The 57,671-nt window shown below is 44.4% G+C and carries 55 protein-coding genes (1 of these 55 running past the window's edge); 35 read left to right on the forward strand and 20 right to left on the reverse strand.

All coding sequences use genetic code 11. The features are described 5' to 3' along the window. The 7 genes from B3D47_RS11550 to B3D47_RS11580 form a co-directional block, all read left to right on the forward strand. The coding region (locus B3D47_RS11550) for an aromatic ring-hydroxylating dioxygenase subunit alpha (RefSeq protein WP_286862130.1) at nucleotides 1-1,179 on the forward strand (1,179 nt) is incomplete at its 5' end. Then, nucleotides 1,176-1,694, forward strand: a complete 519-nt coding sequence (gene hcaF, locus B3D47_RS11555) for a 3-phenylpropionate/cinnamic acid dioxygenase subunit beta (protein WP_004781816.1) — start codon at nucleotides 1,176-1,178, stop codon at nucleotides 1,692-1,694. The genes B3D47_RS11550 and hcaF, both read left to right, overlap by 4 nt. After that, nucleotides 1,694-2,020, forward strand: a complete 327-nt coding sequence (gene hcaC, locus B3D47_RS11560; protein WP_004781817.1) for a 3-phenylpropionate/cinnamic acid dioxygenase ferredoxin subunit — start codon at nucleotides 1,694-1,696, stop codon at nucleotides 2,018-2,020. The genes hcaF and hcaC overlap by 1 nt, the downstream gene beginning before the upstream one ends. Before the next feature lie 2 nt (nucleotides 2,021-2,022). After that, nucleotides 2,023-2,838, forward strand: coding sequence for a 3-phenylpropionate-dihydrodiol/cinnamic acid-dihydrodiol dehydrogenase (gene hcaB / locus B3D47_RS11565; RefSeq protein ID WP_004781818.1), 816 nt, complete (start codon nucleotides 2,023-2,025; stop codon nucleotides 2,836-2,838). A gap of 66 nt (nucleotides 2,839-2,904) precedes the next feature. Beyond that, on the forward strand, nucleotides 2,905-3,870 hold the full coding sequence (locus B3D47_RS11570) for a 3-carboxyethylcatechol 2,3-dioxygenase (RefSeq protein ID WP_004781819.1): 966 nt from the start codon (nucleotides 2,905-2,907) through the stop codon (nucleotides 3,868-3,870). Nucleotides 3,871-3,874: 4 nt separating this feature from the next. Beyond that, nucleotides 3,875-5,104 (forward strand): 3-phenylpropionate/cinnamic acid dioxygenase ferredoxin--NAD(+) reductase subunit, encoded by a 1,230-nt coding sequence (gene hcaD, locus B3D47_RS11575; RefSeq protein ID WP_286862132.1) that lies wholly within the window; start codon nucleotides 3,875-3,877, stop codon nucleotides 5,102-5,104. A 346-nt stretch (nucleotides 5,105-5,450) separates the two neighbouring features. Continuing rightward, entirely contained in the window at nucleotides 5,451-6,359 is a 909-nt protein-coding gene (locus B3D47_RS11580) for a DMT family transporter (RefSeq protein ID WP_125279397.1), read from the forward strand. A gap of 53 nt (nucleotides 6,360-6,412) precedes the next feature. Here B3D47_RS11580 and B3D47_RS11585 read toward each other — a convergent pair whose 3' ends face one another. Then, entirely contained in the window at nucleotides 6,413-6,850 is a 438-nt protein-coding gene (locus B3D47_RS11585; protein WP_004781822.1) for a GNAT family N-acetyltransferase, read from the reverse strand. 132 nt (nucleotides 6,851-6,982) lie between these two features. Between B3D47_RS11585 and B3D47_RS11590 the strand changes: the two genes are divergently transcribed. The 4 genes from B3D47_RS11590 (at nucleotide 6,983) to B3D47_RS11605 (ending at nucleotide 12,812) form a co-directional block, all read left to right on the forward strand. Then, nucleotides 6,983-7,921 (forward strand): cation diffusion facilitator family transporter, encoded by a 939-nt coding sequence (locus B3D47_RS11590; RefSeq protein ID WP_286862135.1) that lies wholly within the window; start codon nucleotides 6,983-6,985, stop codon nucleotides 7,919-7,921. Nucleotides 7,922-8,424: 503 nt separating this feature from the next. Further along, nucleotides 8,425-10,623 carry a catalase/peroxidase HPI gene (gene katG / locus B3D47_RS11595; RefSeq protein ID WP_286862137.1) on the forward strand — a complete coding sequence of 733 codons (2,199 nt, stop codon included), beginning with the start codon at nucleotides 8,425-8,427 and terminating at the stop codon, nucleotides 10,621-10,623. Nucleotides 10,624-10,818: 195 nt separating this feature from the next. Further along, on the forward strand, nucleotides 10,819-12,480 hold the full coding sequence (locus B3D47_RS11600; RefSeq protein ID WP_286862139.1) for an acyl-CoA dehydrogenase family protein: 1,662 nt from the start codon (nucleotides 10,819-10,821) through the stop codon (nucleotides 12,478-12,480). A 146-nt stretch (nucleotides 12,481-12,626) separates the two neighbouring features. Then, entirely contained in the window at nucleotides 12,627-12,812 is a 186-nt protein-coding gene (locus B3D47_RS11605; RefSeq protein ID WP_286862141.1) for a DUF7230 family protein, read from the forward strand. A gap of 10 nt (nucleotides 12,813-12,822) precedes the next feature. Here B3D47_RS11605 and ptsP read toward each other — a convergent pair whose 3' ends face one another. Together ptsP and B3D47_RS11615 are read right to left on the reverse strand one after the other, a co-directional pair. Then, a complete protein-coding gene (gene ptsP / locus B3D47_RS11610; protein WP_004813340.1) occupies nucleotides 12,823-15,120 on the reverse strand; it encodes a phosphoenolpyruvate--protein phosphotransferase in 2,298 nt (765 codons plus the stop codon). 87 nt (nucleotides 15,121-15,207) lie between these two features. Next, complete coding sequence (locus tag B3D47_RS11615) at nucleotides 15,208-15,690, reverse strand: RNA pyrophosphohydrolase (RefSeq protein ID WP_004813339.1); 483 nt, start codon at nucleotides 15,688-15,690, stop codon at nucleotides 15,208-15,210. A gap of 180 nt (nucleotides 15,691-15,870) precedes the next feature. Between B3D47_RS11615 and B3D47_RS11620 the strand changes: the two genes are divergently transcribed. Beyond that, nucleotides 15,871-16,521 (forward strand): HAD family hydrolase, encoded by a 651-nt coding sequence (locus tag B3D47_RS11620; RefSeq protein ID WP_008303318.1) that lies wholly within the window; start codon nucleotides 15,871-15,873, stop codon nucleotides 16,519-16,521. A gap of 160 nt (nucleotides 16,522-16,681) precedes the next feature. Next, nucleotides 16,682-16,930 (forward strand): DUF2789 domain-containing protein, encoded by a 249-nt coding sequence (locus tag B3D47_RS11625; RefSeq protein WP_004890360.1) that lies wholly within the window; start codon nucleotides 16,682-16,684, stop codon nucleotides 16,928-16,930. Between the two features lie 58 nt (nucleotides 16,931-16,988). On the opposite strand, the gene ovoA is transcribed toward B3D47_RS11625, so the two are convergent. From ovoA to B3D47_RS11640, 3 genes are all read right to left on the reverse strand, one after another. Beyond that, on the reverse strand, nucleotides 16,989-19,184 hold the full coding sequence (gene ovoA, locus B3D47_RS11630) for a 5-histidylcysteine sulfoxide synthase (protein ID WP_286862145.1): 2,196 nt from the start codon (nucleotides 19,182-19,184) through the stop codon (nucleotides 16,989-16,991). A 159-nt stretch (nucleotides 19,185-19,343) separates the two neighbouring features. Then, nucleotides 19,344-20,213, reverse strand: a complete 870-nt coding sequence (locus B3D47_RS11635) for a LysR family transcriptional regulator (RefSeq protein WP_004890356.1) — start codon at nucleotides 20,211-20,213, stop codon at nucleotides 19,344-19,346. Between the two features lie 242 nt (nucleotides 20,214-20,455). Continuing rightward, on the reverse strand, nucleotides 20,456-20,695 hold the full coding sequence (locus B3D47_RS11640) for a DUF2061 domain-containing protein (RefSeq protein ID WP_004890352.1): 240 nt from the start codon (nucleotides 20,693-20,695) through the stop codon (nucleotides 20,456-20,458). A gap of 266 nt (nucleotides 20,696-20,961) precedes the next feature. Between B3D47_RS11640 and leuC the strand changes: the two genes are divergently transcribed. The 4 genes from leuC to leuB all read left to right on the forward strand — a co-directional run bounded on the left by leuC (nucleotide 20,962) and on the right by leuB (nucleotide 24,837). Then, a complete protein-coding gene (leuC, locus tag B3D47_RS11645) occupies nucleotides 20,962-22,395 on the forward strand; it encodes a 3-isopropylmalate dehydratase large subunit (protein ID WP_286862147.1) in 1,434 nt (477 codons plus the stop codon). Between the two features lie 21 nt (nucleotides 22,396-22,416). Continuing rightward, a complete protein-coding gene (gene leuD, locus B3D47_RS11650) occupies nucleotides 22,417-23,067 on the forward strand; it encodes a 3-isopropylmalate dehydratase small subunit (RefSeq protein WP_008303314.1) in 651 nt (216 codons plus the stop codon). Between the two features lie 86 nt (nucleotides 23,068-23,153). After that, nucleotides 23,154-23,717: a hypothetical protein gene (locus B3D47_RS11655; RefSeq protein WP_004890345.1), complete on the forward strand. Its 564-nt coding sequence runs from the start codon at nucleotides 23,154-23,156 to the stop codon at nucleotides 23,715-23,717. Between the two features lie 40 nt (nucleotides 23,718-23,757). After that, the gene (leuB, locus tag B3D47_RS11660) at nucleotides 23,758-24,837 is read left to right on the forward strand and encodes a 3-isopropylmalate dehydrogenase (RefSeq protein ID WP_004890344.1); all 1,080 of its coding nucleotides are present in this window, start codon (nucleotides 23,758-23,760) and stop codon (nucleotides 24,835-24,837) included. A 64-nt stretch (nucleotides 24,838-24,901) separates the two neighbouring features. Here leuB and B3D47_RS11665 read toward each other — a convergent pair whose 3' ends face one another. The 3 genes from B3D47_RS11665 to infA all read right to left on the reverse strand — a co-directional run bounded on the left by B3D47_RS11665 (nucleotide 24,902) and on the right by infA (nucleotide 26,215). Beyond that, complete coding sequence (locus tag B3D47_RS11665; protein WP_004890341.1) at nucleotides 24,902-25,312, reverse strand: hypothetical protein; 411 nt, start codon at nucleotides 25,310-25,312, stop codon at nucleotides 24,902-24,904. A gap of 152 nt (nucleotides 25,313-25,464) precedes the next feature. Continuing rightward, entirely contained in the window at nucleotides 25,465-25,845 is a 381-nt protein-coding gene (locus tag B3D47_RS11670) for a hypothetical protein (protein ID WP_004813323.1), read from the reverse strand. A 148-nt stretch (nucleotides 25,846-25,993) separates the two neighbouring features. After that, complete coding sequence (infA, locus tag B3D47_RS11675) at nucleotides 25,994-26,215, reverse strand: translation initiation factor IF-1 (protein ID WP_001284370.1); 222 nt, start codon at nucleotides 26,213-26,215, stop codon at nucleotides 25,994-25,996. A 231-nt stretch (nucleotides 26,216-26,446) separates the two neighbouring features. On the opposite strand from infA, the gene B3D47_RS11680 reads away from it, so the two are divergent. Further along, nucleotides 26,447-27,454 carry an AraC family transcriptional regulator gene (locus B3D47_RS11680; RefSeq protein WP_004813317.1) on the forward strand — a complete coding sequence of 336 codons (1,008 nt, stop codon included), beginning with the start codon at nucleotides 26,447-26,449 and terminating at the stop codon, nucleotides 27,452-27,454. A gap of 89 nt (nucleotides 27,455-27,543) precedes the next feature. Here the strand turns inward: B3D47_RS11680 and truA are convergent, their stop codons facing one another. The 5 genes from truA to asd all read right to left on the reverse strand — a co-directional run bounded on the left by truA (nucleotide 27,544) and on the right by asd (nucleotide 33,706). Beyond that, the gene (gene truA, locus B3D47_RS11685; RefSeq protein WP_286862151.1) at nucleotides 27,544-28,341 is read right to left on the reverse strand and encodes a tRNA pseudouridine(38-40) synthase TruA; all 798 of its coding nucleotides are present in this window, start codon (nucleotides 28,339-28,341) and stop codon (nucleotides 27,544-27,546) included. Between the two features lie 18 nt (nucleotides 28,342-28,359). After that, nucleotides 28,360-29,328: an asparaginase domain-containing protein gene (locus tag B3D47_RS11690; protein WP_286862250.1), complete on the reverse strand. Its 969-nt coding sequence runs from the start codon at nucleotides 29,326-29,328 to the stop codon at nucleotides 28,360-28,362. 45 nt (nucleotides 29,329-29,373) lie between these two features. Next, nucleotides 29,374-30,786: a hypothetical protein gene (locus B3D47_RS11695; protein ID WP_286862153.1), complete on the reverse strand. Its 1,413-nt coding sequence runs from the start codon at nucleotides 30,784-30,786 to the stop codon at nucleotides 29,374-29,376. 73 nt (nucleotides 30,787-30,859) lie between these two features. Continuing rightward, the gene (locus B3D47_RS11700) at nucleotides 30,860-32,446 is read right to left on the reverse strand and encodes a hypothetical protein (protein ID WP_286862155.1); all 1,587 of its coding nucleotides are present in this window, start codon (nucleotides 32,444-32,446) and stop codon (nucleotides 30,860-30,862) included. A 141-nt stretch (nucleotides 32,447-32,587) separates the two neighbouring features. Beyond that, nucleotides 32,588-33,706, reverse strand: coding sequence for an aspartate-semialdehyde dehydrogenase (gene asd / locus B3D47_RS11705; protein ID WP_286862157.1), 1,119 nt, complete (start codon nucleotides 33,704-33,706; stop codon nucleotides 32,588-32,590). A 188-nt stretch (nucleotides 33,707-33,894) separates the two neighbouring features. On the opposite strand from asd, the gene B3D47_RS11710 reads away from it, so the two are divergent. Then, nucleotides 33,895-35,022: an endonuclease/exonuclease/phosphatase family protein gene (locus B3D47_RS11710; RefSeq protein ID WP_218954245.1), complete on the forward strand. Its 1,128-nt coding sequence runs from the start codon at nucleotides 33,895-33,897 to the stop codon at nucleotides 35,020-35,022. 766 nt (nucleotides 35,023-35,788) lie between these two features. Here B3D47_RS11710 and B3D47_RS11715 read toward each other — a convergent pair. Both B3D47_RS11715 and B3D47_RS11720 read right to left on the reverse strand, forming a co-directional pair. Then, complete coding sequence (locus tag B3D47_RS11715; RefSeq protein ID WP_286862159.1) at nucleotides 35,789-36,724, reverse strand: lauroyl acyltransferase; 936 nt, start codon at nucleotides 36,722-36,724, stop codon at nucleotides 35,789-35,791. A 122-nt stretch (nucleotides 36,725-36,846) separates the two neighbouring features. Beyond that, entirely contained in the window at nucleotides 36,847-38,757 is a 1,911-nt protein-coding gene (locus tag B3D47_RS11720) for an ATP-binding cassette domain-containing protein (protein ID WP_286862161.1), read from the reverse strand. Nucleotides 38,758-38,792: 35 nt separating this feature from the next. On the opposite strand from B3D47_RS11720, the gene B3D47_RS11725 reads away from it, so the two are divergent. From B3D47_RS11725 to B3D47_RS11775, 11 genes are all read left to right on the forward strand, one after another. Further along, complete coding sequence (locus B3D47_RS11725; protein WP_048882543.1) at nucleotides 38,793-39,038, forward strand: SlyX family protein; 246 nt, start codon at nucleotides 38,793-38,795, stop codon at nucleotides 39,036-39,038. 178 nt (nucleotides 39,039-39,216) lie between these two features. Continuing rightward, nucleotides 39,217-40,215, forward strand: coding sequence for a hypothetical protein (locus B3D47_RS11730; protein ID WP_005220840.1), 999 nt, complete (start codon nucleotides 39,217-39,219; stop codon nucleotides 40,213-40,215). A 70-nt stretch (nucleotides 40,216-40,285) separates the two neighbouring features. Continuing rightward, nucleotides 40,286-40,735 carry an ammonium transporter gene (locus B3D47_RS11735; RefSeq protein WP_004813293.1) on the forward strand — a complete coding sequence of 150 codons (450 nt, stop codon included), beginning with the start codon at nucleotides 40,286-40,288 and terminating at the stop codon, nucleotides 40,733-40,735. Between the two features lie 32 nt (nucleotides 40,736-40,767). Continuing rightward, entirely contained in the window at nucleotides 40,768-43,410 is a 2,643-nt protein-coding gene (topA, locus tag B3D47_RS11740; protein WP_286862163.1) for a type I DNA topoisomerase, read from the forward strand. Between the two features lie 92 nt (nucleotides 43,411-43,502). After that, on the forward strand, nucleotides 43,503-44,306 hold the full coding sequence (locus B3D47_RS11745) for an NYN domain-containing protein (RefSeq protein WP_005220844.1): 804 nt from the start codon (nucleotides 43,503-43,505) through the stop codon (nucleotides 44,304-44,306). A gap of 3 nt (nucleotides 44,307-44,309) precedes the next feature. Next, a complete protein-coding gene (locus B3D47_RS11750) occupies nucleotides 44,310-45,068 on the forward strand; it encodes a hypothetical protein (protein ID WP_286862164.1) in 759 nt (252 codons plus the stop codon). 122 nt (nucleotides 45,069-45,190) lie between these two features. Further along, a complete protein-coding gene (locus B3D47_RS11755; protein WP_286862165.1) occupies nucleotides 45,191-46,333 on the forward strand; it encodes a glycerate kinase in 1,143 nt (380 codons plus the stop codon). A 290-nt stretch (nucleotides 46,334-46,623) separates the two neighbouring features. Continuing rightward, the gene (locus B3D47_RS11760) at nucleotides 46,624-48,612 is read left to right on the forward strand and encodes an ATP-dependent helicase (RefSeq protein ID WP_286862167.1); all 1,989 of its coding nucleotides are present in this window, start codon (nucleotides 46,624-46,626) and stop codon (nucleotides 48,610-48,612) included. Nucleotides 48,613-48,695: 83 nt separating this feature from the next. After that, nucleotides 48,696-48,947 (forward strand): RNA recognition motif domain-containing protein, encoded by a 252-nt coding sequence (locus tag B3D47_RS11765; RefSeq protein WP_004890294.1) that lies wholly within the window; start codon nucleotides 48,696-48,698, stop codon nucleotides 48,945-48,947. A gap of 411 nt (nucleotides 48,948-49,358) precedes the next feature. Then, nucleotides 49,359-49,862, forward strand: a complete 504-nt coding sequence (locus B3D47_RS11770; RefSeq protein WP_004813280.1) for a DUF6586 family protein — start codon at nucleotides 49,359-49,361, stop codon at nucleotides 49,860-49,862. Nucleotides 49,863-49,965: 103 nt separating this feature from the next. Further along, complete coding sequence (locus B3D47_RS11775) at nucleotides 49,966-50,244, forward strand: hypothetical protein (protein WP_004813278.1); 279 nt, start codon at nucleotides 49,966-49,968, stop codon at nucleotides 50,242-50,244. Between the two features lie 60 nt (nucleotides 50,245-50,304). Here the strand turns inward: B3D47_RS11775 and B3D47_RS11780 are convergent, their stop codons facing one another. The 4 genes from B3D47_RS11780 to B3D47_RS11795 all read right to left on the reverse strand — a co-directional run bounded on the left by B3D47_RS11780 (nucleotide 50,305) and on the right by B3D47_RS11795 (nucleotide 54,197). Then, on the reverse strand, nucleotides 50,305-52,020 hold the full coding sequence (locus tag B3D47_RS11780; protein ID WP_004813277.1) for a cation:proton antiporter: 1,716 nt from the start codon (nucleotides 52,018-52,020) through the stop codon (nucleotides 50,305-50,307). Nucleotides 52,021-52,174: 154 nt separating this feature from the next. After that, complete coding sequence (gene rpmG, locus B3D47_RS11785) at nucleotides 52,175-52,330, reverse strand: 50S ribosomal protein L33 (protein WP_001205031.1); 156 nt, start codon at nucleotides 52,328-52,330, stop codon at nucleotides 52,175-52,177. A 16-nt stretch (nucleotides 52,331-52,346) separates the two neighbouring features. Beyond that, nucleotides 52,347-52,583, reverse strand: coding sequence for a 50S ribosomal protein L28 (gene rpmB / locus B3D47_RS11790; protein WP_004813275.1), 237 nt, complete (start codon nucleotides 52,581-52,583; stop codon nucleotides 52,347-52,349). Between the two features lie 165 nt (nucleotides 52,584-52,748). Further along, a complete protein-coding gene (locus B3D47_RS11795; RefSeq protein ID WP_004813274.1) occupies nucleotides 52,749-54,197 on the reverse strand; it encodes a coniferyl aldehyde dehydrogenase in 1,449 nt (482 codons plus the stop codon). A 136-nt stretch (nucleotides 54,198-54,333) separates the two neighbouring features. Between B3D47_RS11795 and B3D47_RS11800 the strand changes: the two genes are divergently transcribed. The 5 genes from B3D47_RS11800 to B3D47_RS11820 all read left to right on the forward strand — a co-directional run. Beyond that, a complete protein-coding gene (locus B3D47_RS11800; RefSeq protein ID WP_008302057.1) occupies nucleotides 54,334-55,053 on the forward strand; it encodes a TetR/AcrR family transcriptional regulator in 720 nt (239 codons plus the stop codon). Between the two features lie 60 nt (nucleotides 55,054-55,113). Further along, on the forward strand, nucleotides 55,114-55,980 hold the full coding sequence (gene purU, locus B3D47_RS11805; protein ID WP_004813265.1) for a formyltetrahydrofolate deformylase: 867 nt from the start codon (nucleotides 55,114-55,116) through the stop codon (nucleotides 55,978-55,980). Between the two features lie 207 nt (nucleotides 55,981-56,187). Continuing rightward, nucleotides 56,188-56,961, forward strand: a complete 774-nt coding sequence (locus tag B3D47_RS11810) for an energy transducer TonB (RefSeq protein ID WP_004813260.1) — start codon at nucleotides 56,188-56,190, stop codon at nucleotides 56,959-56,961. Nucleotides 56,962-56,986: 25 nt separating this feature from the next. Continuing rightward, nucleotides 56,987-57,607, forward strand: coding sequence for a MotA/TolQ/ExbB proton channel family protein (locus tag B3D47_RS11815; RefSeq protein ID WP_286862169.1), 621 nt, complete (start codon nucleotides 56,987-56,989; stop codon nucleotides 57,605-57,607). Next, a protein-coding gene (locus tag B3D47_RS11820; RefSeq protein ID WP_004813257.1) for an ExbD/TolR family protein crosses the window boundary here: on the forward strand, nucleotides 57,607-57,671 show its start. It continues 340 nt past the right edge of the window; only the first 65 of its 405 coding nucleotides appear in the window; its start codon is at nucleotides 57,607-57,609; its stop codon lies beyond the right edge, outside the window. Before B3D47_RS11815 ends, B3D47_RS11820 begins: the two co-directional genes overlap by 1 nt.

The raw sequence follows: 57,671 nt of genomic DNA on the forward strand, positions 1-57,671 counted from the left end.
ATGGGTGAAGATCCAATCATCGTGGCACGTCAAAAAGACGGCTCAATCAAAGCATTCTTAAACCAGTGCCGTCACCGTTCTATGCGTGTGAGCTTTGCTGACTGTGGTAATACACGTGCATTCACTTGCCCGTACCACGGCTGGTCATACGGTATTGACGGTTCTCTAAAAGACATTCCGCTTGAAGATCGTGCTTACCCACATGGTGCATGTAAAGAGCAATGGGGTTTGGTAGAAGTTAACCGCGTTAAATCATACAAAGGCCTGATCTTCGGATGCTGGGATGAAACTACGCCAGATCTAGAAGAATACATGGGCGATATCGCTTGGTACCTGGACGGTGTTGTCGATCGTCGTGAAGGCGGTACTGTGATCGTGGGTGGTGTACACAAATGGGAAATCGAGTGTAACTGGAAATTTGCAGCCGAACAGTTCGCATCTGACCAATACCACGCGTTGTTCTCTCACGCATCTGCAATTCAGGTACTTGGTGCAAAACCAGACGACGAATCTTCTAAGAAATTAGGTGCTGCACAAACTGCTCGTCCAGTTTGGGAAACTGCGAAAGACGCGATCCAATACGGTTCACGTGGTCACGGTTCAGGCTTCTTCTTCACAGAGAAACCAGATGCAAACGTATGGGTTGACGGTGAAGTAGCGAACTACTTCCGTGAAACTTACGAAGAAGTGAAAGAACGCCTAGGTGAAACTCGTGCGCTTCGTTTAGCGGGTCACAACACCATGTTCCCTACATTGTCTTGGTTGAACGGTACTGCGACTCTTCGTGTATGGCACCCACGTGGTCCAAACAAAACTGAAGTTTGGGCATTCTGTATCTGTGATGCGGACGCACCAGAAGATGTACAAGCAGCATTTGAACGTTCTGCAACTCGTGCCTTCGGTCCTGCAGGCTTCCTGGAGCAAGATGACTCTGAAAACTGGATCGAAATCCAAAAAGTTTTACGTGGTTACAAAGCGCGTCAAAACAAACTTATTATGGAAATGGGTAAAGGCAACGAGAAAGTACGTGAAGATGGTATCCCGGGTATCACTAACTATATTTTCTCTGAAACTGCAGCACGTGGTATGTACCGCCGTTGGGCAGATTTATTGATTCATGAAAAATGGGAAGACGTTGAAGCTGCGGCTGACGAATACGAGAAGGAGCTTATGAAATGAGTCAAATCAGTTTAGAACTTCATCACCAAATTAGTCAGTTCCTGTATCAAGAAGCCAAGCTTCTTGATGACTGGAAATTCCGCGAGTGGTTAGACACGCTGGCTGAAGATATTTCTTACACGCTACGTACTACACCAAACGCTCAAACGCGAGACCGTCGTCGTTCAGTTGAACCACCTACTACCTGGGTATTCAACGATACGAAAGATCTTCTGGAACGTCGTGTTGCACGTCTAGAAACTGGTATGGCTTGGGCTGAAGAGCCTCCATCACGTACCACTCACATGGTGAGCAACGTGATTGTTGAGCCGACTGAAGTTGAAGGCGAATACGATGTATACGTGACATACCTACTGTACCGTACTCAGAAAGAGAAAGACGTTACGATTTACTGTGGTAAACGTCATGACAAGATCCGCAAAGTTGAAGGCGGCCTGGGCTTCCAGATCTTCAACCGTAAGATCACGCTTGACCAAGTTACCTATAACTCACATAACCTGAGTGTGTTCTTCTAATGAATAAGATTTTTGTTTGCCAAGTTGACGAATTAGACGAAGGCGAAGCGTTAAAAGTGGATTGCGGCGTAAACGGTATCGAAGCGCTTGCAGTATTCAACAACGGTGGCGAATTCTTCGCAATGAACGACCGCTGTTCACACGGTAATGCTTCTATGTCTGAAGGCTACCTTGAAGACGACGGTACAGTGGAATGTCCACTTCATGCAGCTCGTTTCTGTTTGAAAACAGGTCAGGCACTTTGCTTACCAGCAACTGACCCAATTCAAACATTCCCAGTTGTACTTGAAGATGGTGCGTTATACGTAGAGATGGCAGGAGAGTAATCATGGGTTGGCTACAAGGCGAAGTTGCACTGATCACTGGTGGTGGTTCAGGTCTCGGTTGGGCACTGGTAGAACGTTTCCTGGAAGAGGGTGCACAAGTGGCCGTTCTTCAACGTTCACAGTCTAAAGTCGATGCACTGAATGCACATTTTGGTGACCGCGTGCTGGCAATCGCAGGTGATGTGGCCAGCTATGAAGACAACGTCCGCGCTGTTAAAGCAACTGTAGAACGTTACGGTAAACTCGACTGTTTCGTGGGTAATGCCGGTATCTGGGATCACTATGCAGATATCGTCAATACTTCAGGTGAGCAGCTGGAAAAAGCCTTTGATGAGATTATGGGGATTAATACCAAATCTCTGATCTTGGGTGCCAAAGCTGCACTTGATGAGCTCGTGAAATCTGAAGGTTCGATCATTTTCACACTGTCAAATTCTGCACTTTATTCTGCAGGTGGCGGTCCGGTTTACACTGCATCAAAACATGCCGGTGTAGGCATTATGAAAGAACTGGCTTATGAACTTGCACCTAAAGTCCGAGTCAATGCCGTTGCGCCATCAGGTATGAATGTGAATATCAAAGGTGCTGCATCTTTGGGTCAGGAAAATCTTGGCCTGCTCGATGCACGTGATCCTGAGAAAATCGCACGTGGCATGCCACTGAATTTCTTACCTGAGCCGGAAGATATGACAGGTTCATATGTGCTCTTGGCATCTCGTCAAAATAACCGTCCTTTGACTGGCGTTCTGATCAATGCAGAATGCGGTCTGGGTATTCGCGGCTTACGTCAGCCACGTGCCGGTTTCTTTGACGAATAAAAATCTAGTCTGAAATGGACTTTTCGGCAGCCTGTTCTTGGCTGCCTTCCTTTTAAGGAGTCTCTCATGGCCGTTAAACTTATTTGTGCGTCGCACAGTCCTTTAATGGAATTTGCTTCACCGCAGGAAAAACGCAAAGAACAGGCTGTTCGTGAAGCGTTTGAAAAACTGTCTGCTGAAGTAAAAGCTTACGACCCAACCCTGATCATTACCTTTGGTCCTGACCATTTCAATGGTTTCTTCTATGACCTGATGCCAAGCTTCTGTGTGGGCATTCGCGCGACTGCTGCAGGTGACTGGGACTATGGTAAAGACAATGCACACATTGATGTACCAGAAGACAAAGCACTGGGCTTAGTGCGTCGTGTACTCGATGAGGGCGTGGACGTTGCGTATTCTTACCGTATGCAAGCTGACCATGGTGTGACTCAGCCATTGCACTTCCTGTGCGACGGCAAACTTGATCGTTATCCAACGATTCCAATTTTCATTAATGGCGCTGCAGCACCGATGCCAACGACTAAGCGTACGATCGCTTTAGGCCGTGCTGTAGGTCAGTTCATCAAATCTCTGAACCTTGAAAATGAGCGTGTACTTGTCCTAGGTACAGGTGGTCTGTCACACGATCCACCAACTCCGCAAATGGGTTCTGTACCACCAGAAGTGGAAGAGTTCCTGATTGCAGGTCGTAACCCGACACCTGAAGCACGTAACGCGCGTCAGTCAAAAATTATTGCAGTGGGCCAGAAACTGGCAGCGGGCGATACCTCTGTTGCAGTTCCTCTGAATGCTGAATGGGATATCGCATTGCTTGAAAAATTCAAGAATGCCGACTTCGCTGCACTAGAAGCCATGACTGAAGCTGAAATCCGCCGTGATGGTGGCCGTGGTGGTCAGGAAGTCCGTTCGTGGATGGCGGCATTTGCTGCTTTAAGCGAAATGGGCGAGTACGAAATGACAACGCACTGTTATGAAGAAATCAGTGAATGGATTGCGGGCTTCGGCATCGTATCTGCAGAGTTAAAAGGTTAAAGACATGAGCAACATCGAAACCATCGTAATTGTAGGTGCTGGCCAGGCAGGTGCAAGCGCGATTTTAGAACTTCGTGGCAACAAATACGAAGGTAAAATCATTCTGATCGGTGATGAAACGCATCTTCCTTATGAGCGTCCACCACTGTCTAAAGACGTGATTCTAAAACCTGAAGAGACCAAGATTGAAATCCTGTCAGAAGAAAAACTGGCGGAACTTGGTGTAGAAACCATTCGTGGCAATGGCGTGAAAAAAATCAACGCTGAAGCGAAAACGGTTGAACTTCAAAATGGTGACGTTGTTGCTTATGACAAACTGTTGCTTGCTACAGGCGGCGCAGCTCGTCGTCTGCCGAACTTCGATGCGCTGGGTAAACATGTTTATACGCTACGTAACCTAGAAGATTCACAAGCACTGGTTCCAGTATTGCAATCAGGCCGTCGTATTGTCCTGATTGGTGGTGGCGTGATCGGTCTGGAACTGGCTTCTTCAGCACGTTTCAAAGAGTGTCAGGTAACTGTGATCGAAATGGGTCCTATGGTGATGGGCCGCTGTTCACCTCGTATCCTGAGCGAATTCCTGCTTGAACAACAACGTTTGGCAGGGATCGACGTTCGTCTGGAAACCAAAATTGCAGATTGCAAACTGGATGGTGAAGAAGTGGTGATTACCCTTGAGGGTGGTGAAGAACTTCGCGCTGATGCTGTAGTTTATGGTATTGGTATCGTGCCAAATGCACAATTGGCTGTAGAAGCTGACCTGGATGTTGATTTCGCGATTAAAGTAAATGAAAACTGCCAGACTTCAAATGCAGACATCTATGCAGCAGGTGATGTGGCAACTCAACTTCGTAATTGCGGTAACCACCGTCGTGTCGAAACTTGGGAAAATGCCAACCTGCAAGCAGGGATCTTTGCACGTCATGTGATGGGCGTTGAGCATCCGACACCTAACCCGGCATGGTTCTGGACAGATCAGTTGGACATCAATTATCAGTTCGTAGGTGACATGGCGGCTGCTGAATGGCAAGTTCGTGGTGAAATCAATCCAGAGCTTCGCGCTGAATCATCATTCGTGATGTTTGGTGTGACTGATGGCGTTATTGTCGGCGGTATTACGGTAAATGCGGCAAAAGAAATGCGTCACCTGAAAAAGCTGATCAGCAAGAATGCAGCGTTTGAAGCAGATAAATATTTAGATCTCAGCCAGGATCTTCGTAAACTTGTGAAATAACTTTGTTTTATTGATAAGTTTACAAAAGGGCAGACCTTGGGCAACTTGGGTCTGCTTTTTTATGAGTATTAAAAAATATTGAAAGATGTAGGGACTTGATTGTGATGAGCAGTTATCATGACCTCCAATTTTGATTCTACTTATATAAGTTATAGAGTAGGTGCTTTTACTTTTAAAAGATGAGCCATATATGGCGCAAGGTAACAAAAATCTTTTGAGCATTTGAGGCTACTTCCCTGTATCCCAAAAGCTCGAGCGGCATCCCTGCCACCATCAGTTTTGTCGATTGTGGATTTGAACGAGAAGTTAGTTCAATTCTTTCTAAAAAAATTTAATTGAGTCTTTTATGAATTCAAATTCATCTCCCATGCTGGTGACGGCAAGTATTTATGCCTTGCTGGTGCTGATCTGGGCAGCAACGCCACTGGCGATTGTCTGGAGCGTGCAGGAAGTGCACCCGATGTGGGTGCTGATCATCCGTTATTTCGGCGCTTCTCTGCTGGCGTTGGCGATCTTGGCTGCCATGCGTAATCCATTGCCATTTGATCGAACCTCCATGATGAGCTATGTAGCAGGTAGTCTGAACCTCATTGGTGCGCAGTTATTTATCTATCTGGCGGCGAATTATTTGACCTCTGGCTTAATGGCATTGATTTTCGGTTTCTCACCACTGGTTGCAGGTCTAATCGGGCATGTCATCCTGAAAACCAATCGTCTGATTTGGCTGCAATGGCTCGGTATGGCAGTTGCCGTCGGTGGTTTAAGTTTTGTCTTTGCGGAGTCAGCAGATAGTAAGGTGAATCCGTGGGGCGTGGTCCTGATGCTGATTAGCATGGTGTCTTATATCAGCTCGATTTTCTGGGTGAAGCAGATCAATGCGCCATTAAAACCGATGTCCCAAGCCACCGGTTCTTTGATTGTTTCCTCATTGGGATCATTGCTAATCATTCCATTTATCTGGCAATCTTTCCCAACACAAATGCCAAGTATGCAGGCGCTGTTCGGCTTTGGTTTTACCATGATCCTGTCTTCGATTGTGGCGATGCTGTGTTACTTCTGGCTGATTCGCCGTTTAGCCGCATCCACCGTATCCCTCAGTAATGTAATGACGCCAATCATTGCCCTGATTCTCGGTGCAACCCTGAATAACGAAGTGATCAGCAGCCATGCCTTTGCTGGTATTGCGGTAGTGATGTTCGGGATCGTGATGTACTTCTGGAAAGAATGGCGCGAGCAGTATTTTTCTAAATCTTAAAATAGATTGTTCAAGTTAAATTCAGACCTAAAAGGAAGCTTTGGCTTCCTTTTTTATTTTTGCAGTTTTAGATGCAGAATTGGGTAGGGATTACCTTCAGCATCGGTTTCTGAACGGCTGATCATCTCGAAACCATGTTTTAAATAGAAAGCAGTCGCATCAGGATTCTGCTCATTCACATCGACTTCAGTCACACCTAGAGCAAGCGCATGTTGTAATAACTGGCTGCCTATGCCTTTTCTAAATGCCGCAGGAGAGACAAACAGCATTTCCAGTTTGTTGCCTGCAATGCCCATAAAACCCAGAATCTGCTGCTGATGTTCCACATGGAACAATTGCACGTGGGTGAAATAATTATGATCAATAATCTGCTGACGGATCTTTAGGATCTGCGCGTCATTTAGGAAATGATGCGTAGCACGGACGGATTGTTCCCACAATTCTAGGAGCTGAGGATGCCGATCGGCAGAAGTATGGACAATTACAGGCATGAAGATTCCGATTAAAAATGAGAACAACAAAACAATAAACAATTTATCGCAGCAGTTTATTAAGATGCAAAGAGATAAAATGAAAAATCAAATAGATCCATCTGTTTGAGAAAAAAATTAGGACAAATTTGAATGTCGTCTGAATCGAATAAAATTGTGGTATATGCAGCGCTGTTTGGTAATCTGGCAATCGCGCTGGTGAAATTTGTCGCAGCCTATATCACCAACAGTTCTGCCATGTTGAGTGAAGCTATTCATTCGGTTGTGGATACCCTGAATGAAATTCTGCTGCTGCACGGCATGAAAAAATCTCAAAAACGCCCCGATGCATTGCATCCCTTTGGCTATGGTCGTGAGCTATATTTCTGGGCCTTTATCGTCGCTTTAATGGTCTTTGCTTTGGGTGCCATTGTATCAATCTATCAGGGTATCCAGCACATCATCCATCCTGAAGAAATGCGGGACCCGATGATCAACTATATTGTGCTCGGTATTGCGATTTTATGTGAAGGAACTTCTTGGTTCGTGGCTTTAAAAGCCTTTCGCAAACACAAAGGCAAAATGGGATATTTTGAAGCTTTTAGACGCAGTAAAGACCCAACAACTTTTACCGTGTTATTTGAGGACACGGCTGCATTGATCGGACTTTTTATTGCGCTGGTGGGTATTTTTCTCGCACATCAGCTAAATATCCCTGAGCTGGATGGGGTGGCCTCAATTCTGATTGGTGTGGTACTGGCTGTATCGGCCTGGCTGTTAGCGCGTGAAACAAAAGGGCTGTTACTTGGTGAAACTGCCGATCCGAAACTGCGAGAAAATGTGCTGCTGATTGCGCAAGAGGATATCGCAGTGTTTAGTGCCAACGGGGTACTGACCGAACAGATCGGTGCACATCAGGTGATTGCTTCTTTAAGCTTGGAGTTTATGGATAATCTGAATTCGGATGAAATTGAAGCCTGCGTCAACCGGATTGAAGCGCAGATCAAACAGATCCATCCGGAAATTATTACCCTGTTTGTGAAACCACAAACTCAGGCCGTCTGGCTGGAACGTACCCAGGGACGTGTATAAGAAGCTATTTTTTTAATTGATATGGATAGAAAATATCTTCAAATAGCAGCCTTTTAAACTGCATATTCAGATCACTGATTTAAATAGGCGCAGCGGCGTTTGCTTTTGCCAATAACATCCCTAAAGACAACAGTAAGCAGACGCAAAAGTGCATCTTGAACTAAAAAATCTCAGGATTCAAATCAATCTTTGTAATGATTGATAGACTCATGTTGTCGCTGGAGCGCCTTTCCTACATCTATGTTCTATAACTTTAGTCGAATAACAGAAGCAATGTTGAAGATAGTTTAATTTTCATCAACTCACCAGTTCTCTGCAATTTCCCTTAGAAAATTGCAAAAAATAAATAAACAATAGATTTACAAGCTTTTAGATAGAAGAAAACGATGGTTTGTATTCATAAAAATTGTTTTAGCTTGTCACATAAAAGGGGTATGTTGAAGTAAATAAGATGTTTAAACAGTTCAGATCAAACAGACTTTATAAAGTTTTGGAGCTACAAAATGACACAAGATTTGCAAGCATCAGGCTGCCCATTTCATCAAAAACACGAAGGTACAGCGGCAAGCAATGCCAGCTCACACAATACGGACTGGTGGCCAAATGCGCTTAACCTCGACATTCTTTCTCAACACGATAGAAAAACCAATCCTTTTGATCCCGACTTTGATTATAAAGCAGTATTTAATTCCCTTGACCTTGAAGCAGTAAAACAAGATCTGCGTGAACTGATCACGACCAGCCAGGCATGGTGGCCAGCAGATTATGGCAGCTATATTGGTATGTTTGTTCGTACTGCCTGGCACTTGGCAGGTTCTTACCGTAAGCAGGATGGACGTGGTGGTGCCAATACGGGTAACCAGCGTTTTGCACCGTTGAACAGCTGGCCAGATAATGTCAATACCGATAAAGGCCGTCGTCTGTTATGGCCGATCAAGAAAAAATACGGTAACAAGCTCTCTTGGGGTGACCTGATTATCCTCGCAGGGACAGTGGCCTATGAAGTTGCAGGTTTGAAAATTTTCGGTTTTGCTGGTGGTCGTGAAGATATCTGGCATCCTGAAAAAGATGTGTACTGGGGGGATGAACGCCAATGGCTGGCACCGACCGAAAGTCGTTATGAAAATAACCAAGATCGTTCAACGCTAGAAAATCCTCTTGCTGCGGTGCAAATGGGTCTGATCTATGTCAATCCTGAAGGAGTGGATGGTGTACAGGATCCTTTACGTACGGCGCAGGATATGCGAGTCACTTTCGACCGTATGGGCATGAATGACGAAGAAACAGTTGCCTTGACCGCAGGTGGTCATACTGTAGGTAAGTCACACGGTAATGGTAAAGCAGATTTGCTTGGACCAGATGTTGAAAGCGCAGATATCGAATTTCAGGGCTTGGGCTGGCATAACCCGGAAGGGACTGGTAACGCGGCGAATACCATGGTCAGTGGTCTGGAAGGTGCCTGGACCACCAACCCAACCAAATGGGACAATGAATTCTTCTATCTGTTGCTCAACTATGATTGGGAAAAAACTGTCAGCCCGGCAGGCGGGAAACAGTGGGAGCCGATTAACATCAAGGAAGAAGACAAACCATTTGATGCGCATGATACCAGTGTACGCCGTAATCCGATGATGACTGACGCTGACATGGCACTGAAAATTGATCCGGAATACCGTAAAATTTCAGAGCGTTTCTATCGTGATCCGGCCTACTTCTCTGAAGTGTTTGCACGCGCATGGTTTAAACTGACCCACCGTGATATGGGGCCAAAATCCCGTTATCTTGGCCCAGACGTACCGGCTGAAGATCTGATCTGGCAGGACCCAATTCCAAAAGTGGACTACACCTTGTCTGAGGCTGAAATTGAAGAACTCAAAGCAAAATTACTGATCAGTGGTTTAACCCCAACCGAACTGATCAATACGGCTTGGGATAGCGCACGTACTTACCGTGGTTCGGACTATCGTGGTGGTGCCAATGGAGCACGTATCCGTCTAGAGCCACAACGTCAATGGGAAGGGAATGAACCGGAACGTTTGAATAAAGTATTGAATAAACTTGAAGAGATTCAGGCAGGTCTTGAGAAGAAAGTCAGTATTGCCGATCTGATTGTATTGGGCGGTAGCGCAGCAATTGAACAGGCAGCCAAAGCAGCAGGTGTAAATATCAAGGTGCCATTTACACCGGGCCGTGGCGATGCATCTCAGGAACAGACAGATGCCTATTCATTTGAAGACCTGTTACCGAAATACGATGGTTTCCGTAACTGGCTAAAAGATGAATATGTGGTTCAGGCTGAAGAGCTGCTAGTCGATCGTGCACAACTGTTAGGGCTGACTGCACCTGAGATGACTGCGCTGGTTGGGGGTATGCGTGTACTCGGAACCAACTATGGTGGTGCGCCAGAAGGTGTCCTCACCAACAATGTTGGTGTCTTAAGCAATGACTTCTTTGTGAACCTGACGGATATGAACTATCAATGGAAAGCAACTGGCCGTAACCAGTATGACATTGTTGAACGTGCGACAGGTGTGAAGAAATGGACTGCAACACGTGTAGACCTGGTCTTTGGTTCGAATTCGATTCTTCGTGCTTATGCAGAAGTATATGCTCAGGATGACAATAAAGAAAAATTCGTGCGTGACTTTGTCAAGGCATGGGTCAAAGTCATGAATGCAGACCGTTTTGATGTGAAACGATAATTTTTCGATCTTGAAATAGGAAACCGGTCGTAGGGCCGGTTTTTTATTACCTGAATTTTTATTGGTCAATCAGCTCATAGAACGACCAGTCATGAAAAATAGATGGTCTTACTGAAAACTTAATAGGTATTCGCCACTTTTTCTCTATACTGGACTGAAAACCACACAACAAAAATGAAGATTAAGGAAGAGAAGATGAACACATGGACAACCCATCAGATCAGCAATCAGTTTGATGAAAAACAGGACTATAACCTGTTTGCAACTGACGCCACTTTGCAGGAAATTTTGCAGAGCTATGGTAGTCAGGATCAGACAATTTTAAATGAAATGGGGCAGGTGGTGGGTTCATCAGAATATTATCAATATGCCGATCTGGCAAACCGGCATACGCCTATTCTGCATGCTTTTGATGCCCGGGGTCGCCGTCGTGATTATATTGAATTTCATCCTGCATGGCATCAATGGATGCGCATTAATCGTCAGTTTGATAGTCATGCACATCCTTTTAATCAGGCTGAATCAAAATCTAAATGGGTCGACTGGGCAGCACGGTTTTACCTGAGTGGACAGGTAGAATGTGGCAGTCTGTGCCCGACTTCGATGACCCTCGGCAGTATTCCTTTGATCCAGCGTGAACCGGAACTTTGGGCCAAAATCGGCGATAAATTATTATCTACTGAATACGATGAACGTGATCTGCCGATTGCCCAAAAAAAATCAATCTGGCTGGGTATGGGGATGACCGAAAAGCAGGGTGGTTCCGACGTTCGGGCGAATGAAACCTTTGCCGTGCCTATCGGTGAATCAGGTCGAGGGCAGGCTTATCTGCTGACCGGTCATAAATGGTTTTTTTCAGCACCGATGTGTGATGCCCATCTGGTCGTGGCGAAAACTGAACAGGATGGTCTGGCCTGTTTCTTTGTTCCACGTTGGCGTGAAGATGGAACCAAGAATAATATTCATGTACAGCGACTCAAAGACAAAGTTGGGAATCGTAGCAATTCCAGCTCGGAAGTTGAGTTTCAGGAAGCTTGGGGCATCATGATCGGTGAAGCAGGACGGGGTATCCCAACTATCATTGAAATGGCGAACTACACCCGTCTGACCTGCTCGGTTGGCAGTACTGCGATGTTACGTCAGGCGCTGGTGCAATGTCTGGCCTATACCCGACAGCGTAAGGCTTTTGGCAAGCATCTGGCAGCACAGCCCTTAATGCAGGCAGTGCTGGTTGATCTGGCACTGGAAACAGAAGCGGCAATACAGCTGAGTTTCTATCTGGCTTCTTGTTATGAAAATGATGATGCCTTGTCACTAGCCTGGAAGCGGATTATGACCCCGGCTTCCAAATTCTGGATCTGCAAACGTGCCGTAGAATTGACCGGTGAAACCATGGAAGTCTTTGGTGGTAATGGCTATGTCGATCATGGCATCATGGCACGAATTTTCAAAGAAGCGCCAGTGAATACCATTTGGGAAGGCTCAGGCAATGTTATGTGTCTGGATGTACTGCGTGCCATTGGTCGTGAACCGGAATCGATTGAAATACTGTTTCAGGATTTGGCTGCTACTGCAATGCAGGATGAAATACTGAAACAGGAACTTCAGACGCTGTTTAAACTGTTTCAGCAGCCTGCAGATGAACTGCAATTTATGGGGCGTAGTCTGGTCAGCCGCTTGACTATTTTAGCCCAAGCCGTATTACTGCAACGTCATGCACCTGAATTTATTTTTAATGCATTTATTCAGACCCGATACAGCAAGTTTCATGGACGAGTAGTAGGTATGATGAGTGCCAAACAAGTAGATGTAGAGAGGATTTTGGAACGGGCTTTAGCTCAAGACTCATCTTCATAAAATATTAAAAAGGAGGAGAGAATAGCTTCTTGTTAAAAGTTATTCTCAAATCCTAAAAATATTGGAAACCACTTGAAATATACTGAATAGAGCGCAATATATGCACAGTGTCAATTCAGATGCTATGTCAAAAAACAGGTGAAAAGATGGCAAAGAAAAAGCAGCTACCAGAAGCAGTAATACATAACTTTGTGGCCAAACACATGCATGAGGTCAACAAAAGCCAAGTGTTTACAGACCGCAAAAAAGATGCAAAACGTGGCTATAGCAAGCACAAAGAAGGGAGATACTCAAATGACTATCTCCCTTTTTGTTTATGGCAGTTTTGCTAAATTTAGCAGCTTAAGCTCCCACGATTCGGGTCGCGCCTTTCACCATATCTCCCAGACCATGCGTGCGGAAATAATGTTCCATCCAGCTTTTTACGACCAGCGGATTATCCAGTTTTAGCACATGTTCCAATAAGTCCTGAGCATCCGGCATGGGTACATGACAAATCGTCTTACGCACCCGCAGAATATTACTTGAACTCATTGACAGGGTATTAAAGCCCATGGCCATCAGCAGCACAGCCGAAATCGGATCACCTGCCATTTCCCCGCATATACTGATCGGTTTTTCATTACGATGACAATCCTGTACCAAACGGGTCAGGGCACGTAAAACGGCAGGGTGCAAATGCGAATAAACGTTGGCGACACGCGGGTTATTACGATCCACTGCCAGTAAATATTGGGTCAAGTCATTAGAGCCGACCGAGAAGAAGTCGACAAATTCAGAAAATTCATCAATCTGATACAGGACACTCGGCACTTCTAGCATGATACCAATTTTAGGCTTGGTGATCTTGACCTGTTCTTCTTCTTGGACTGCAACCCAGTCACGTTCCAGCAAATATAGTGCTTCTTCTACTTCGCTGACACTGGTGATCATTGGTAGCAGGATATGTAGATTATTCAGTCCAATACTGGCTTTTAACATCGCACGAATTTGCGAAGAGAAAATTTCTGGATGATCGAGGGTAAAACGAATCCCGCGCCAGCCCAATGCCGAATTTTCTTCTTCAATCGAGAAATATGGCAGGTCTTTATCTGCCCCAATATCGAGGGTACGCATCACCACCGGTTTATTGGCGAAATGAGTAAGTTGCTGGCGGTAAATGGCACGCTGTTCTTCTTCACCCGGGAAGCGGTCGCGCAGCATAAACGGAATTTCAGAACGGTATAAACCGACACCTTTGGCACCGCGCTGTACACCGCGTACCACATCAATCATCAAGCCTGTATTCACAAACAGGCGTACAGCCACACCATCTGGGGTAATCGCATCCTTGGTTTCATATTGACGCAGATCTTTGGCGAGCTGTTCTTCTTCTTTCTGAATTTCTTTATAACGGGTACGCAGACGACGTGGCGGATTGATAAATACCCGACCCTGATGCGCATCAACAATCATTTCGACATCATCAAGGGTATTGATAGGTAATTCGGTCACACCCACTACGGTCGGAATACCGAGTGCACGCGCGACAATCACCATATGTGAATTCATTGCACCTTCAGTGGTGACAATCGCTGCAATTTTATCAACAGGTAATTCTACCAGCGCTGCGGTCGAGATTTCCTCGCCAATCAGGATGCTTTCATCGGTCAGTTCACGATGGCTTTCATCAGCTTCCTGTAATTTAGCCAGAATCCGGCGGCCTAAATCTTTCAGGTCAGCAACACGTTCACGTAAATAGTCATCTTCCATCTGGGCAAACTGCGCCACATGGTTTTCAATGACAATTCGTACCGCTCCTTGCGCCCAGTGACCTTCACGGATCAGTTCCTTGATTTCAGCCGGCAGGGCATTTTCGTCCAGCATACGCAGGAACACACTGAACAGTGCACGTTCCTCAGCCATGAGAGCATCCTGCATCTTGTCATCAAGAGACTGGATTTCTTCACGTACGGAATTTAGCGCGTTGTCGAGCAGGGCAAGTTCTTCGCTGATGTCATCCGCTTCACGATCCGGAACTGCTCCCAGATCTGCGGGCGGATAGAGGATCACGGCACGACCTAGAGCAATACCACCTGAGCCTGATACACCCTGGAAGGTTTTATAAGCAGGCAGATTGCTGGGCTTGCGGAACACATCAATATTGCCGACTGCATGGGCATGGGCAATTACACCAGAGAGCTGAGCACAGAGCGTCACTAAGAAGGATTCAGCAGCTTCTGAGAAATCCTGAGGTTCTTTATTCTGAACCACAAGAACGCCCATGACCTTACGACGGTACATGACCGGAACGCCAAGGAAAGAGTTATAAATTTCTTCCCCGGTTTCAGGTAAATACAAGAAACGCTCATGTTTCGGGGCATTGTCAAGGTTGACGATTTCCTCGCGCTGTCCGACCAGCCCCACCAGACCTTCACCAGTTTGCAGCGACACATGGCCCACCGCTTCAGGTTTTAGGCCCTTAGATGCCATCAGTAGATAGCGCTGGTTGCGCTCATCCAGCAGATAAATGGAGCAGACGTCGACCTGCATCGCTTGGGCTACCTGATTAACCATAATGTCGAGTGATTCGTGCAAACTGGCTGACGCATTGATCTCTTGAACAATACGTCTCAGGGTCTCCAGTTGCATATTCGACATTCGCGCTGCTCCTTCGTAATTTAGGGTCCGGTATATTCTTTATTTATAACAATAACTGCCTAAAAAATCTGCATATTTGTGCAGTTTTTAAGGTTTTTCCTTGGGAAGTTGCTGACATAGTTCTACCATGGCCTTGCGGTATACGTCGCGTTTAAAATTCACGACCTGACCAAGCGGGTACCAGTAACTGACCCACTGCCATTGATCAAATTCGGGCGGGTCAGACAGATCAAGCTGAATGTTCTGTACTGACGCCGTCAGTTTGAGTAAAAACCACTTTTGTTTCTGGCCGATACACACCGGATCTGAATCCGTACGAATGTACCGGTGTGGCAAACGATAACGCAGCCAGCCTTTGGTTTGCGCTATAATTTGGACATGTTCGGGCAGTAAGCCGACTTCTTCTCTCAGCTCACGGTAGAGTGCCTGCTCAGGGGTTTCTCCATATTGGATACCTCCTTGTGGAAATTGCCATGCATTGTGTCCAATGCGCTTCGCCCATAAAACCTGTCCAGCATCGTTTGCCAAAATGATCCCGACATTCGGTCGGAAACCTTCAGAGTCGATCATTTGGCACCTAATATTGTGTAATTTATGCCTTTGCCCTCGGGGATTTTTATTTCTGTATCCAGCACGAAAAAAGCAAAGTTTAAAAATGTTAAAATTGCTATGATCTTAACGAATTTCTATCGACTAGCGGAGATAGATTTACAATTTTTTTCTTAAATTTCAGTTTTTACGAGTATTTTCATGAAATTGGCGCTATTTGATCTCGATCACACCTTGTTAAATACAGATTCGGATCATTCTTGGGGAGAATTCTTGGTCAACGAGGGCCTGGTTGACCCTGTTCATCACCGTGCCATGAATGACAAGTTCTATGAAGATTATAAAAAAGGTCAGCTGGACCCCTATGCCTATAATGAATTTGTCTTTGAATTTTTAACCAAACATGACAATGATTATCTGACTGAACTACATCAACTATTCATGCAAAAAGTCATTCGTCCGCAAATGCGTCCAGAAGGTTTTAAGGCAATTGAACGTCACCGTGAAGCAGGACATGAATTGGTCGGTATTACTGCAACTTCTGACTTTATTACTGCGCCAATTTTTCGTGAATTTGGCATTACCGAAATTATCGCGACGAATGCTGAAATTGTTGATGGTAAATATACCGGTAAAGTGATCAATACTGCCTGTTACCAAAAAGGCAAACTGATCCGCCTGGAACAGTGGCTGGAAGGCCGTGATGTGACCGAGTCCTGGGCCTATTCGGATTCAATCAATGACCGCTTCTTGCTGGAACATGCTGATCATGCCATTGCAGTCAATCCGGATGATCGTTTAGAAGCACTGGCGAAAGAGCAGGGCTGGGAAATTCAGGACTGGTCGATTTAATCATCTGAAGCGTTCAAATCTGTGAAGCACAACTCAGGTTGTGCTTTTTTATGTGCACAGATTCAAGGTGAAAAATAAACTATTGTCACACTAGCTCACTGCAGCTCATGCTAAGCTTAATTTGCATAATGAGAATAAGGGAAACTCAGAGGTAGTTGAAATGAATAAAGTAAGACCACGCATGACGCACCTATTTGAACAGTTGGGCCTGGATGCCAGTGAGGAAGGAATTGCAACCTTCATTAACAATCATCAGCTGCATAAGGATTTTAATCTGCTGGATGCACCCTACTGGTCTGAGGCACAGCGCCAGTTTCTCGCTGAAAAGATTACGTCTGATGGTGAATGGGCCATCGTGGTAGACCAACTGAATGAATCCCTGCATGAGGATGCGACCATCGAAATCTGAATGTATCTTAAAACCAAAAGCCAGTCCGATGACTGGCTTTTTATTCGATTTTGGCATCTTAACGTATGCGTTTCCATAAAGTGACCTGTGACAGGGTATGCTGATATTTACGCGCTGTTTCACGGATCACAAAAGGAACATCTATAGGTTCAGCCAGCATTTCAAAATGTGGACTCAATAATTCCTGTATTCCATCTAAGGTTGTAAAATTTTCTCCAGCCTGCTTAAAACCGCCTAACCATTCACTACGCGCGGTATGTTCGTCCAGCCAGGTATAAGGTGAAGCCAGCATCAGAATACCGCCAATATTCAGTCGCTGATGAATCTCGTGTAAAAAGGCTTTAGGGTGGTGCAACCGATCAATCAGATTGGCTGCCAGAATGAAATCGTATTCCTTAAATTGCGGTTTTAGATTGCAGGCATCCGCCTGATAAAACTCGACCTTGTGAGCAACCTGATCAAGTCCAGTCTCTTGCAGTGAACAGGATTTATATTCGACCAGTTCACCTTCAACCGGAATGGTATAACCTAAAGTTGCACCTTGCGCTAAGGCTATACCTTGCTGAATAAAACGTGCCGAGAAATCTAGACCTGTTACCTGTGCAAAATGCTGCGCAAGTTCAAAGCTGGCGCGTCCTGTGGCACAGCCAAGATCGAGTGCTTTTTTTCTGGCAGTTTTTACAAAATAAGGCTCGGCGAGGATAATGAGAGACCTGGCAAAATTCGGAATGCCAAAATACTCCTGACCGTACTGAAATTCCAGATACTGCGAAATCAGTTCATCCGTCTGATAATGTGAATGATAGGGTGAAACTGGTTCATCTGACCCAGCCACATAGCGAAAACCCGCATGCTGGAAAAAGTGTCGTCTAAAGGCATAACGGGAACTATGCAAAGCTTCATTACCACCTGAAATCCAGGAACCGCCTTTAATCAGGTTATGCCGATCATCGAAGGTTGGGGTACTAAAGTCATCATAAATTGGATGGACCTGAAAACCTTCAAAGGGATAGATTGCAGTTTCAGTCCATTGCCAGACATTGCCTTGTACATCATAAAACTCGCCTTGCTGGAACTGGTGTACCGGACAAGGATTAGGTGCATGTTGCAAGGCGATATTGGCTTCTAAAGGTAGCGGTCGTTTAGGATTCAGGCCGACATGGTCATACAGCCGATACCATTCATCTTCGCTCGGCAAACGGATTGATTCACCGGTTTGTGCTGATTTCCAGTTACAGAAGGCTTTGGCTTCGTGGTAATTCACCTCGACTGGCCAATCCCACGGCATCGGAATTTCTTCCAGCATGATGCGCAAATGCCAGCCATCCTCTTTTTTGATCCAGAAGCTTGGATGTTGCGCTTCAATAAATTCCAGCCAGGCGTTACCTTCTTCACTCCAGTATTCTGACTGCTGATAACCATCAGCTTCGACAAAGTTGAAAAATTCCTGATTGGACACCAGAAATTGTGATGCTTGAAACGCGTTGATTTCAGCTTCATGCAGACCGTATTCATTGTCCCAGCCATAATATGGATCAGTGAAATTTTTATTCAGTCGAACCGTTCCCGCAGGAACAGGAAGAAGCTGGTTTTCTGGTGCAGGGCCAGTCAGGATTCGGGCATGCCATAGTGGATGATTCTGCACATATTGCAGTTGATGTTGTCGAATCAATACCGACGAAGTTTCCAGGTGGATCCGTTCATGCTCAATACCCATCAGGATTGACCACCATGGATTCTGCCAGTTGAGGGGGAGTTCTAGAGGTGCATTTTCTATGATCTTCAGTACCAAGGCTCGTACCTGGTGCCGATACGCTTTTACTTCACTGACTTCAGGCCAGTCATAATTCTGATCATCCAGATCGTCCCAGCTCATCTCATCTACACCGATGGCAAAGATACTTTCCATATGTGGATTCAGCTGTTCAGGAATCAGTTTGCTGAGCAGCAGTTTATTGACAAAAAAAGTAGCGGTATGACCGAAATAGAAAATCAGCGGATGACGCAGACTAATCGGTTTGACATAAAATGCTTCTTCATTGCGCAGACAGTCAAACAGGGATTCGTAGGTGTCAAAGGTATTCAGGAAATATTCACGAATCACATGACGCGCTGTGGCAATGTCTTCAAAGTTTAAATTAGGTGTTGGAAGCAGGCGAATTTTGCCCTGTTGCCAAGGGCTGTCGTCTGCTAAATATGTAGATGACTTACTATTTGGCTGGTTAGGTTTAAATAAGGTTGAATCGGGCTGCATCCATCAGACTCCATTAAGAATTTTAAAATATTCCACTGATAAGTCCGCGCAGGGAATATCCTAAACTTAATGCAAAGCAGGATGCAGTTGTTGCTCATTTAGGTAACAAAATGCTGCGAATTGAATCCATCGCAGCCTCTTATTTTAAAATGAAGTGACTTAGAGTTTAGGCTGTTGCATTAACTCAACCAGGGCCTGTGCAGCTTTGGACTGGGTACGTCCCGGATGCCAGACCATGCCAAGCTGGCGATTCATTTCCAGAGGAATATCCAGCTGTTGCAAGTCATGATTTACAAGAGTTTGTGGTAGTACTGACCAGCCCAGACCAATGGAAACCAGCATGCGGATCGATTCGAGTGGATTATTACTCATGGTGATCTTTGGTTTGACACCACGCTTTTCAAACTCTGCCATGGTAATTTGCGTGGTATAGGTTTGTGCAGACGGTAACAGGCTCGGGTAATGCACCAGATCGTCCAGTGACAGATTCTTCTGCTGGGCCAATGGATGGAAGGGAGCAACTACAAACACCAATGGATCGTTCCAGATAGTCACATAGTTCAGCCGTTCATCGCCATGTGGAGGTAAAGTCAGGAAAGCCAGTTCCAAGTCACCGGCAATCACCTGTTCATGCGCCTGTTCAGAATCAACAAAGTGCACATCCAGGGTCACATCCGGATATTGCAGTACATACTGACGCAAATGTGCTGGAAGGTGATGTAGACCAATATGATGACTGGTACCAATTTTCAGTTTGCCCTGAATCTGGCCTTGTTCATGACTAAGGGTATGATGAATATCGCCCAGTTCATTGAGCCAGTTTTTCACTTTCGGTAACAGCGAATGCGCGGCATGGGTTGCTTGTACACCACGACCCGCTGATTCAAACAGCTTGACTCCAAAATACTCTTCCAGACTATGAATCCGTTTGGTCACGGCGGGTTGAGTAATAAAAAGCTGATCTGCCGCCAGAGAAATTGATCCAGTTTCCATGACTTTTACAAAGGCTTCAAAGGCTGCGAGATTCATCTTAATCACCTATAAAGATTTTTTATGCGTATCTCTATTGTTGTAATATTTTAAGAATAAATCAAAGGAAAAGTTGTATCTATTGCTGTAAAATCCGACATTCATTGATCGCTAATACAATAGATAGCTGGAAATAGCGGCTCGAACCCAAAAAAATATTTTATAAAAATCGGATATGCATCAATAAAAAAAGCCACCGAGGGTAAGCGGTGGCAAAACGAGGAATAAGGACAGAAAAGAATTTAGGCTGTGATTTCCTCATTATTGCTCTGTTCAGATTTTGCCTCCCAGGCTTTTTCGTGGAAGAAGAAAGCAACAGCCTGAACAGTCGGTTCTAATAAACTTAATGCAATTGCCATGGCTAAACTACCAGTTACAAAATAACCGACTAACATGGCTACCGTGATGTGCATGACGTAATAGCTCAAGGTTTTCTTGAACATACGCTGATTATCTACAACAAATTTTTGAACGTGTGCCATGTCGATATTCCTCAAAAAATAAATTCAATGTTTTCTGTATGAATAAATAATAATAATTCTCATTTAATTTGTAAAAACGTATATTTTGTAAAAAATGATCGGAAAATTAGATTAAATAAAAATCAATATTGGTCTGTTTAGAATCCAATTTTAAAGATTCCAAAAAGTTTATTAACTAATAAAAATGATAAATTAGATTTATGTGACCGCAGCGATATAATCAAAATTAGAGATAGAATTTACCCAGTCCAGTGGAGTACATCGACATGGCAGGCGAGACCCAAACAGCAAAAACATTATACGATAAGTTATGGGATGACCATTTAGTAAAACAGCGTGACGATGGTTCAGCTTTACTTTATATCGACCGTCATTTATTGCATGAAGTAACTTCTCCGCAGGCATTCGAAGGCTTACAACTGGCGGGTCGTAAACCATGGCGTTTAAGCGCGAACGTGGCAACGCCAGACCATAACGTACCGACTTCTACCAAAGAACGTTCAGAAGGTATTTCTGGGATTGAAGATGAAACTTCACGTATCCAGGTACAAACCTTAGATGACAACTGTAAAACCTTTAATGTGATGCAGTTTGACATTAATGATGTTCGGCAAGGCATTGCACATGTTGTGGGTCCAGAACAGGGCTTGACCTTGCCAGGCATGACGGTGGTATGTGGTGACTCACATACTGCAACGCATGGTGCTTTCGGCTGTTTGGCACATGGTATCGGGACTTCTGAAGTTGAGCATGTATTGGCAACCCAATGCCTGGTTCAAAAGAAGATGAAAAACATGTTGGTGCGCGTTGACGGCAAACTGGGTCAGGGCGTAACTCCAAAAGACGTAGTTTTAGCCATCATTGGCAAAATTGGGACTGCGGGTGGTACAGGCCATGCCATCGAATTTGGCGGTCAGGTCTTCCGCGACATGTCGATCGAAGGCCGTATGACCGTATGTAATATGGCGATCGAAGGCGGTGCCCGTGTTGGTATGGTCGCAGTCGATGATAAAACCATTGAATATGTGAAAAACCGTCCATATGCACCGAAAGGTGAGCAGTGGGATCAAGCGGTTGCTTACTGGAATACCTTGCATTCTGATGAAGGTGCGCACTTTGATACCGTTGTGGTATTACAAGGTGAAGAGATTGAACCACAAGTATCTTGGGGGACTTCTCCTGAAATGGTGATTCCAGTCTCTCAAGCAGTGCCTACTTTAGAACAAGCCAAAGATGACGTACAACGCAATGACTGGACACGTGCTTATCAATACATGGGTTTAACTGCTGGTCAGGCCTTGTCTGATATCCAGTTAGACCGTGTATTTATCGGCTCTTGTACCAATTCACGTATTGAAGATATTCGTGCTGCGGCTGAAGTGGCGAAAGGTAAAAAGGTTGCACCGAGCATTAAACAGGCGATGGTAGTTCCAGGTTCTGGTTTGGTCAAAGCACAAGCTGAATCTGAAGGTTTAGATAAAATCCTGATTGAAGCAGGCTTTGAATGGCGTGAGCCGGGTTGTTCAATGTGCTTGGCCATGAACGCTGATAAGTTACAACCGGGCGAGCACTGTGCATCTACCTCTAACCGTAACTTCGAAGGTCGTCAGGGCAATGGCGGTCGTACCCACTTGGTGAGCCCAGCAATGGCAGCAGCAGCAGCAATTGCCGGTCACTTTGTTGATGTACGTTCATTCTAATCGGCTAGTAGGAGCAAAGACATGAAAGCTTATACCGTTGAACAAGGTATCGTTGCACCATTAGACCGTGCCAATGTAGATACCGACTTAATTATTCCAAAACAGTTTTTAAAATCGATCAAACGTACCGGTTTTGGTGAAAATTTATTTGATGAATTGCGTTACCTGGATGAAGGTTATTTAGGTCAGGATAATTCAAAACGTCCCTTAAACCCTGATTTTGAGTTAAACAAACCACGTTACCAAGGTGCATCAATTTTAATTTCACGTGCTAACTTCGGTTGCGGTTCAAGCCGTGAGCATGCGCCATGGGCATTGAATGAATACGGTTTCCGTACCGTAATTGCACCAAGCTATGCGGATATTTTCTTCAATAACAGCTTTAAAAACGGCATGTTGCCAGTAATCCTGTCTGAAGAAATTGTTGACCAGTTATTTAAAGAATGTGCTGCGACTGAAGGTTATCAATTAACAATTGATCTTGCAGCGCAAGAAGTACGCACACCATCTGGTGAAAGCTTCAAGTTTGAAGTTGATCCATTCCGCAAGCATTGTCTTTTAAACGGTTTGGATGACATCGGTTTAACTTTGCAGGATGCCGATGCGATTCGCGCTTATGAAGAAAAAACCAAACAATCTCGCCCTTGGGTATTTGCAGAAATTAGTGGCTAAATCTAGTTAAATTGTCATAGCGGGAAAGTCTAACCCTTGCTAATATCGTGAAATCATGGAAATTTCGTTTGGGTTAGACATTCAGCATGGCCAGCTATTGGAAACAGTTATTTGCATTGGGTACGGTTTCGATGTTAATGACAGCATGTCAGACCATCGATACGATACAGTTGAAGAAATTGACAGATTCGGCTGTAAATAGTTCAGATGCCCTGATTTATTGTTCAGGTACCCACGATTGTAATTTTGAACGTATGGATGATATCAAGATCATCAATGCTGAAAAGCGACATGTGGAGAGTGAAGCGCTCAAGCTCAAGCTTGTGCGTTTACAAGCAAAAAGCCTGAAAGAGCCTAATCCGGTTTACCTGTCGGTACCCGCGGGGCAGCATGAACTGGTGGTACGCTTTTATCCGATTAGTCCGGATAAGGCCGAAGTTCTACATGTATTCCAGAACTTCCAGGCCAAGCATAAGTACACCTTTAAGATGTATCGCCAGCGCTCGACTCGAAACACCAGCTTATTGCAGGCCTCTGCACCTGATCCACTGTGTGTAGATCTGTTGCAGAACACCAAAATAATTCGACGCTTCTGCAAGCCATACAATGTTGAAACTGGCATTGCCGAGTTTGTAGAACAGAAAATTTAACCCAGTCAGCGAAATGCTGACTTTATAAATGGAATATCTCATGTCTAAACAAATTTTGATTTTAGCTGGTGACGGCATCGGTCCTGAAATTGTGAAAGCAGCAGAGCAAGTGCTGACTCGCGTAAATGAAAAATTTAATTTAGATCTAAGCTGGGAACATGGCCTGTTGGGTGGTGCTGCGATTGATGCACATGGTGCACCTTATCCAGATGTGACGTCTGAGCAGGCAAAAAAAGCTGATGCAATTCTGCTTGGCGCTGTGGGTGGTCCTAAATGGGATACGATTGAACGCTCAATTCGTCCTGAACGTGGTCTGTTAAAATTGCGTAGTGAACTGAACCTGTTCGCGAACCTGCGTCCGGCGATTCTCTATCCGCAACTTGCTGATGCGTCTAGCCTGAAACCTGAAATTGTAGCTGGTCTAGATATCCTGATCGTACGTGAATTGACAGGTGGTATCTACTTCGGTCAACCACGTGGTATCCGTGAACTGGAAAATGGTGAAAAACAAGGTTTTAACACTGATGTGTATTCAGAGTCTGAAATCAAGCGTATTGCCAAAGTTGCATTTGAACTTGCCGGTCTGCGTGGCGGTAAAGTATGTTCAGTCGATAAAGCAAACGTGCTTGAAGTGACTGAGCTTTGGAAACAAACCGTTACTGCATTGAAAGAAGAGCAATATCCAGACATCAACCTGTCGCATATGTATGTCGACAATGCTGCAATGCAGTTGGTACGTGCGCCTAAACAGTTTGACGTAATTGTCACTTCTAACCTGTTCGGTGACATTCTGTCTGACGAAGCGGCAATGTTAACGGGTTCAATTGGTATGTTGCCATCTGCTTCTCTAGATGAGAATGGCAAAGGCATGTATGAACCATGTCATGGTTCTGCACCAGACATCGCAGGTCAAAACCTAGCAAATCCATTGGCAACCATTCTGTCTGTTGCAATGATGCTGCGTTACACCTTCCGTGAAGAAGCGGCTGCAAAAGCAATTGAAGATGCAGTAGGTCATGTATTGGATCAAGGTTTACGTACTGCGGATATTATGTCCGAAGGCATGAGCAAAGTCGGTACAGTGGAAATGGGCCAGGCAGTAGTTGCTGCATTGAACTAAATTTCACTCCAGAACTGATCAATAAAAAACGCAGCTCAGGCTGCGTTTTTTTGTGTCTGCTGAATTAACAGGTTCGGCCGGTATATTTCACTGCTTGTGCAATATTGTCCTTGAGTTCAAAAACAATTTTACATTGCAGGTTTACGTCATAGCCACGCGATGGACTATGTGTCACCGGAATGGGTACGGTTCCAGTGCCGGCAACCGGATGCTGAGCGACAGAGAGTGGAAGTGCAACGGGACGCTGCACGATATAGACCAGTTGCCCGGCTGAAAGTACAGGTTCATTTACCTGCTGGTAGCCGAGTTTGCTTAAATCCAGATTGGCATAAATGGTTTGGCTAGACTGTCCAATATACTGCTGTAAATAAGCGTCACGTTCGGCTTGAGACAGGGTAGGCGTATGCGTACATGCAGACAACAGCAGAAGCATGCCTGGTAACACGAGTTTCATTTGGCGAAATGCAGATAACATATTTTCTGACTCCTACAAAAGCCATTGCGGTTATTGTAGCGAGGAGAAAACGAGCTTATTGTTGTAATTTGACACACGGTAGAGAGAAGTATCCTGATAAATTGGACCTCTCATTAAATCTCATACAGGTTTTAAACTTCACTGGACACAGTTTAGCAAGCTTTACCGGTATAACGAATGTCCTGAACAATTTCATCTTTCAAGTCAAACCAGATTTGGCATTTCATCTTAATGTTATAACCTCCATTCGAAGGCATTGGAATTGGTGCACCAGGGGAGATACTTTGACTAATATTAGGTGTACCCATCGGAATATTCACATCCCGGAAAATAGTATAACTGAGAAAGTCTGCTGTTTGAATGGGGTGCTGGGAGGTTTTAAATCCCATTGCACGAAGATCAAGTTGGCTGTGAACCTGTGCGGCAGTTTGACCGATATAGGGCTGTAGAGAATGATGCAGATGCTGATTGCTGCCTGTAGCACATGCAACAAGAGACAAGCTGGAAAGCAGAGTCAAATATTTCATATTCATTGTTTTTATAAATATTGTTTTAATTAAATTGAATAGTCTTGTAATTCTCAGGCTATGTCAAATTGTTTTATTTATTGGTAAATAATGAATAATTAAAGTCACAAAAAAAGCCACCCTGATCAGTGGCTTTTTTTACTGACGCTAAATCTTAGCGTGCACGATAAGTGATACGACCCTTAGTTAAGTCGTAAGGAGTCATCTCCACTTTTACACTGTCGCCAGTCAAAATACGGATATAGTGTTTACGCATTTTACCAGAGATATGAGCAATCACTTCGTGACCGTTTTCTAAACGTACACGGAACATAGTATTAGGAAGCGTCTCGGTGACAACGCCTTCGAACTCGATGAGTTCCTCTTTATTGGCCATAGCCTACCTAAAAGAATAAATTAGAAAGGCGCAAATTATAGTCAATTTTTTCGTATAACACAAGGCATAGCAGGCTTTAGACTGATCATCTGAAAGTAAAATAAGCGAAGCATCAGTACAAATATTTTAACTAAAAAACTGCTTGTTGATGTTGTCAGTTTGGTCAATCACAGTTAATCTAAAAAATATCTTTTTAGGTATAAATGAAGCACATACAAGGAAGGTTTTTGAGTGGGTCAGCTAACAGATGCATCGGTTGTACTGCGATTAGGCTACCAGGCGATACGTCGTGCGGGTTTGCCAACCGAAGAATTGCTTACTAAAGCAGGAGTTGCCTTAAACCAGGTTGAAGCCAATGACCGTACCCCGTTGAGTGCACAGTATGCATTCTGGGTCGCGGCAGAAGAGGTCAGCAAGGACCCTGATATCGGCTTACATTTGGGTGAACACCTGCCACTTTACCGTGGTCAGGTCATTGAGCATTTGTTTATTTCATCAGAAAATTTTGGTGAAGGGCTAAAACGTGCCTTAGCTTACCAGCGCCTCATCAGTGATGCCTTCCATGCGCAACTGGTCGTGGAAGATGACCGCTGTTATTTGACCAATGGTGAACAGCTTTTTGCCGAAAACATCGTCAATCGTCATTTCACTGAATGTGCCATGTCTGGTGTACTGCGTTTCTTTAAGTTTATTACCGAAGGGCGTTTTGAACCGATTTATATCGACTTCAATTTTTCTAAAGGCGCAACTGATGATGAATACTTCCGTGTCTATGAATGCCCAGTAAGTCTGGGACAGAAAGAAACACGTCTTTATTTTGATTCAAGTATTCTTGAATATCCGCTTTGGCAGGCAGAACCAGAATTACTCCAGCTGCATGAGCAGTTAGCAATTGAAAAGCTGCAAGAGCTGGCACGTTATGATCTGGTGGGTGAAGTGCGCCGTGCCATTGGCTCAACCTTGGAAAGTGGGGAAACCACGCTAGAAACAGTCGCTGCCCAGCTGAATATTACTCCCCGCCGTTTGCGTACTCAGCTGAGTGAAGCCAATACCAGTTTCCAGCAGATCCTTTCGGATTATCGTTGCCGTCTGGCTAAACGCTTACTGGCAGGCACCAGTGAAAGTGTAGAGCGGATTGTATATTTAACCGGTTTTTCTGAACCAAGTACCTTCTATCGTGCTTTTAAACGTTGGACCAATGAAACGCCAGTGGAATATAGAAAGCGCAAGCAGCGTTAAATCCCTCCTAACCTCCCTTTAAAAAAGGGAGGAATTTCCTCTCTTTCCAGAAGGGGGGAGAGGAGGTAAATTAATAAAAAAGGATTTAATTATTCTGGCATGTTTAACCAATGTGGTCCCAAGGGCACTTTCGGTAAATTAAATTGCTCAGGATAATGTGCCTGAATAAAGTAGAGTCCATCTGATGGTGCTGTCACACCTGCCGCTTTACGGTCTTCTGCAGCAAAGATGGCATCAATCTGATCGATGTCATACATGCCCTGACCAATTTCCAGCAAACAGCCCATGATATTGCGCACCATATGATGCAGGAAGCCATCAGCCTGAATATCCAGGACCAGATAGTGACCATGACGAATTAGGCGACAATGATGCACATGGCGTACAGGTTGATTAGATTGACAGGCAGAGGCACGGAAACTTTCGAAATTATGTGTGCCTTCAAACTTTGTCGCAGCCTTAATCATCTTGTCGACATCTAAATCGTAATGGATATGGGTGACCTGTTTATGCAATAGCGCAGAACGCACAGGGTGATTGTAGACTACATAACGATAACGACGGGCTTGGGCTTTAAAACGGGCATGGAAATCCATGTCCATTTCCTGAATCCACTGAATTACAATATCTTTAGGAAGCTGACTATTACAGCCGCGTAACCAGCCATATTCGGAGCGATCAGCAGAGGTATCGAAGTGAGCAACCATATTGGTGGCATGCACGCCGGCATCAGTTCGACCTGCACCATGCAGGATAATAGTTTCATTGGCGACTTTAGACAGAATCTTTTCAATCGTTTCCTGCACGCTTGCTACGCCGGGCTGTTGGGTTTGCCAACCTCTGTAGTGTGCTCCACTAAATTCAATACCGACTGCAAAACGCTGCATATTCACCTCAAGATTCAACTAATCAGACCAATGGTGATGCCATTGCTCCACGCTGTCGTATTGTAAATACATTTTCAGGGCTTTTGCATATAGATCGGCATGGCCATAGGCATCATTGAGTAAAATCCGGCAGTCCTGCACCCATTCAGCAATAGCATAGCGTTGGTCTGTGCTCCCGAAAGGTACCTGTGTAGTCAAAACTACAGCACAGCCAGCATTATAGAACTCATCAAAGAGCTGAATGAGATCAGGATTAACTGCGAGATTTCCTGTGCCAAAGCCCTGCAGAATCAGGAAATTTGGAGGTGAAGCCAATAATTGCTTAAGGTTATGAAGCTGCTGATCTAGCCCAACCGGCTGCATCATTATACTCAGGCAATTAAATTGCTGTGCCTTAATCAAATCTTGTGCAGTAATGATATGTGTATATAGTTGCGGTGGAATTTTTACTTCTGCATCTATGCCAGCAAAGGCCTTTAGTTCAGTAGTATGTTGCTTTAACGCTGTTCTGCCATGAACCAGTTCCTGGTTAAATGCCAGATAAACGCCCATCTCGACCTGCTGTACAGAATCTAGAGCAAAGCATAGGTTGTCCAAAGCATCACTAAATTCGCGTGGCTGTTTGCCAGCTGCATTTAATAATGGATACTGGCTACCAGTTAAAACCACATAGGCCGATTGCCCTAAAAGATGCGCAAGCACGGCACAGGCATAGCTCATGGTATCTGTACCATGAATGATAACAAAGCGCTGATAATTCTGAGCCTGCAGTTGCTGAATAAACTGAATCAAGGCTAGCCAGTCAGGAGCAGTACATGCACTGCTGTCCTTAATTACAGGGGCGCAGAAGCACTCTACTGAATGCGTGTCTTCATGCAATAATTCTTTTAGTTTTATAAAAAAAGATTCGGCAGGCATAGGAGCGAGTGGATCACCAACGCATCCAAACGTACCTCCCATATAAATCAATGCAATATTTTTCATCATAAAAAAAGCAGCCATAGTGACTGCTTTAGTGTAGAACGAATTTACTTAAGAAGCGATTCGATTCAGTAATTGATCAACATGGGTGCGTTGTTGTGGACTGTAGTCCGCTTCCTTTTCTGTCAGGATTTCACGTGCGGCATCATAGGCACCCAATTGGATATACTGCTCTGCCAATTCCAGATTTAATACTACTTCATCAGTTTCCGTTAATTCAGGGAATGATTGAACCAGTGGATCATTTTGATGAGCGGTTGAAGTAACGGGCGCAGATGGAATATCAAAACTGATTGCCGCACTGGCTGGTTTTTCAGGAACGGCATCCAGTTTAAAGTCCAATTCTGAGACAGCAGGTACTGCTGGACTTATAGGTTCATGTGTAGCTAAACCTGATAAATCAAATTCTGGTACTGCGATTTCTGGCTGAGTTTCTGTGGTTGACGTTGTATCTGCCGAGAAAGAAAAATCAAGAGGTTGAACTGATTCTGCAGTAGGTACTGGTGTCACTTCTGGTTTTTCTGAGTTGCCTAAGTCAAGCTTAAAGTCCATAACCGGTGCGGCAGTTTCAGGCTCGGCAGCAGGTGCAATTTCAGTTTCAGCTTTTGTTGAGCTATCTAAGTCAAAGCTAAAGTTTAGTGCAGATGGGGTCGTATCCGGTATTGTCGTCGGTACTGGCTCAGATACTGCAGGAGCGTCAGAAAAGTTAAACTCTAAACCTGTAGCTCTTGGGAGATCCTGGGCTGCATCACTTGCTGGTTTAGTCAGAGTGGGCTCAAAATTAAATTCCAGCGGCTGGATATCATTCTGTGATGGCGCCGGCTCAAATACAGCTTTTTGAGGCTTATTTTGTTGTTGCAGTTCATCAAAAGCAAGATCATTAACTACTGGGCTGTGGGTGGGAAATAGCTCTTCAAAGGCAGCAGTGTTGTCTACAGGTGCTGCCTCATTTACTGATGAGCCAGCACTTAACTGCGCAGAAGGAAAATCAATTGTATCCTTGGTTGAAGTAGCTGAATTTTCAAACTCTGCCTTTTTAGTTTCTGCCTGCGCAAGAATGTCATCCAAACCGAGTGAACGGACATGTGTGATTAACTGAGAAATGGCAAATTCATCTTTCTGCTGAATATGGATATCAAGGAGCAACAGATACAGTTCATGCTGGGGGTTGTCTTTTTTGAGTGCCTGATTGATTTGCGCTTCAGCGGCAAAGAAATTTCCTTCATTGATCAGGCGCTCAATTTTCTTGCGCAGATCTGCTGAAAGAGCAATAGCTTCCTGAGGGTTCGCTGCAACTTCTTCAACCACCCGGGTTTTTGCTGGGGTAGCCCGTGCTGAACTGGTGGTTTTTCTCGCTTTCGCTGTAGTTGTCTTTGGTTTATCTGACTCTTGAGCATCCTGACGTTTTTTGACTACAATCAGAACGATGATCAATAAAATTAATGGAATCACATAAATCAGCATGATAAGTACCCCTTAGAGATAGAGGACTCCATATATCCACTCATCCCTGTAAATCAATGTATGTAATGATTAGTTAATTGGCTTTTTTATCTGCCTGTTGTGCTTTGAGCTGTTGTTGCAGTCGGGCAAGACGGGCATTTAATAATTGAATTCTCTGATCCTTCTGATTAAGCGCCAATTCTAATTCAGTTACGTTTCTCTGTAATTTAACGGTTTTTTCTCGAACTGTCATAACTTTTAATGACAACTCTTTCGAAGTTTGATGGTCTAATGTGTTTTGATTTGCAGAAAGTTGCTTAGTTTCTTGTTGGTTCTCAGCAACCAGGCTCATTTCAGCTTGATTTAAACGATATTTGGTACTGCCTTTAGCCTTATTCTGAACTTGTGCAAGCTCAGATGTCTTGACGGTAATTGGCTGTTTTTGTGCGGGCGCAATATTCAAATTCAGTGCCGCACCACGTTTCAGGCGATTCGCATCTCCGCCAATAAAGGCCTGTTCATTATTTTTTTTAATTTGCTGCATGACTTCACCGACACCGCGGTTTTGTTCCTGAGCAATACGTGCAGCAATTTTCCAGAGAGATTCATTGGATTGAACCACATAACTTGCTTTTGCAGTAGATGTCGGGCTCGCTTGAGGGGAGTGTTGCACTGGAGCCGAAGCTGCTTGAGGCGGTTTTTTAGGAGTAACTTGCTTCTGTTTTGCGACTTGTTCTTCGGCATATTTTTTAACTAATGGGTCGCTGGAATTCGATTGTGGCGCAGCAGCAGGATAGGTCGCCACTGGCTTTTGATTTTGTACTTTTTGAGCTGGTATATCTTGATTCTGCTGTGCAACAGGTGCTACTGATGTATCTTCCGCTACCTGAGTTTTTACTTGAGTTGTAGGGGTGGCAGGATTTTTTTGCAGACTATTTGGGACCAGAGGCTTTTGTTGAATAGCTGGTATTGCCGGTTCAGCGATTGATGTGGGTGTCGTCAAAGTACTTGTGACTGGACGCGTATTCACAGCTGTAATAGCTTCCTCAACCTTGGCTGGAGCCTGAACAGCGGGAGTCGTTATCGATGTTGTCTGAGGGATAGAGTTTGGTGATAATGGTGGTGGAGCAAGACGCTGTACAGCCAATAGTTTTTCCAGAGCCTTGGTATTCGCTGCTGCAGTCTTGTATTGCGTACTGACAGGTAAATTTAAACCAATTTCATTTTCATTCACCACCACGACTGGGGTTAATGTTCGTTCATTCGCGCTGATTGAAGCTTTTAGCAGATCTGTCTTGGGTTTGAGTGTGGTCTTGATGTGTTGTAAGCGTGCTGCATTGCCTTCTTTAACCTTAACTACAAAATTCAGATCATTTTGAGTGATTGGGCGTGAAGAGGTAATAGTAATCACACCTGTTCCATTGCTACTACGACGGGTAAAAAAATTAAGATGACCGGGAGGTTGATGCGTAGTGCCCAGCGTCATTAAATCTTCTGGCGTAGCTAAACTCACTTCAATCGGTATATTGATATCTGACTGACGGAAATTCATTTCCGCATAGAGTAATTCCCCGGGTGCCGATTGAACCTGAACTGGCTCAACCGTGATTGCAAAAACAGGCTGTGCAATCATCATGGTTAAAGTAGCAATTTTGAATTTTTTATATACAGTCATCTTCATTCTAGGCTCAGCATCGGTCATATTATAGGCAGTATGGCTCGATGATTGGGATGTCTATGTTTGTTCAACTATTTTCTTGATAGTGACACAAAAAAGCCGATCAATAAAGATCGGCTTTTAGATTGATTATAACGTGCTTAATTAAGCATTTTTATAATCGATCAGAATGCGTAGCATACGGCGTAAAGGCTCAGCAGCACCCCAAAGTAACTGGTCACCTACAGTGAATGCACCCAGGTATTCTTTACCCATGTTCATTTTACGCAGACGGCCGACTGGAACAGTCAATGTACCGGTTACTGCGACAGGCGTCAGATCAGTCATTGATGCTTCACGTATATTTGGTACCACTTTGGCCCATTGGCTAGACTGACGAATCATATCTTCGATTTCATTCAAAGGTACGTCACGTTTTAGCTTCAAGGTAATTGCCTGAGAGTGACAGCGCATTGCACCGATACGTACACAGTGACCATCGATTGGAACGATCTGCTGGTTGCCGAGGATCTTGTTGGTTTCAACCTGACCTTTCCATTCTTCTTTCGACTGGCCGCTTTCCAGCTGCTTGTCGATATATGGAATCAGAGAACCAGCTAGCGGTACACCAAAGTTTGCAGACGGGAAGCCTTCACCACGTTGTAATTCAGCAATTTTAGAATCAATGTCCAAAATTGGAGAGCGTGGATCATCGAGTAGGTCTTTAGTATTGTTATACAGGTAACCCATGCCTGTGATCAGCTCACGCATGTTTTGTGCACCTGCACCAGATGCCGCCTGATAGGTCATCGAAGTTGCCCATTCCACCAGGTTGTTCTGGAAGAGAGAACCTAGGCCCATCAGCATCAGGGAAACCGTACAGTTACCGCCAACGAAAGTTTTAGTACCTTTCACTAGGCCATCTTTGATCACGTTCAGATTAACCGGGTCAAGTACAATGATTGCTTCATCATCCATACGCAGGGTAGACGCAGCGTCAATCCAGTAACCATTCCAGCCTGCAGCTTTCAGCTTAGGGAAAACCGCAATGGTATAATCGCCACCTTGGCAGGTAATAATGACATCCATTTGCTTCAGACGATCAATGTCTGTCGCATCCATAAGTGCTGGGGCAGTTTTACCACCAAATGCCGGTGCTTCACCACCTGCATTACTGGTAGAGAAATAGAATGGCTCAAAATGAGCAAAATCATTCTCTTCAACCATACGTTGCATTAGGACGGAACCAACCATCCCGCGCCAACCGACCAGACCTACTTTCATGTCACTTTGCCTCGGTGCGTTAAAAAATTAAAGGGGGTTCGAGTGTACCAAAAAGGGACTCAACTGCAATAGCTACACAATAGAAACATCAATAATATTGAGCGAAATATCTTGTTTATGTTACATACAAAATTGATAACGCAGATTTTCTTCTAGAAAAAATAACAACATAGTAAAAGAGTCACTTTATGATTTTGTTTATTCAGATATTGTCAGTGCTGGTCATCTGGCTCAGTTTCTGGTCCCTGATTCCTCGTGATGAATGGTGGATCCGTGGCGCCGATTTCCCGCGACTACAAATTCTGATCATTGGCTTCATTGCACTAGGGCTTTATATATTCTGGGAGCATTCCTGGACCTTGATAGACCAAAGTATTTTTGTAGGACTAGTCGCGGCACAAGCCTACCAGTTGAAGATGGTCTTGCCTTATACCTTTATCTGGAAGAAACAGGTGAAGAAGGTCAAACGGCAGCAACTGGATCCAAGCAAACAAATTTCTTTACTGGTTTCTAACGTGTTAATGACCAATGAAAAATATCATCTATTACTCGAACAGATTCAACGTTTAACTCCAGATCTGGTACTGACGCTGGAAACCAATTCAGAATGGCAGAAACAACTCTCAATGATTGAAGCGGACTATCCGTACCGTGTACCTGTGCCTTTAGATAACCTTTATGGGATGCATCTCTACAGTAAATTAAAACTCAGTGACACCGAAGTGAAATTTATTTTGAGTAATGAAATTCCTTCAATTCATACCACAGTCACTTTACGTTCTGGCCATCCGGTTCAGTTATATTGCCTTCATCCGAAACCGCCAAGTCCGACTGAAGCCAAGGACTCGAAACTGCGTGATGCTGAATTGCTGATTGTTGGAGATCAAATCAAGGATCTCGATGAAAGCTGTATTGTGATGGGCGATTTAAATGATGTCGCCTGGTCACGTACTACACGTTTGTTTCAGCGTATTAGTGGCTTGCTCGACCCGCGTGTCGGGCGCCGTTATGTGAATACCTTTCATGCCGATTATCCGATGTTCCGCTGGTCACTTGACCATGTCTTCCACAGTACCGACTTTGCTTTAGTCCATATGGAGCGTTTGCCACATGTGGGCTCGGATCATTTTCCGGTGTTTGTGGTACTACAAACCGGGCGAGTCTTTGATCATGTACAAGAAGAACTGGAACAGACTGAAGAAGATGAGCAACAGGCTCAGGAAGCTATACAAGAAGGTATTGAAAAAGCTGAGAAAGAAGAAAAAATAGTCACAGATGAAATTGCTCAAACCTACAAAAATAGTTCAAAAGTGTGATGGATTTATCGGAAAAGTGTACGAAATAGCTTACACAGATTGGGGTCTTAAACGATATTTATTCCTCGATGATTCTAATATTCTGCTTATATCAGCACAGGGAGTCGGGAAGGGAATTTCTCATAAGGAAGACGAAGCTGAATGAAGACATCATGGATATGATGATGAAATGGAAATCGCAAAAAACCAAGAATTAAAATGTTGAAAGCACAACCTCATTAACCCGGGTTTTTACAGGATGTAGAGCCCGGGTTAAACTATTTTAGAGCTTTAATTTTCTTTTTTAGTTAATTGATTATTAAAACAATTTATAGAGTTGAAATAATTTCTGAAAAACGTGTATGCAGTTTATTATTTCTGACAGTGACTCAGCCCAGGAATTTGAAATATTTGAACTCTATCATGCCAATCGATGGTCAGCAGCTAAAAAAAACCGCAACTGCTTTTAGAAGCCTTGAACCATTCTCATAGTCTTGTGACTGCCGGTATGAATGGTCGACTGATTGGACCCGGCAATGCCATTTCTGATGGCTATCTGGTGATGTATTTTCCCATTTACTGGTTTATCCAGAATTACAAGGGCCGGCATTGGTCGCCGAATTATGCAGGCCATGCTAGAGCGTTATTCAAGATTTCATCAAAAAATTTTAGTTGCTGACCAGCATGCTACCGGCTTTTATCAGGCTTTAGCTATGTTGGTCATACTGAAGCCATGTGGATTTATCAGGGAACAAATCATTAATCCATGATTAAAGAGCTCGAGAACTCAATAAATCGAATCATAACCCTGTGGGCGGGTCTTAAAACGGCGATGGAACCACATATATTGCGTTGGGGCGATCCGTAACTGGCGTTCAATAATCTGGTTCACGCGAGTGGCATCATCCAGTTCATCTGCGCTTGGCAGGTTTTCAACGGGTGGCTCAATCAGGACATGATATTTTGGGTTTTTGATATCGCCGTGACGGTAGAAATACAGTGGGATCGCAGCGGCTTTGGTCATTTTTAATAAACGACGATGTGCGGTCACGGTTGCAGCAGGAACACCAAAAAATGGTGCCATTACGCCTTGTTTTAAACCGAAATCCTGATCCGGGCTGTACCAGATCGCATGTCCATTTTTCAGATTACGCACCAGACCACGCATATCATCATGGTCAATCTGGTTGGCATAAATTGTGGCGCGGCAGCGATAAATCAGCATATCCAGCAAGGGGTTATTCTGCGGACGATAGACGACATCCGGTTCAAAATACTGGGCACACAGGTAGCCGCCAGCATCCAGCAGGGTAGAGTGCGTACCGAGTAATAATGCACCTTTTCCTTCAGCTTGTGCTTGCTGGATATATTCCAGACCTTCAATAGTTACACGGCCTTTAAACCACTTTGGCGTGTACCAGGCATTTAAGGTTTCAAACACACCGAGCATCTGGTCAATAAAGACCTGACGGGAATTTTCCTGCACTTCTTGCGCAGACCATTCTGGAAAGCACACTTCCAGATTGCGCACTGTAGTTTCACGGCGAGATTTGAGATATTTAAAACTTAAGCTACCCAGTAAAGAAGCCAGACGGTACTGAATCGCCCAAGGTAAAATCGCCAGAATCATCAGGAATACAATGCCAATCCATATTCCCCAATACTGGGGAGACAGGAAGGTCCACTGAAATTCTCCGGGTTGGTAATCTGGCTTTTTACTCATAATCTGCTATTTAAATCTCAAGATATCTGCAGTGTAGCAGAAGAGCTTTTTGAAACAAAAAAGTGAAAATAAAAAAAGCATCTGTACGAATACAGATGCTTGGCATTGGAGAAATAGAAAACTTAAGCTTTGGTCATATTTTCCAGTTCATCCCAACGTTCCATTTTTGCCAGTAAAATCTCGTCAATTTCACCTAAACGTTCAGATGCCTTGGTCGCTGCTGCTGCATCTTTCACAAACCATGAGCCATCTGCCAGTTTGTCAGAAAGTTCAGCCTGTTCACTTTCCAGTGCTTCGATTTCTGCAGGCAATTGTTCAAGTTCACGTTGATCTTTGTAGCTGAGTTTCACCTTTTTTGGTGCAGGAGCAGCCGTAGCCGCTGCGGCTTCAGCTTTGGCTGCGGCTTTTTTAACGGCAGATTTTTGATCGACTGCTGTCTGGTTCGGACGCTGTTCTAAATAATCCTGATAACCACCGATATATTCATCGATATTGCCTTTACCATCAAATACCCAGGTTGAGGTCACGACGTTGTCCATAAAGGCACGGTCATGCGAGATCAGCAGTAATGTGCCTTTATAGCCACTTAACATTTCTTCTAATAGTTCAAGGGTCACCATATCCAGATCATTGGTTGGTTCGTCCATCACAATCAGGTTTGATGGTTTAAGCAACAGCTTTGCCAGCAAAATACGGTTACGTTCACCACCAGACAGTGCTTTTACTGGTGTACGGGCACGTTCAGGTGAGAACAGGAAATCTTGTAAATAGCTATAGATATGACGACGACTGCCATTGATATCGACATGGTCAGAACCTTCAGCGACATTATCTTTTACCGATTTTTCCAGATCCAGTACGTTACGTAACTGGTCAAAATAAGCCACTTCAAGCTGTGTACCAGTTTTCACCGTGCCGCCATGCTCAAGCTGGCCTAAAATCGCTTTAATCAGTGTGGTTTTACCAACACCGTTATCACCGACTAAACCAATACGGTCGCCACGCATTACCAGTGCCGAGAAGTCATTAATGATTGGTGCATTGTCACCAAATTTCACGCTGAGATGTTCAATCTCAAATACGACTTTACCAGAACGGCTCGCATCCTGAGTTGCCATGCTCACTTTACCTTGTTGTGAGCGGCGTGCTTTTGATTCTTCGCGTAATGCTTTAAGCGCACGGACACGACCTTCGTTACGGGTACGACGCGCTTTAATTCCCTGGCGAATCCATACTTCCTCTTCAGCAAGACGCTTGTCAAACAGCGCATTCTGCTTTTCTTCGGCTTCCATCTGCTGTGCTTTAAGCTCGAGATAACGTGAATAGTTACCTTCGTAGCTACGCAATGTACCACGATCCAGTTCAACAATACGGGTTGCAATGCTGTCTACAAATGAACGGTCATGCGAAATAAACAGAAGCGTTAAATTATTTTGATCGAGCAGGAATTTCTCTAACCATTCAATACTTTCCACGTCCAGATGGTTGGTCGGTTCATCAAGTAACAGAACGTCTGGTTGAGTGAGCAGGGCACGAGCCAGCAGTACACGACGCTTACGACCACCGGATAAATCGGCAAGGTCTGCATCCGGATCTAGGCCCATTTTACTCAGGATAGAGTTCACCTTGGTTTCTAAAGCCCAGCCATCCAGCTGATCCATCTTGTGCTGCAATGAACCCATGCGGTCACAAGCTTCCATATCACCCAGTACGCAGGCTTCGCTGGCTTCATGATAAGCACGTAGAACTTCTGATGCTTCACCTGCGCCATCCGCCACGATATCGGCGACTTTGCCTGAATCCATCGGCACGTCTTGGGCCAACATGGAAATTGTGATGCCATTTTGTAAGGAAACTTCACCACTGTCAGGTAACAGGCTTCCTTCAATCAGTTTAAGTAAGGTAGACTTACCTTCACCATTACGGCCAATCAAACACACTCGTTCACCGCGTTCTAAATTAAAGTTAGCGCCGTCGAGCAGTGCAGGTCCGCCAAACGCGAGTTGGACGTCCCTTAGGGTAATATATGCCATAATGGTTTCCTGAAATCCTATGATGAGGACTTAAAATGACTAAACAACAAAATCTAAATGATCAGGCGTCATTTTCCGCACCCATTGAAGATTTGCAAGTCCGAATTGCATTTTTGGACGATTTAGTTGAACAGTTGAATCAGCAGGTGACCAGGCAGAATCTGGAAATCATCAATCTTCAGAAGCAAATGACGCTGTTATATCAACGTGTTGAGTCGGCAGATTTGTCCGAAGGCATTGCAGAATTCGACCCGATTATTGATCGACCACCGCATTATTAATTATGTAATTGGTCATGTAGAAAACCCTCCATTGTGAGGGTTTTCGCTTTAATGGGTTTATGCTTTGTTTCAGCAGGGTAATCCTAGTCAGTAAAACTAGCCATGCTGAAAATAATTTGACCTTTTTCACGCTTGCCCCTCTAATAGCGCTTCCAGGTTTTGTTCAGATTGGTGTTCCATGTCACAGAAAGTTGTTTTACTCGATCTTGAAAATAATTTCCCGACCGCCACTCTATTACGTGAAATCACCAAGCATTATCCAATCTTGTACCTGTTTAGCTGTGCCGGCAAGTTTGAATTTGAACTAGAAGATCTGACCGAACTGGCAGGCTGGATCGCCAGTGGGCAAGTGGTCATTCTGGACATTCCTGAAGCTGAACACCGTGAATATGAATATGCGGTCATTGTCGGACAGCTGATGGCACTGCTGGAACCGGACACGCATGTGGAACTGATTTCAGCCATGGACAGCAGTGAAATGCTGATGCAAATGCTGATTGCATCTGACATTAGTTGTAGCCTGATTCAGGTACAGGCAGAACCGGAGCAGGATAAAAAAGCCAATCCTAAATTCAATATCCCAAGTCTCGACACGATTCAGCAGAAACCCGCTTTACAACTGGTGAAAAAATATTGTGATGCACTGGCGAAAATGCCAGGCAAGCCAACCACACTGGAAAGCCTGAAAAATTCTGTGGCAAATATTCTGCAAGTACTGCCAGGCAAAGCACAGCATGTAGTCGGAATGCTGATTAACTTCAAGATTGTAAAACGCTATGAGGATCAGATTGCCTTCCGTAAAAAGGTATTAAAGCAATGGTCACAACTGGATCTGTCTGCTGCACCAACTACATCGCTTGATCTGAGTCAGGCCATTGCTGAATTGACCCCGGAAGAGCCAGAAAAAGTCATTGAAGAACAATCTGCCATTCAGTCTGCACAACAGGGATTGTTCAAAAACTTTGACCGCATTGATCCGGTACAAATGGAAGTGGCACGCAAGCTGCGTGAACTGCAAGGTGACAAGCCTAAAGATATTTATGAATTGCGAGATTTACTGGAACAGTTATTTCCAAAATCCGATGTGCGTTTATTGCTGAAGGAACTGCTGGAGAAAGGCTATATTTACTGGAATGGTCATGAAGTTCTCTACAGCCATGAGATGTTCCTGAATTAATTTTGTCGCGCAAACTTGCGTTTTATATTGAGCTTATGCAACTCTAATAATAGAACATAAAGGTTGAGCTATGGAAAATACAGGAATCTGGGTTGCTGTCGTCATCATTGTATTTGTACTGGGATCTATTTTTGGTCTGCGTGTCAGCCCACGAGAAAGAGCTTTGGGCATGATGCGTGAGAAAGCCCGCAAGATGGGATTACACCCACGTCTGGTTGTGGCTCCTGACTGGACCAAAGTGCCGATGGCCACTGAAAAGCGTGCCAGTATGGTGGCTTATTATAGTGTGCTGATACCAGACGCACGTTTGCCACTGATGCGTGCCCGTGTGGTCGATCAAAAGCTTGAGCTGGTACAAGGCGATGACAAATTTAAAGATTTTCCCATTGCATTAAAAGGCATTTATGCTATTGATATGCAGGCAAACTGTGTTGGACTGTATTGGGATGAAGAAGCTGATCTAAAAGCGGCCCAGCTCGATGACATCAAGGCACTATTACATTCCTTGGCTGAACTTTAATTTTTTAGAATATACAGGATTAACGGTTAATTATGGCGAACGCTCCTCGGTCCACATCAAAAAGCAGCACAGCGAAGTCTTCCGACGCTGGAAATAAGCGTGCCTTAGTGATTGTGGAGTCGCCTGCAAAAGCGAAAACAATCAACAAATACCTCGGTTCGAACTACATTGTGAAATCATCTGTCGGTCACGTGCGTGATTTGCCGACAGGCGGCTCTGCCAAAAGTACAGAGAAAAAACCAGCAACGCGAACCAAGCTGACTGAAGCAGAAAAGGCGGAAAAATCACAGCAGGCGTTGATTAACCGTATGGGCGTAGACCCGGAACACGATTGGAAAGCCAAATATGAAGTCCTGCCTGGCAAAGAACATGTGGTTGCTGAACTGAAAAAACTGGCCTCGCAAGTCGATGAAGTCTATCTGGCAACGGATTTGGACCGTGAAGGGGAAGCGATTGCCTGGCATTTAAAAGAAGTGATCGGCGGTGATGATTCACGTTACCAGCGTGTGGTCTTCAACGAAATTACCAAAAATGCCATTCAGGAAGCATTCAAGCATCCAACCCGTCTGGATACCAACAAAGTCAATGCTCAACAGGCACGCCGTTTCCTGGACCGTGTCGTGGGCTTTATGATCTCGCCACTACTGTGGGAAAAAATTGCCCGTGGTCTGTCTGCGGGGCGTGTACAGTCTGTCGCTGTAAAGCTGGTCGTGGAACGCGAACGTGAAATTCGTAAGTTCATTCCTGAAGAATACTGGCAGGTTTTTGCAGATACCAAATCCAAGAAAGATGATATTCGTCTGGAAGCGGTCAAGCAAAATGGCAAGACTTTAAAGCTGCATAATAAAGCTGAAACAGATGCTTTACTGAATCTGATTAAAGACGCTGAATATAAAGTTATTAGCCGTGAAGATAAGCCGACCAAGGTGAATCCAAGTGCGCCGTATATCACGTCTACCTTGCAACAGGCCGCAAGTACCCGTCTAGGCTTCTCGGTGAAGAAAACCATGATGCTGGCACAGCGTCTGTATGAAGCGGGCTTTATTACCTATATGCGTACTGACTCTACGTTCTTGAGCGATGATGCAGTCAATATGGTACGTGGTCATATCGAATCTGAATTTGGTGAAAAATACTTACCAGCCAAGCCAAACCGTTATGGCAATAAAGCCGGTGCGCAGGAAGCTCACGAAGCAATTCGTCCTTCAACTGTTGGCTTAAAAGGTGATAGCCTGGTCGGTGTGGAACGAGATGCACAGCGTTTGTATGACCTGATCTGGCGTCAGTTTGTTGCCTGTCAGATGACACCTGCTGAATATTTATCTTCTACCATTTTAGTCGATGCCAATGGTGTGGAGCTGAAAGCCAAAGGCCGTACGCTGGTATTTGATGGTTTCACCAAAGTTCGTGGTGCCAACAAGGCAGATGACGATATTTTATTGCCAGCTGTCAAAGTGGGTGAAGTCCTGAAGCTAGAGAAACTTGATCCTTCTCAACATTTCACTAAACCACCTGCACGCTTCACTGAAGCCTCCTTGGTAAAAGAACTTGAAAAACGTGGTATTGGCCGTCCTTCGACCTATGCCGCGATTATCTCGACCATTCAGGATCGTGGTTATGTGAAACTGGATAACCGTCGCCTGTTTGCTGAAAAAATGGGTGAGATCGTTACTGATCGTCTGGATGAAAGTTTCAACAACCTGATGAACTATGCTTTTACAGCAGATCTTGAAGGTCAGCTGGATAAGGTGGCAGATGGTGAACGGAACTGGAAAGATCTTTTAGACAGCTTCTACGGTGACTTTAAGAAGCGTTTGACCAATGCACAGGGTGAGAGCGGTATGCGCCGTAACCAGCCGGTAGAAGTCAATGCCGTACACTGTAAAGAATGTGAACGTCCAATGCAGATCCGTACCGGAACGACAGGTGTATTCTTGGGGTGTTCAGGTTATAACCTGCCGCCTAAAGAGCGTTGTAAAGGCACACTGAACTTGACCCCAGTTGAGTCTTTGGCTGCACTTTCTGACGATGATGCCGCTGAAACTGCTGATCTGATGTCGAAAAAACGTTGTCCGATCTGCTCAACTGCGATGGACAGCTATGTCATTGATGGCGGTCGTAAACTGCATATCTGTGGTAATAACCCGGACTGTGCCGGTTTTGAACTGGAAGAAGGTGAGTTCAAGATCAAGGGCTATGATGGCCCAACCATTCCATGTGACAAATGTGATGGCGAAATGCAGTTAAAGACTGGCCGTTTTGGTCCTTATTTTGCCTGCACCAGCTGTGAAAATACCCGTAAGGTTTTGAAAAATGGTCAGCCTGCGCCACCGCGTGTTGATCCAATCAAGATGGAACATTTACGCTCAACCAAGCATGATGATTTCTTTGTCCTGCGTGATGGTGCAGCAGGTCTGTTCCTGGCAGCGAGCAAATTCCCTAAAGTACGTGAAACCCGTGCACCGAAGGTGGCGGAACTACGTACCGTTGCAGAGCAGCTGGATCCGAAGTATCAGTTTATCTTGCAGGCGCCAGATGTAGATCCTGAAGGTAATCCAACTCTGGTGAAATTCAGCCGTAAGAACCAGTCGCAATATATTGGTTCAGAAACACCTGAAGGTAAGCAAACCAAATGGTCTCTGGTTTACCAGGATGGAAAATGGGTTGAAGCCTAAAAGCTAAAAGTAAAAAATGCCGACATCAGTCGGCATTTTTTATGGCAGAATAAATTTTAGAAATTTGATTAATAATAAAATTTGGGGAAGGTGTGGATATTCAAACAAAAAAATTCGCAGTGCTCATTGATGCGGATAATTCATCGATTAATGCAATCGCATCAGTATTAGAAGAAGTTGCTAAATACGGTATTGCCAGTGTTAAACGTGTTTATGGAGATTGGAGCAGTGAAACCTTAAAAAATTGGCGCGATGTTTTACTTCCACATGCAATTACACCTGTACAGCAATTTGCCTATACCAAAGGTAAAGACGCAACAGACATGATCCTGATTATTGATGCTATGGACTTACTTTATGCAGGAGCATTAGATGGGTTCTGTATTGTATCCAGTGATAGTGATTTCACGCCCTTAGCTTCACGTATTCGTGAAAATGGTCTCACTGTCTATGGTTTTGGCAAAAAAGCTACACCTGAAGCATTCAAAAAAGCATGTGATAAGTTTATTTATGTTGAAAACTTAATTGTAGATAGTGAAATTAAAAATAATGAGGATAGTGAAGAAACAGACTTAACCGATAAAAAAGTTTCGGATATTAGCAAGACAAGTGGACAAAAAACCATATCTGCCCAAAAGGAAATTCAGTTACCTGAAGGGATGGACCGAGCCACGCTTAATTTAATTTATAAAGCTGTAAAAGATAATGCAGATGAAAATGGTTGGGCCAATTTAAGTATGGTTGGGCAATACATAAGTGCGGTAAAACCTGATTTTGACTCTCGTAATTATGGTCGTGCCAAACTTTCTGGATTAATCAAGACTTTAAATCTTTTTGAAACTAAGATTGAAATGAGCCAGATGTTTCTTAGAAAAATAAAAAAACAGAGTGCTTAAAGCATGTGGAAAAAAATCCGAATCCTGATTCTGCTACTGATTTTATTTGTGGTCGCAGTCAATGCCTATCGTGACCAAAACCAGGACTGGTCCAAGCCTATTTTTGTCTTGTTGCATCCAATTAATGCGGATGGTTCAGCAGCTACCCAACAATATATTCAGCAGCTCTCGGCTCAGGATTTAAATGGAGCACAAGAATATCTGGAAAAGGCTGCGCAGCAGTATCGTGGTCAACCAACATATTTCTATTTTAATCTTGGACGTGAACTGAAAGAATTACCACCTAAAGTTCCTGAGCAGGCCTCAGTTATAGATACCATTTTCTGGAGCCTGAAATTCCGTTTCTATGCCTGGCAACAGCAGCAAAGTTCAGATCCTTCGGCCAATGTGATCTTATATTTAAACTACTATGATCCGGCACAGCATAAAGTGTTAAAGCATTCAACAGCTTTACAAAAAGGCCGGATTGGATCAGTGAACCTGTTCGCTTCCAGGAAACAGACTGAACAAAACAAGATTGTCCTTGTACATGAGCTATTACATGCCTTTGGAGCCAGCGATAAATATGATCTGGCGACCGGTCAGCCGATGTATCCTGTGGGATATGCATTTCCAGATCAGCAACCTTTGTTTCCCCAGGCCAAAGCAGAACTGATGGCAGGACATATTCCAACCTCTCAAACGTCAAGTAAAATGCCAGAATCTTTAAGCCAGACTCTAATTAATGAGATCACTACGATTGAATTGGGTTGGAAACACTGATGTGGATAATGCTGAATTTACCCAGAACTTTAGTCGTGCTTGTAAATAAATTTAATACTGGCTTATGAGCTTATAGATAGACTGAAACTGCTAACCATAAAATATTAATAATTGAGAAGAATATGCATACTTTTGTCCTGGCACCCGATTCCTTTAAGGAAAGTATGTCAGCCGAGCAAGCGTGCCAAGCTATGCAACGCGGTGTTCTACAGGTCTTTCCTGATGCATGCTGTATTGCTGTGCCTATGGCAGATGGTGGTGAGGGAACAGTAGAGGCCTTGCTGCGCTCCTTGGATGGTCAAGGTATTACCTGTATGGTGACTGGGCCTTTAGTGACTCAGCAAGTGTCTACTTATTTTGCCATAGTCGATTATGGTCGAACGGCCGTCCTTGAAATGGCCAAAGCCAATGGCATACATTTGCTCGCAGCAGAACAACGTAACCCGATGCTGACCTCAACCTATGGCACAGGAGAGATGATCAAACAAGCATTAGATCGCGGTATTGAAAAAATCATTGTTGGACTTGGTGGTAGTGTCACCAATGACGGCGGTGCCGGGATGGCACAGGCATTGGGTGTCCAGTTTTTCAATAGTACAGGTGAAGCGATTCAGGTCTGCGGCGGTAATCTAGATCAGATTAATCAAATAGATATTTCCCAGTTAGATGCTCGTTTGAAAAACACCGAAATTCTAATCGCTTCTGATGTCAATAATCCACTGTGTGGACCGAATGGCGCTTCGGCAATCTTTGGGCCGCAGAAGGGAGCAACTCCGGAAATGGTGCAGCAACTGGATCGTAATCTCAACCATTATGCTAATCTGGTCGAAGCAAGTTTAGGTATTTCTATAAAGAATGTAGCAGGCTCGGGTGCAGCGGGTGGTTTGGGTTTTGGCCTTATGGCATTTGCGGATGCCAAGTTGCAATCCGGTGTGGAATTGATTATTGAGCAAAGCCGATTAGCCGAAAAAATTGCTCAAGCGGATTATGTACTGACTGGTGAAGGCAAGATTGACAGCCAAACGGCCTTAGGCAAAACACCGTTTGGCGTTGCTCAGGTCGCACAGCAGTTCAATAAACCGGTGTTAGCTTTTGCTGGTCTGGTGGGTGAAGGAATTGAGTCTTTATTTGATGCCGGCTTTAGTCAGATTGTGGGAATTAATCCACCAGATTGTAGCTTGGAAGAAGCATTAAAAAATGCGGAAGTAAATCTGGAAAAAGCAGTGTCCAAAACTATTAAAAATATTTTGGAACCGAGGACTTAGTTTTCTCTTGCAAGATAGTCATTGCTGCAAAAGCTTTACATAATGGTAGATAATAATGCGTAAGCAGATCTTACTTTTCCTGGATGAGAGGCACTGCTTCGCAAGGTAACAAAAATCCTTTACTGGATTGAGGGGATATCCCTATACCCCAATCCAGCAGACGGCATCCATGCCGTCGACCCTATAGCAAATCTAGAGATAAAATTGGGTGCTGTTTTAGCGCGGATGAAAAGCCATAATTATAAGAGTGATCTGTTAAACTACACGCATCCACAGAATGATGAGTGATCATGAGTTTAGCCACCCTAATAGATGAACTGAACCCCCAACAAAAACAAGCTGCGACGACTGATGCCAAGCATAGTTTGGTCCTTGCTGGGGCAGGCTGTGGCAAAACAAAAACCATCGTGGCGCGTGCAGCATATCTCATCGATCAGGGTGTACCTGCGAATCAGATTCAGATTTTGACTTTTACCCGTCGTGCGGCCAGTGAAATTGTCGCGCGTGTAGAATTAGCACTCGGTGAACAGGCTAAAGGTTTACGAGCATCGACTTTTCATACCTTCTGTATGTATCTGCTTCGCCGTATTCCCAAAGCATTTGGACTGGAGCAGTTTTCGATTATTGATCGTGATGATCAGTTGATGATGTTCCGTCTGATCCGCGGACGTGATGACAAGAAAAACCCAAATTACCTACCCAAACCACAAGAGTTGTGTGACCTGTATTCCTTTGCACGCAATACTCGGCAGAAACTGAGTCTGGCACTGGAAAAACAAATGCCGGAATATCTGGCGCTGAAAGACCAGATTGCTGACATCATGAAAGAATACGAAACACGTAAAAAGGCACGTAGTTTCCTAGACTATGACGATATTCTGGCGGTGGTCGCGAGTGCATTGGCACAATCAGAAGGACTGGTGGATTATGTCACTTCAATCTGCCGTCATATGCTGGTCGATGAGATGCAGGACACCAATCCATTGCAATGGGCCTTGCTAGAACCACTCAAAGATCATATCAGCCTGTTCTGTGTTGGAGATGATGCCCAGTCGATTTATGGTTTCCGTGGTGCAGATTTTGAAAATATTCACCATTTCAAAGAGCGTGTGCCTGATGCACAAATTTTTAAACTGGAAAAAAATTACCGCTCGACTCAGGAAATTCTAGACCTGTCCAACTGGCTGCTGGATCAATCCGAAATTAAATATGACAAGCGGCTGGATGCACATCGGGGTGAAGGCATTAAGCCAAAAATGCATATCTTCCCGAACGAGTTTGATGAAGCCAGATGGATCGCCATCGATATCAAAGAGCGTCATTACTTACAAGGCAGTAAATGGTCTGATCATATGGTGCTGGTGCGTTCCAGTTTTGCGGCACGCCATATTGAAGCGGCCTGTATTGCTGCCAATGTACCGTATCGCTTTATCGGTGGGATGAAGCTGTTAGAAACCGCACATGTTAAAGACTTGTTGAGTTTACTGCGTGTGGTTGCCAATCCGCTGGATGATATTGCCTGGATGCGTTTCCTGACGCTGTGGAATGGCGTAGGTGATGTCGGTGCCAGCAAACTGTCACAGCAACTCTTGGCAGAGCCTGAGATGGACATCATTGCAGACAAGCTGGAAAAATTTGGCAAGATTCCGCTGGAATCCATTCTGATCATGAAGCAGATGGCTGTGTTAAAAACAGAAGTTGAAGCCTGTGTTAGTCTGGCCATTCAAGCCATCGAAAACCAGCTCGCTGAAAATTACAAAAAAGACTGGAATCGCCGTCAGGGTGATTTTGAACTGGTCAAGCAGCTGGCTTCCAAACATGCCCAGCTGAGCGAGTTTCTGGAAGAATATGTGCTCGATCCGGTATCGATTTCTGAAATTGAACGCCAGTCAGATCCTGATGTGGTGACTTTAATCACCATCCATTCTGCCAAGGGTACAGAGCAGAAGGTCTGTTATGTGACGAATGTGACACCAGGACAGTACCCTCATGCGCGTGCGCAAGGTGATTTTGATGATGTTGAAGAAGAACGTCGGGTGTTGTATGTAGCGTTGACCCGTGCGCAGAATGAGTTGATTTTGACAAAACAGAATCTGAATCACTGGGCACGCGAAACCGTGGATGAGCAGGGCCGTAAAGTAGAGAGTTATTTTATGAATGACCTAACTCGCCAGCTGTGTACTACGGAAACCCATTACAAGACCCGTCAGCAAACCGTAAAAAGTGCCTTAATCGAACGCCAGTCGATTAATTTAGATTTTGGTATTGATCTCGATTAAACTAGACAGATATTGTTGTATGCAAAAAGTAGAGTAGGCGAGTGCTTTTTGATGTTTTTTGCCTATCTTCTTAAGGTTATCAAATGAAAATTTTAGTTCGTAACTTGGAACGTACTGTGACAGAGGCTGAGTTACTGGAATTGTTCAAGCAATATGGCACAGTAGATACTTGTACGCTGGTGCTGGATGCTGAAACTGGTAAGTCTAAAGGCTTTGCCTTTGTAGAAATGCCGCATGGCCGTGAAGCAGTTAAAGCGATCAAAGGTCTGAATACCTTGCGCTTACATGGTACAGGCATTCGTGTGAAACAGGCTGAAGAAAAGCCACAGGCGTAAATAGAAAAAGGAGCAGATAATGCTCCTTTTTTATGGAAATAACTTTTCTGAATGACCAAATAGTTAGAGCTTCTGATTGAATAACTCAATCCAAATTTTATTGTCTATTCAATAAAATAGAGTTCTGTCATAAATCATTTTTTAATCATTATAAAGCGAAGCAGTGCATCTCATTCCAGAGGGATAAGGGACTTTCAATATCTATTTAAGTATGAATAGAATGATCATTTTTTGATTTATGAAAGAGATTTAATGACTCTTCAAAAATTAAAATAAATTGCATTAGTAATTCAGCCCGGTTGTTCATATTTCCTGAAAAAATCAATAAATAAAATAAATTCCATTGTAAAAATAATGATCTGGTTTTAAGTTATAAAAGCCAAAATTTGTTTTAACACTTAGGAAAAATCCATGACTCGTGTTGCTCGCTATCATGCGGACCGTACCAATCAGAAACTTTATTTCGCCCGTCTTGCCTGTCAGCAGGCAGAGCAAACCGATCATGTCCAGCAGGCTCAGGCACATCGTGAATCAGCAGTTTTCCATTTGCATGGTGCAGTCTTGGCTTTTTTGCAGGAACTGGTGCGTTACTACCGTTTAAATGATCTGAGTCCGACCTTGAAATCGATTGAAGAGCAGATGGCTGCGAAAGGGCAGATCTCTCCAGAAGTCACCGTAATGCAGCAACTGTCTAAAGACGGCTTTATCGCTGAGCTGAAGCGTGCTTATCGTTTATGTCAGTATACACCTGAGCCGAGTGTGCCGGAGCCTGAAGATGAAACATCTTCTAAACTGATTATTAAAGTCACTCAAACACCTCAAGCCTGGTTACCAGATACAGCAATCCTGCGTGAATGGCATCGAGACCTGACACAATTGATTGATGGTTTTCGCAATGAGATGGTGGAATTTTAATCCGACCAATGGCCCTTGAAATTGAAATTATTAACCATATATCCAATAAACAGCGATGCAAAGTGATTCTGCGCTTTGCCACCATGTTGAACATGGAGGACATATGTCTATAGAACAATTGAAAGAACTATTTGGTAGTCAAGAAGCGATTTTAGAACTCGTTCAACTGGAAAGTGGTGAGTTAGCATTACGCAATGCAGGCTCAGAAAAACAGCCATTGGTCATTATTCAGTTTAATGATGAAGTAAAAGCACTTCTCGGTGATCAGACCCCGGTGGTTGCTCAGCATATGATTCAGGCGGCTTTATTTGGCCTGCTCGAAAAGCAGGCAAATGAAATGCAGGCTGAAATTGTGGATGAAAAACCAAAATATTTAAGTTGATTGCTCTCCCATTCTAAATAAAAAAGCGCACTTTAACGTGCGCTTTTTTATTTTATAGTTTTAATGATGTGATGGATTCTGATGGGCAATCTGAATCTGATGCAGGATATGACGGCTCATGTTCTTCGCCATTTCTTCTTTAGCATAGTATACCGCACCCACATTATCGCGGCGGATAACTTCAGCTTCTTCCTTACTTTCGGCACAGACCAGTACCTGAATTTCAGGATTTAAAGTTTTGGCAATATCCACGATTTTATGAATGTCCAGAATATCCATAGGGGAAATGACCAATAGACGTGCATGCTGAATATGCGCCTGAATCAAGACGCCTGGTTCAGTCGCTACACCCGATACCGCCGCAATGCCTTTGGCACGCAATTTTTCAACAATCTCCCGGTTTTCTTCAGCAATCACAACTTTAATATTTTGTTCCATCAAGGAAGTCGTGATGCGACGTCCCACTTCACCATGGCCGACAATCACTACCTGATCGCGCAGGTAGTCCTGGGATACTTCATCAGGCAGCATGGCCAGTGGATCGCCACTGCGCTCCAGTAAACGCGCCAGGTTGGAACGTTCGCGAATCCATTTCTGTACTGGTTCGATGGCAGCGAAAATAAAAGAGTTCAGGGTAATTGAAATCAAGGCACCCGCCAGAATCAGGTTTTGCCCTTCCAGTGACAGCAGATTTAGCGATACCCCAAGTGCAGCAAGAATGAACGAGAATTCACCGATTTGCGCCAGTGACGCACCCACTGTCAGCGCTGTGTTGATTGGATAACGGAAGAACAGTACCAATGCCATCGCAGCAATGGTCTTACCAATCATAATAATGGCAACAACCGCCAGCACATGCAGGGGTTGCTCAATCATAATCCGCGGATCAAACAGCATACCAACAGAAACGAAGAATAGAATCGAGAAAATTTCACGTAGCGGAAGGGTTTCTTCTTCTGCACGATGGCTGAAATCAGATTCTTTCACGACCATACCCGCAAAGAATGCACCTAGTGCCATAGAGACACCAAAGACTTTGTAGGCACCAAAGGCAATCGATACAGCAGCGGCCACAACAGTTAGCGTAAACAGTTCACGTGAGCCTAGACGCGCGACAACCTGCATGATCATTGGTATTAGACGTTTACCAACAATCAGCATAAAGGCAATAAAGCCTGCGACCTTGAGTAGGGTAATGCCCAAGGTGAGCCAGATATTCCCATCACTGCTACCTTCCAGTGCCTGACCACCGAGTAAAACTGCGGTTGCAGGAAGTAACACCAGTGCCAATACCATGACCAGATCTTCAACCAACAGCCAGCCTACAGCAATCTTACCGTTAATGGATTCAAGCAGACCACGGTCTCCAAGTGCTTTTAGGAGCACGACAGTACTGGCACAGGAGAGACTTAAACCAAAAACAAGCGCAGAACCGAAACTCCAGCCCCAGAGCATGGAGACACCAACGCCAAGCAGGGTAGCCACTGCAATTTGCAGGATGGCACCAGGCAGGGCAATACGCCTTACCTGCATCAGATCATTTAAGGAAAAGTGCATCCCGACACCAAACATCAGGAACATGACGCCTAATTCGGCAAGCTGGTTGGCGAGCTGGATGTCACCGACCACCCCAGGGGTATTGGGGCTAATCAGGATCCCGGCAATCAGATATCCGATCAAGGGAGGTAGACGCAAGCGTGCAGCGATATAGCCGAATGCCAGCGCCAGTCCAAAGCCTACAGCCAGTAATATGATGAGATCTACGTCATGTGGCACTAAACACTCCTTTAAGATGAATTTTAAAATTTCAGTTTTTTATGGGAAATAAGCACAAAAAGTGCCAAAACAAAAAGAAAGTTTATCAAGCTGAATAAAAAAAATGCAAAAAAAAACGACCCTAAAAGGTCGCTTTTTTTTCAAAAAACTAAAATTATTTAATTTTAGCTTCTTTGAAGATCACGTGTTGACGGATTTTTGGATCAAATTTTTTGATTTCCATTTTTTCCGGCATAGTACGTTTGTTCTTAGTAGTGGTATAGAAATAACCTGTACCAGCTGAAGAAACTAAGCGAATCTTATCACGCATTGTCCTGACTCCTTACTTAGATCTTTTGACCTTGAGCACGAAGGTCAGCAACAACCTTTTCAATGCCCAATTTATCGATAATACGCATACCTTTAGTAGTAAGACGAAGACGTACGAAACGTTTTTCGCTTTCTAACCAGAAGCGGTGTTGGTGCAGGTTCGGCTCGAACCGGCGCTTAGTTTTGTTGTTGGCGTGTGAGACGTTGTTACCAACGACTGGACGCTTGCCGGTAACTTGGCAAACCTTAGACATGGTGTAACTCCATTGATTTAGCCAACAGCAAATCTGTATGGCCAGTCAAAAATAAACGGATTGAATTCATTCAAGGGGCGTTTTATACCAAAAATGCGCTTAAAAGACAAGCGATTTTGTCTAAAACCGGGCATGAGTTGGTGCAACAGCTCATGCCTTGATCATTTATCGAAGAAGAGTCTTCGAAATCAGTTTATGAATCGGCTTATTAAACGGCGGGAGAATGTATTTCAAGCTATACAGCTTAGGATTGGACATTACAGACCGTTCATGCGACAAACTGAAGAAGCCTTCTGGCCCATGGTATTTACCCATCCCCGAAGCGCCAACGCCGCCAAATGGCAGGTCATCCTGTGCAACATGAGTGAGTACCGTGTTCTGGCCGAAGTGCCCTGAATGGGTACGCTGTGCGACATAATCGGCACGCGCCTGATCAAAGTCGAAATAGTATAATGCAAGTGGACGCGGACGGCTATTAATAAAGTCGATTACATCGTCAATTTGATCATATTCCATGATTGGCAGCAGTGGACCAAAGATTTCATTTTTCATGATATCCATATCTGGCGTCACATTGGTCAGAATGGTCGGTGCTATTTTACGCAGATCTGCCGGTGTTTCATTACGCGGGTTGATTTCAATAATCTGGGCGCCATGTGCACGTGCATCTTCCAAATAGCCTTGCAGACGATTGTACTGCTTGTCATTCACAATCGAAGTGTAGTCCTGGTTATGGGTGATATCTGGATACATGGTTTCCACATAGCTGCGGAAATGGTCGATAAATTCAGCGGTTTTACCGCGTGGCAGGAACATATAGTCAGGGGCCACACAGGTTTGACCAGCATTCCAGAGTTTACCCACGGCAATACGCTCTGCCACATCTTCAATATCAATAGATGGATGAACCAGTACTGGAGATTTGCCCCCCAGTTCCAGAATCACCGGCACCAGATTTTCTGCAGCTGCTGCCATCACGGTTTTACCCACCGCGGTTGAGCCCGTGAAAATCATTTTATCGAAAGCCAAGCGACAAAAGGCATCAGATACTGCACCGCCACCAGTAATCACTGCGACCAGTTCTTTTGGAAAGGCTTCCGCCAAGGCTGTTTCAAGTACAGCTCCAAAATGAGCAGAGGCACTCGAAATTTTAATCATGGCATGGTTGCCTGCAGCCAGTGCACAGACCAATGGGCCAATCGAGAGGAGTAAGGGATAGTTCCAGGGCGCAATAATGCCGACCACGCCCAAAGGCTGGTACTGCACCCAGGCTTTGGCTGGCTGGTGAATAATGCTGACGTGACGCTTGGATGGTTTCATCCAGCCAGTCAGATTCTTGCTGTAATATTTGATGTGTTCCAGGCAGGTCAACAGTTCCCCGATTTTGGTTTCCCCAATCGAACGGTTGCCATAATCCTGATTAATTGCATCGGCAAATTGATCTTGATACTTAACTAAGATACGCTTAAGTCGAGCTAAACGATCGATACGTTCCTTTGCAGTCGGCAACGGGTAACGTAAGTAGGCATGTTTTTGTTGTGCCAGAATGTCATTAAGGCACTGGCTGTCAAAAAAATGTGGTGTCATTAATGTCGTTTTTGTGTGACTGTTCATGCAGCACTACCACTTTTAAGAAAATCGATTATTTATTTTTAGAGTAAATACTCTAATTAGTCAAGTTACTTTGTGTACTCGACCGTCAATGCGCTGCTGGTGCGTGCGGGTATATGAACTGAATGGTTATTTTAGGATGTCCCAAACCAAAACGTTGAAAACGAAAGAACGTATTTTGCAGCTCAGTTTGCAGTTATTTAATGAGCGTGGTGAGCGTTCTGTTACGACGAATCATATTGCTGCTGAACTCGGTATGAGCCCGGGTAACCTGTACTATCATTTCCGTAATAAGAATGAAATCATCAAGGAACTGATGGAGCAGTACCAGAAGGAAACCCTGGAAATGCTGGCATTGCCGGATGACCGTCCGCTGGATGCTAATGACAAGATCCATTATTTCCAGGTGCTCAGCAGCCAGTTATGGGCCTATCGTTTCCTGCATCGTGATGTTTATCACCTGGTGGAAAATAATGAAGACTTCCGCAAGCTGTATCCGCGCTTTGCGGGTGAAGTCATGCAGCAGGGACAAAAAATCTATAAAGCCTTTGTCAACGCTGGCTTAATGGAAATGACTGATTCGGAAATTGAAGCCTTAATTATCAACCTGTGGATCGTGCTGACCAACTGGACCAACTTCCTGTATATGTCTGGTCATATTACCGACTCGAACCATCTGGAAGAAAAATGGGTCTGGCAGGCATTGCGTCAGATGGTGTTCCTGGAAGGTGCCTATCTGCGTGGTGAAAGCCGTCATACCTATGAAAGCCTGTTGAACTCTTTTGGTTCTTCCGAGCTTTTTGCCAGTCTGTCATCCGCTAAAGATCGGGAAACTGAACAAACTATTCAGAATAATTAAGAAACGCGCTAGAATACTCGGCTTATTTTTTAATTTATCTGATTAGTGACGTTTACCAACATGAATATGACGACTGCTAACACCGCACGTTTATTGATTACTTGTGAAGACAAGCCGGGCATCGTGCAGGCTGTTTCAAGCTTCTTGTATCATCAGGGCGCCAATATTACTGCGCTTGATCAATACGCGACAGAAGCTCAGGGCGGACGTTACTTCATGCGTGTTGAGTTTGAACTCGATAACCTGCAAAGCCGTAAAGAAAGCCTGTTACAGACTTTTGCTGTCAATGTTGCGGAACGCTATAACATGCATTGGCGTCTGGCGCTGGTAAGTGATGTGAAAAAAGTCGGCATTCTGGTGTCTAAAGTTGATCATGCTTTACTTGAGCTGTTATGGCGTCATGCACGTGGCGGTCTGCCATGTGAAATCACCAAAGTGGTATCGAATCATGAAACGCTGCGTGAATCGGTTGAAAATTTTGGTATTCCATTTGAAGTAGTACCAGTGACTAAAGACAATAAACGTGAAGCTTATGCAAAAATTGATGAGCTGATGCAAGGCAATGATTTGTTAGTACTGGCGCGCTATATGCAGATTCTGGATGAAGAATTTGTACAAAAATGGGAAATGAAAGTGATCAACATTCACCATTCATTCCTGCCAGCGTTTGTCGGTGCAAATCCGTACAAGCAGGCTTATGAAAAAGGTGTGAAACTGATTGGTGCGACTGCCCACTATGTAACGGCTGATCTGGACCAAGGTCCAATCATTGAGCAGGACGTAGAGCGTGTAAACCATGACTTTACTGTAGAGCAGCTGCGTGAACTGGGGCAGGACGTAGAGCGTAATGTACTGGCGCGTGCCGTAAGATGGCATCTGGAAGACCGTATTATTGTGGATGGTAACAAGACAGTGGTATTCCAATAAGTCTTGCATCATCATTCAAAAAGGCATACTTTAAGTATGCCTTTTTTTATTTGAGTTGTTTCTCTCATTTGTCGAAAAAAATGAAGAAAGTTGGGGATTGTTATTGCAAATGAAAACCCTTCTCATTTATTATTGGCGTACTTTAATTGTGCTAACCGATGAGCTTGATTGTTTGTTTCATATCATCTCTTCAAGGTAAAAGATTTAATGAGCCAAGTTGCTTCTCCTATGATGCCTACTCCACCCAACCAGATGAAAAAGAAAGTCGCAGCTGTTATGGCAGCTGTACTGGTGGGACATGTTGGCCTATTGTGGGCTGTCAGCCAGATGGAAGCACCTGAACTCAAGCCTGTAGACAAGGAGCCGATGAAGGTTCGCTTTGTAAAACTGCAGGAAGCGCCAAGACCATTACCTCCGAAGCCAAAGCCTGAGCCGAAGAAAGAGCCGCCGAAGCCGAAAGAGGTCAAGATTGTTGAAAAACCGTTGCCACCACCTCCGAAAAAGGTTGAAAAAATCCAGGAAGTGAAGAAGGCTGAAACGCCTAAGGTTGTGGCACCAGCAGTTGAAGCAAAACCAACGCCAAGTCCGGTTGTACCAACGGTTGTGAAAGAAACCAAAGTCGCTCCGACACCTCCACCAGCACCTGTGGCACCGCCTGCGCCTGTTGCGCCACCGGCACCACCTGCGCCTCCTTCTCCTAAAAGTGTTTCTTTGGGTGGTGGTGTGACCTGGTTGCGTACGCCAAAAGTATCGATGTCAGCAGGTGAATTGAAAAGTTCCTGTTCCATGGTGGTCGATATCTCAGCGAATGAACAAGGCAAGGTAGTGGCTGCGACAGCACGTAATTCAAGCTGCAGCCCTTCGATTAACCGTAAGGTCGAGTCTGCTGTACGTCGTGCACAATTAACCAAATATGTTGAAAATGGCGTTGCTTATCCAACACGTGTTGAGCAGCCCTTTGACTTCCAGATTACCAGATAACGGCTAACCCATTAGGAGTTCGAATATGAACTTTTCAGTTTATTGGCAACATGCTGATGCAGTCAGTAAAACACTTTATTTTGTGTTACTGGCAATGTCGATTGCGACATGGACGATCTTTGTACTGCGTTTACTCGGTACGCGCCAACTCAAGCAAGTGGCTTATGCACAGTTATCTGATGCCCTAGATAAACTGAAATCAAAAATGGCGCCTTTGGGCTTTGAACAACGCAAAGTCGTAGCTGAACAAGCATTGCTACGCCAGATTGCAGCTGAAAAAGCCAATGCGGAAAAAGGTGTGTCAGTTCTGGGTACCATCGCATCGATTTCACCTTTCATTGGTTTATTCGGTACAGTATGGGGCATCTTCCATGCACTGGTAGCAGTGGGTAAGAGCGGTCAGGCAGGTCTGGCTCAGGTGGCAACACCCGTAGGTGAAGCACTGATCATGACAGGTCTGGGTCTGGCAGTGGCGATTCCAGCTGTATTGGCTTATAACATCGCGGTACGTTTTAACCGTGGTTTATCGCATGAACTACAAGACCATGCTCATAGCTTATTGATTGATACGATGCTGCAACAGGAATCTGCCAAGAAAGCTGAAAGCAAAGTTGCACAAGACAGTTTAGTGGGAGGTCAAGTTTAATGGCTTTTCAACTGGGTGAAGACAACGATGTAGGCATGAATGAGATGAACCTCATTCCCCTGAT

Source organism: Acinetobacter sp. UBA3461, from assembly GCF_002381195.1.
GTDB classification, from domain to species: Bacteria; Pseudomonadota; Gammaproteobacteria; order Pseudomonadales; family Moraxellaceae; genus Acinetobacter; species Acinetobacter schindleri.

Bases quoted from the DNA above. Each gene is read 5' to 3' on its own strand.
- hcaF (WP_004781816.1), top strand. From the start codon at position 1,176: ATGAGTCAAATCAGTTTAGAACTTCATCACCAAATTAGTCAGTTCCTG.
- hcaC (WP_004781817.1), top strand. From the start codon at position 1,694: ATGAATAAGATTTTTGTTTGCCAAGTTGACGAATTAGACGAAGGCGAA.
- hcaB (WP_004781818.1), top strand. From the start codon at position 2,023: ATGGGTTGGCTACAAGGCGAAGTTGCACTGATCACTGGTGGTGGTTCA.
- B3D47_RS11570 (WP_004781819.1), top strand. From the start codon at position 2,905: ATGGCCGTTAAACTTATTTGTGCGTCGCACAGTCCTTTAATGGAATTT.
- hcaD (WP_286862132.1), top strand. From the start codon at position 3,875: ATGAGCAACATCGAAACCATCGTAATTGTAGGTGCTGGCCAGGCAGGT.
- B3D47_RS11580 (WP_125279397.1), top strand. From the start codon at position 5,451: ATGAATTCAAATTCATCTCCCATGCTGGTGACGGCAAGTATTTATGCC.
- B3D47_RS11585 (WP_004781822.1), bottom strand. From the start codon at position 6,850: ATGCCTGTAATTGTCCATACTTCTGCCGATCGGCATCCTCAGCTCCTA.
- B3D47_RS11590 (WP_286862135.1), top strand. From the start codon at position 6,983: ATGTCGTCTGAATCGAATAAAATTGTGGTATATGCAGCGCTGTTTGGT.
- katG (WP_286862137.1), top strand. From the start codon at position 8,425: ATGACACAAGATTTGCAAGCATCAGGCTGCCCATTTCATCAAAAACAC.
- B3D47_RS11600 (WP_286862139.1), top strand. From the start codon at position 10,819: ATGAACACATGGACAACCCATCAGATCAGCAATCAGTTTGATGAAAAA.
- B3D47_RS11605 (WP_286862141.1), top strand. From the start codon at position 12,627: ATGGCAAAGAAAAAGCAGCTACCAGAAGCAGTAATACATAACTTTGTG.
- ptsP (WP_004813340.1), bottom strand. From the start codon at position 15,120: ATGTCGAATATGCAACTGGAGACCCTGAGACGTATTGTTCAAGAGATC.
- B3D47_RS11615 (WP_004813339.1), bottom strand. From the start codon at position 15,690: ATGATCGACTCTGAAGGTTTCCGACCGAATGTCGGGATCATTTTGGCA.
- B3D47_RS11620 (WP_008303318.1), top strand. From the start codon at position 15,871: ATGAAATTGGCGCTATTTGATCTCGATCACACCTTGTTAAATACAGAT.
- B3D47_RS11625 (WP_004890360.1), top strand. From the start codon at position 16,682: ATGAATAAAGTAAGACCACGCATGACGCACCTATTTGAACAGTTGGGC.
- ovoA (WP_286862145.1), bottom strand. From the start codon at position 19,184: ATGCAGCCCGATTCAACCTTATTTAAACCTAACCAGCCAAATAGTAAG.
- B3D47_RS11635 (WP_004890356.1), bottom strand. From the start codon at position 20,213: ATGAATCTCGCAGCCTTTGAAGCCTTTGTAAAAGTCATGGAAACTGGA.
- B3D47_RS11640 (WP_004890352.1), bottom strand. From the start codon at position 20,695: ATGGCACACGTTCAAAAATTTGTTGTAGATAATCAGCGTATGTTCAAG.
- leuC (WP_286862147.1), top strand. From the start codon at position 20,962: ATGGCAGGCGAGACCCAAACAGCAAAAACATTATACGATAAGTTATGG.
- leuD (WP_008303314.1), top strand. From the start codon at position 22,417: ATGAAAGCTTATACCGTTGAACAAGGTATCGTTGCACCATTAGACCGT.
- B3D47_RS11655 (WP_004890345.1), top strand. From the start codon at position 23,154: ATGGCCAGCTATTGGAAACAGTTATTTGCATTGGGTACGGTTTCGATG.
- leuB (WP_004890344.1), top strand. From the start codon at position 23,758: ATGTCTAAACAAATTTTGATTTTAGCTGGTGACGGCATCGGTCCTGAA.
- B3D47_RS11665 (WP_004890341.1), bottom strand. From the start codon at position 25,312: ATGTTATCTGCATTTCGCCAAATGAAACTCGTGTTACCAGGCATGCTT.
- B3D47_RS11670 (WP_004813323.1), bottom strand. From the start codon at position 25,845: ATGAATATGAAATATTTGACTCTGCTTTCCAGCTTGTCTCTTGTTGCA.
- infA (WP_001284370.1), bottom strand. From the start codon at position 26,215: ATGGCCAATAAAGAGGAACTCATCGAGTTCGAAGGCGTTGTCACCGAG.
- truA (WP_286862151.1), bottom strand. From the start codon at position 28,341: ATGCAGCGTTTTGCAGTCGGTATTGAATTTAGTGGAGCACACTACAGA.
- B3D47_RS11690 (WP_286862250.1), bottom strand. From the start codon at position 29,328: ATGATGAAAAATATTGCATTGATTTATATGGGAGGTACGTTTGGATGC.
- B3D47_RS11695 (WP_286862153.1), bottom strand. From the start codon at position 30,786: ATGCTGATTTATGTGATTCCATTAATTTTATTGATCATCGTTCTGATT.
- B3D47_RS11700 (WP_286862155.1), bottom strand. From the start codon at position 32,446: ATGAAGATGACTGTATATAAAAAATTCAAAATTGCTACTTTAACCATG.
- asd (WP_286862157.1), bottom strand. From the start codon at position 33,706: ATGAAAGTAGGTCTGGTCGGTTGGCGCGGGATGGTTGGTTCCGTCCTA.
- B3D47_RS11710 (WP_218954245.1), top strand. From the start codon at position 33,895: ATGATTTTGTTTATTCAGATATTGTCAGTGCTGGTCATCTGGCTCAGT.
- B3D47_RS11715 (WP_286862159.1), bottom strand. From the start codon at position 36,724: ATGAGTAAAAAGCCAGATTACCAACCCGGAGAATTTCAGTGGACCTTC.
- B3D47_RS11720 (WP_286862161.1), bottom strand. From the start codon at position 38,757: ATGGCATATATTACCCTAAGGGACGTCCAACTCGCGTTTGGCGGACCT.
- B3D47_RS11725 (WP_048882543.1), top strand. From the start codon at position 38,793: ATGACTAAACAACAAAATCTAAATGATCAGGCGTCATTTTCCGCACCC.
- B3D47_RS11730 (WP_005220840.1), top strand. From the start codon at position 39,217: ATGTCACAGAAAGTTGTTTTACTCGATCTTGAAAATAATTTCCCGACC.
- B3D47_RS11735 (WP_004813293.1), top strand. From the start codon at position 40,286: ATGGAAAATACAGGAATCTGGGTTGCTGTCGTCATCATTGTATTTGTA.
- topA (WP_286862163.1), top strand. From the start codon at position 40,768: ATGGCGAACGCTCCTCGGTCCACATCAAAAAGCAGCACAGCGAAGTCT.
- B3D47_RS11750 (WP_286862164.1), top strand. From the start codon at position 44,310: ATGTGGAAAAAAATCCGAATCCTGATTCTGCTACTGATTTTATTTGTG.
- B3D47_RS11755 (WP_286862165.1), top strand. From the start codon at position 45,191: ATGCATACTTTTGTCCTGGCACCCGATTCCTTTAAGGAAAGTATGTCA.
- B3D47_RS11760 (WP_286862167.1), top strand. From the start codon at position 46,624: ATGAGTTTAGCCACCCTAATAGATGAACTGAACCCCCAACAAAAACAA.
- B3D47_RS11765 (WP_004890294.1), top strand. From the start codon at position 48,696: ATGAAAATTTTAGTTCGTAACTTGGAACGTACTGTGACAGAGGCTGAG.
- B3D47_RS11770 (WP_004813280.1), top strand. From the start codon at position 49,359: ATGACTCGTGTTGCTCGCTATCATGCGGACCGTACCAATCAGAAACTT.
- B3D47_RS11775 (WP_004813278.1), top strand. From the start codon at position 49,966: ATGTCTATAGAACAATTGAAAGAACTATTTGGTAGTCAAGAAGCGATT.
- rpmG (WP_001205031.1), bottom strand. From the start codon at position 52,330: ATGCGTGATAAGATTCGCTTAGTTTCTTCAGCTGGTACAGGTTATTTC.
- rpmB (WP_004813275.1), bottom strand. From the start codon at position 52,583: ATGTCTAAGGTTTGCCAAGTTACCGGCAAGCGTCCAGTCGTTGGTAAC.
- B3D47_RS11795 (WP_004813274.1), bottom strand. From the start codon at position 54,197: ATGAACAGTCACACAAAAACGACATTAATGACACCACATTTTTTTGAC.
- B3D47_RS11800 (WP_008302057.1), top strand. From the start codon at position 54,334: ATGTCCCAAACCAAAACGTTGAAAACGAAAGAACGTATTTTGCAGCTC.
- purU (WP_004813265.1), top strand. From the start codon at position 55,114: ATGAATATGACGACTGCTAACACCGCACGTTTATTGATTACTTGTGAA.
- B3D47_RS11810 (WP_004813260.1), top strand. From the start codon at position 56,188: ATGAGCCAAGTTGCTTCTCCTATGATGCCTACTCCACCCAACCAGATG.
- B3D47_RS11815 (WP_286862169.1), top strand. From the start codon at position 56,987: ATGAACTTTTCAGTTTATTGGCAACATGCTGATGCAGTCAGTAAAACA.